Here is a 57,671-nt window from a genome sequence, read left to right as displayed (position 1 = left end):
CCTCAATCGAATTATACGAATGGAACCAGGGAACGTATTATTTCGACGACGCCTACTTCGCCACATCGGATACCGGCGAGAAGAAAGGAAAGACCTTCGTCTTCAACTACGGCGTCGACACCGACGACCAGTTGACGGACGAATTCGGCCAGGTCTCTCAGAACGTCTTCGATTGGACGACAAGAGAGATCTATAAGATGAGGATCCAGCTTAAATATGCCACGCCGAATGAAGAAGACGGCGATTTCCTGTTAGCCGAAAAGGAGATATGGACGATAGATCCCAACGGGACCGAGAACCTCCAATTCGAGATCCCGGATACGACCATGAGCGGCGACGATAACATCTATTGGACGATCTATACCTATCCGTGGGATTCGGCCGACCCGTGGACGGACCATATGGGCTTCTACACCTCGTTTAACGACCCGGGTTACGAGTCCAGCATCTCCGGCTACGGCCTCTACCACGCCGGCGCGACATTCCTTTCAACCGGCGGCAGGACGTTCGATAACTGGATCGCATACAACACGAGGAATGATACGCTTAAACTCAACTTCGGTTTTAAGGAAGACGGCGATAACGGCGACGGCCTTACAAATGAGGTCTACGGCGGCAGCCCGATGTTCGACGGCAAGGCCGACCCCAACAGCTGGCTTACCGAGACAACCACTACATGGATCAGCAACGCCAACACGAGCGGCACAAGGCCGCAGTTGTCCATGGCATTTAAAGACATCTCCTCAGCGACATCTCCGACGTTGACGATGAACTTTAGTTTCGCGGGCACATGGAGCCAGTTGACCGTCGAGAAGTCCCCGGACAGAAGCTCGTGGACCAATATTTACACCTCGGGCAACTGGGCCGGCGATTACAACCCGACGATAAACTTAGACACCGCCTGTAAATATTACAGGATAACCCTGACCGACGGAGATCTTGCCACCGATATCATCACCTTGCTAAAGAAGATGACATTGGCCGGCTATCCGTCGGCAGCCCAGTTTAGGCTGGAAGACTGGCTGCAGACCAAGTCGGTAAATGGCCTCCTGGATGATTTCAGGAGTCCGTATGTCCCGGAATACGCGCTGGTTCCCGACTACGACCCGGCCGATACGGACTTGGAGGATTCGGCGAGCGGCGGAAAGTATAACTGGATAACCTGGTTTACCGAGACGTCGGATAAATATGAGGTACCGACCTCGTTATACTGGGCGCCGCGATTGAAGGTCGAGGACGAGAACTTCCCGACGGACTTCAATCCGGACACTACGGTTGAAGTACCGGTGGTCTGGGAAGGCCTGGACACGATAGTCACGATAACCGCATGGAAGCCGTATGCGGTGACCTTCCCGTTGACCCTGCGGATATTCCTGCAGGATGTCTATACGGGCGAAACTTACGCTAGCGAGGACTTTATTATCGAGGACGGAAGTGGAGACGAAAGCTTCGAGATAGAGGTTCCCGAAAATACCCCTTACGGCAGCAACTACATGTGGGGCGCTTACTTCTTCGACCATAAGAGGGAAGGCGTTGAGCCGTATGAGGAGAGGATCGGCATGGACGATACCTTCAGGTTTACCGCAACAGGAGAGCCCTACGAACCCGAAACGAAGATCACCGTCGGCACCGCTTACAGCGTCTACTCCGATTCCGGGATACCGCAGGGCAGCAGTATCTATACCTGGGGCTTCGGCAGTTGGAACGGTGATTATACCGGCGAAACCCCGCCTGAAGGGACAAAATGCTTCCAGACGATAAGCACCGCGTGGGCGGGATGGGGTGTTTTCCATACGAGCGGCACAGTAGACCTGTCGACGTATGCCAACGGTTACCTTAAGTTCTGGGTCAAGAGTTCAACGACCTTAAAGGTGGAGATAGAGGCGCCTGCGGGGTATACCTATACGAAGTATATCTCGTCGAGCGGCGGGTCGTGGCAGGAAGTCTCCATACCGATAAGCGACTTCTCGGGAGCTACATTGAGCCAAGTCTACTGCCCGTTCAAGATCACCGCGGAATCCGCCACTACATTCTACATAGACTCCATCCGCTGGTCGTTTTAGAGACTTAAACCACATTGGGGCGGCACTTGATAAAAGTGCCGCCCTACGTAATCATATTAAGGAGTGGCCATTTTAATTAAGAGATAAAATAGATTTCCTTTTTTCTTCCGGCGAAAGCTCTTTTAAGGAGAAATTCCGATGGAGTTTTACCCGCTTAGAGTACCAAATTAATTCCGTAACGGCGATTTTCTAATCGCCGTTTTTTGTTTTAATTTTTCGACACCTTTCGAACCCTAATTAAGATGAAAAAGAACCCTGTAATGTTCGGCACAATGATCTTTTGCTGGCTATGCGCCGCTTTTTATTTTAGCCCCCGCGTGTTAGCCCTTGTTGTTGGTCCAGAAAATATCTTTGCTAAAATTGCCGTAGCATGTTTTAGTATCTTACTTAATATTTTTTGGTTTTATGCATTTTATCACCTTGTAATAATTCTATTCTCATATATCAAATCTACGCCGGGCTATAATATCGTTCGGCAAAATCAGGAAAAGGCTCCCGCGGTCGCATTGCTCTATACCACCTGCAATGACTTTAAAGAAGAGGCGGTCTTAACTTGTCTCGCTCAGGGCTACGACAATTTCCGTACCTTTATTTTGGATGACAGCACCAACAGAGAATACAAAGAGAGAATAGACGAATTTGTAGCCAGATATTCTAAGGCAATAAGTGTAATACGGCGCCCGGAAAGGATCGGGTATAAAGCGGGTAATTTAAACTACGGATTGAGTAAAATAGGGAACTTCGAGTATTTCAGCGTATCTGACGCCGATACGCTATTACCTAGCGACTATATAATTAAACTGTTTCCGTATTTTAGTGATTCGCGTGTTGCTTTCGTTCAATCGCGCCAGGAATTTAATTCGAATCAAAAATCAACTTTCGCGCAAGGCCTCGGTTATCAGATCGAACTCCATTGCGACCATTACCTGAGTACCAAAAATAAATATGGATTTGTTATGTTCTACGGGCACGGGGCGTTAATGCGCCTCGATGTTTTAAGGGCGATCGGCGGTTTCCCCGAGGTGGCGACAGAGGACCTCGCGTATTCTATGAAGATAAAGGAGAAGGGATACTACGGCGTATACGCAAAAGACGTAACCTGTATGGAGGATTTTCCTTCAACCTACCGCCAGTATAGGAAAAGAAATGAAAAGTGGATAAGGGGAACGGCGGAATGTCTTTTTAAATTCTACCCGGATTTCCTCAAAAGCAGGAATATAAGCTGGATTGAAAAATTCGACATCATCGTTTCAGCTCAGAGCCTGTTGTTAGGCCTTCCGTTTTTAGCGCTTCTTTTGTCGGTAGGGATAATCCTGCCGTTCTATTTTTACCATTTCCAATTCCAAGGCCCAATGTTTAAAATGCCGCTTGCCTTCAATGATACTTTCGTTGGGACATTGGTCGGGATCTCGGGCAACCTTTTTTGGAGATGGGATTTCTTTTCCATGCTTATCCTGACCATTGTCGCACCAATACTGCCGGCCATTTTGGAAATGATTCATCATCCCGTAAAGAGATTTCGCTATATTGCCATGTATACGTTCATGTTCTATGCTACGCAGGTGAATTCCTCTATTGCCGCGTTAGCTTATCTTGTCAGCAAAAAAGCCGATTTTCCCGTCACGGCCGATAACTCCGTCAGCCTTGCTAACAGCAAGATAGCCGTGATTATAGAATGTGTTTTCGCGGGACTCTTTTTAACCATCGGCTTAACTTCACGGAATATCTGGTTTTTGTCTTTCGCCGCAGGCACTGCAATAGGGGTAGTGATTCTAAATAGCGGCTTTGAGAATAGATTTGTCAGGTTCTTGGCAATAACTCCTCTGATCATTCTGGCGGTAATATTGTTATTCATTGGCAAGACGCTCCAATAAAAAGAAGGAGAGCGTGATGAAAAGGAAAATAGTTTTAGTGGCCGCGGCGTTGATATTGGGTTCGTTATTTATACTGGGTTTCGAATCTGCCGATGATGTTATCGCCTTCCGGGCTATCGAGCAAGGCGACTATAAAGGAGCGCTGGAAATATATCTAAAAAAGAATAACTATTCCGGCGCGGGGATAGCTTATCTGGGGATGAGGTGTTACGACATTGCGAAGGAAAGTTTTGAAAAAGCAAATGATCTTTCCGGGATGGGGATGGCCTATTGCGGAAAACGCCAATATGATGAAGCAATAAGACACTTTGAGCAGAAGAAGGATTACTCGGGGATAGGCCTCGCTTACTGCGGAAAAAGAGATTTTAGCAAGGCAAGAGAATATTTCAGGCAGGCGAATGATTATTCGGGGATGGGCCTGGCGGCTCTGGGAGAAAATAAGATAGACGAAGCGCGGGGATGGTTTAGCCAGGCAGGGGACAAAGGGGGCCTCGGCCTTGTCCTTTTGGCTGAAAGAAGATACGACGAGGCGCTTACTCAGTTCGCTTCTAACAAGGACAATTCGGGGATAGGCCATGCCTACTGCGGCAAAAGGGATTTTGACAGCGCTTTAAAATATTTTAAGCAGGCAAATGATCTCTCCGGGATAAGCCTTGCTTATTCAGGAAAGAAACAATTCGACGAAGCGATAAAATATGCCTTGGCGGCAAACGATCTATCTGCCTTAGGCCATGCCTACTGCGGCAAGAGGCAATACGACAAAGCTATCAGCTCTTTTAGCCAGGCAAACGACAAATCCGGCTTAAGTGTCGCCTATAACGGTATGAATAGCTATTCCGCCGCTCTATCATACGCGAAACAGGCAAACGACCCGTCCGCCTTAGGCTATGCGTATCTTAAGGGGCATAATTATAAGGGAGCGCTGGATAGTTTTACCAAAGCGAACGACCCTTCGGGCATAGGGTTTACCTATTGCGTGCAGAAAGATTATGCAAGAGCCGCGCAATATGCCAAGAATGCGAATGATCTTTCGTTGTTAGGTCACGTTTATCTGGGAGCGGGTGATTTCAAGGAGGCGGAGAATTGTTTTACAGCCGCCAACGACCTCTCGGGATTAGGTCTCACTCAACTTAAGGACAAGAAATTCGACAAAGCGTTGGAACTATTTCAAAAGGCTAATGATATTTCCGGCCTCGGTTTTCTCTACGGCGAAATTGGCGATTACGTAAAGTCCGAGAAGTATTTTACTGATGCCAACGATATGTCCGGATTGGGAAGGATGGCCCTAAAAAGAAAGCAGTTTAACCAGGCAATCAAATATTTTAACACAGCAAACGACCTGGACGCTTTGGGGGACATATATTGGCAGCTCAGGTCATTCGACAAGGCGATAGAATATTTTAAGTCGCAAGGAGACGATATTAAGATCGTCCAAGCGTTACGCGAGAAGAAGAAAAGAGATCCTATGACGGGTAAGGTCATATATTACGGGGCGGATGAGGCGATAGCTTACGCGCAGAGCAAGATAGATGAGGGTAAATTTGTGGCTCCGCTTCATATAGAGATAGGCCACATATATTTTGAACGCAAAGATTATGAAAAAGCCCTTAAGGAATATGAAACAGCGTTAAACAGCGACACCTACTATGCCGCGGAAGCTCTATTCTGGATAGGAAAGGTCCGGTATTACCAGCGGAATTATCCGCTTGCCAAAGAAACTTTTGAGCGGCTAGTGTCCAATTATCCGTATCATTTCCTGACAGCCGAGGCCAAAGGGGTGCTGAAGCTGATAGAAAGATTGGGCAAACAGTCAGCGGCGACATCGCTAAATAACGCTTGCGGCCCATATGCATTGAATTTATTGCTTAAGACTTACGGTATAAAATCTACGCCGAAAGAGATAGCTAAATCCGCCGGAACGGATAAAGACGGGACCACTTTACTTGGTCTTATAAAGGCGGCCAAAAATAACGGTTTGAAAGTATCAGCATTTAAGATTGATGCAGAAAAACTGAAGGAATACAACGGGGAAGCGATACTGTTTATAGACAGCGGTCATTACGCATTCCTTGAGAGTATAAGATCAGCCGGCATATTGGTTAGAGATAATTTATCAAGCGAATTCATTAGCTATAAAGAGCTTCCGGCCAGATGGAAGGGACAGATACTGGCGGTCAAGGCTCGTCCTGACGTTAAAGAATTAGCTGCCGACGAGCTGTTAGCCATTAAGGGCGGTAATCGCCGGTCATCCGAGGGAGGCATAACTAAGAACGATCCCGGTGTTCTTCCGAATGGCGAATGGGAAGTAGAGTATGGCAAATTGGAGGCAAGCCTTCCTGAGGATTACTTGATGGGTGTTAACCTTTACGATTCGATGACGGGGCATAACCCGCATGCGGACGGCGGGTTAGGAATGACATATATGGGAAGCGGGCAACGCGCGTCGACACAGTGCGACACCCCCGTTGACCCAATAGCCATAACAGGCGGCCAGGTGATCATTCCGAAGACAGATATATTCATACTAGGAAGGGGGAGAAAACACGGCATCAGCCTGAATCTTACAAGGACCTATTCATCGAGCAGTGAGGTTGATTCCAAAATAGGCTTTGGTTGGGCGCTTGCGCACGATGTCAAAATGCAGGTAATCCCGGCTCAAGGGCAGGATCCCGAAAAAGTCATCATAACCGGGCCGGATGGAACGATATTTAGTTACGAGTATAACGGCGCCGGCTCCTACTACGGGCCTGAATGCGACGGCTCGGAGCTAATCAATAATGGTGACGGGACATATGACTGGATGCGCTGGACCATTAAGTACGGGAAACAGAGATATCATTTCGATAACTATCAAGGTACCCGTCGTGTTTTATATATTGAGGACTTAAACGGAAACCGTCTTTCGTATATTTATGGCGGCCCCATTTTGTATATGATATACGAAAATTGGGACAGGCATATTGACTTTACCTATAGTAACGGCCGGATTTCGACGGTGACAGGTGTTGCCGGTTCGCTTTCGGTTACCTATAATTATTATTATGACAATGGAAACCTAATTTCGGTGACAGGCCCCGAAAATTATTCGGAAACATACGAATATAATGACGCAAGCAATATCCATAACGTAACTGCGTATATCGACTCAGAGGGAAACAGGACGGAATATCATTATATCAGGGACCCTTCGAACATAAGCGACGTCTGCGACCGCGTTACTGACGCAAAAGGAAATCAGGCGACTTATGAATATCTCTTTGAAACAGGCATTACCACAATAACCGACATGCGCAACAGAACCAGCATCTTTGAATACGTGAAGGGAAAGATTACTCGCATTACGGATTCAAATAACGGCGTAACAAATTACACTTTCGATGATAGTTATATTCGCGATTCGGTTACGGATGAGAACGGCAAAGGCTGCGGCTGGGTGCAAGACCGTTTTGGCAGCGCCTTGCAGCTCGACAACGACGAAGGTTATACCGCGTATTTTACTTATGACCCCACTTTTCATTATATCACTTCGATAACAGATCCCAAAGAGAGGGCGTGGACATATGACTACGATTCAAATGGCAATCTAAGGCATAGATACACACCTTCTCCCAATAATCAGGGAACGGCGACGATAGAAAAACAGTACGACCAGTACGGATGTCTTACGAAGATAATCGATCCCGAAGGCATAGCCACGGATTATACCTACGACACATACGGAAATACCACCAAGGAAACGGATGGGGAAGGCAATTATATTCAGTACACGTACGATACACTTGGTCGTATGACTTCCTCAAAATACGGCGATAACAGCGGCAGTGATCCGATTGCCACAAGTTACGAATATGACGGTTTAGGCCGGCTCACGAGAAAGACCTATCCCGACTCAAGCTATGAAGAATATACTTACGACAAAAACTCCAATCTCTTGACCTTCAGGGACGCGAATAATCATACAACAACCTATGTTTACAATGAACTCAACCAGTGCGTAAGCATAACCGATCCTGGAACCAAAGTAACGCAATATGAATACGACGCGTTCGGTAATATGACGAAACTCATCCGCTACGTCAACGGTAATCCTGTTGAGACCACCTACGAATACAACGACCACTACAATCGCCTGACTAAAGTAACCGACCCTACCCAAGAGATAACTATCTTCACTTATGAAAGCTCCCCGCCATTACTCAATGACAGCAAAAACTACACTACCATGAAGAAATACCGTCCGGACAGCACGCTTTTAGCCGTCGAAAGCCGCACCTTTGATAGCTATTACCGCATAAAGACAGTCGCAGACGGCTTGGGAAATACTACGACCTACAATTATGATGAGGTAGGTAACCTTACCTCCGTGGTAGACCAGAACGGCCACACCACCACTTACACCTATGACCCCAACGTCAACGTCGTCTTAACCGAGACTGACCCTTTAAACAAAACAACAACCTGCACCTACTACAAGAACGGTAAGCTCAAGACCAAGACAGACGCTAACGGCAACACCATCACCTATACCTATGACTTAGCGGGCAAGCTTTATTCCGTTTCATACCCGGACTCGAACTCTGTGGTATATTTATACAACAGATATGGCAAAACAGCTACCATGACCGATTATTATGGCGCGACAACCTACACCTACAACTCAAGGACATGGCTCTCGTCCGTAGACGGCCCCGAGGCCAACGACACCATAACCTACTTCTATGACTACGCGGGTAACAGGATATCCATGACCACTCCGGCAGGTTACTTCTCTTACGCCTACTACGCCAACAACCTGCCCTATACCCTGACCAACTCCCAGAGCCAGACTACAACCTTTTACTACGACACCGCTAACCGCCTGACAAGAATGAACTATCCCAACTCCACCTACACCGAATGGCTCTACTACGACAACGACAGGGTAAACACCTTAACGGTTAAAGATGGTTCCCAGAACACCCTCTCGAGTTACCACTATGACTACAACAGTCTCGGTAAGATAACAACTATTAGCAACAACTTCGGCAACACCTATAACTTTATCTACAACGACGCTGGGCGCCTCACCCATGAGGACAAAACAGGCTCATACCCATACACCAGAAATTACACCTATGACAATGCCGGAAACCGCACTTCAGAAACAAGAGACGGCCTCCCCATATCCAACTCATATAACGCCGCCAACCAGATTACTTCAAGGATTTTACCGTATGAGTCGATAAGCTACTCCTACGACAACAACGGCAATCTCGTTGTTGAAACCAACAGTAGGACCGGCACCACCTATTACTACTACGACTACGAGAACAGGCCCTGGGGCATAATAACCCCCTATATAAATACCTACTACGCCTATTCAGGCGACGGCAGACGTATCACTACCAACATAGGCGGCAACGTGGTAAAATACCTCTATGACGGCCTTGCCCCGCTCATTGAAAGAGACCCCTCAAATAATATCCTGATAATGTACTCCAAGTTGCCTTCAGCCCCCGGAGGGATAGGAGGGCTTGTAAGCAGTTTCGACTGGACGAATACGCTCTATTATCATGACTCCAACTTAGGCAACGTCAACCAGATAACCAACAGCAGTGGCGTTGTCATCCAGACCTACGATTACGATGCGTTCGGCAACATAATCTATCAGTCCGGCTCTTTGGAATCCAAATACGCCTACAAGACCAAGGAATACACTCCCCAGACAGGGCTTGTCTTCTTCGGCGCCAGGTATTACAACCCCTTAATAGGGCGCTTCATCACCAAAGACCCGTTGGAGATGATAGACGGACCCAACCTTTACGTCTACCTCAATAACGATCCCATTAATAAGTATGATCCGTGGGGATTATATGTAGCAATAGGAGCAAGGCCTGTATTAGGAATGGGGAGCCACACGGTAATTATACTTCATCCCGATAATCCAAGTGATTTTGCCAACTCAGGTTTCTATAAGAATTCAAAGGGCGAATTGGAACTTACCTTAAGTGCCAATCCTAAAGATGGTAAATTAGTAGCTACGCCTTGCAGCTCCGCTGACAGACCTGAAAAATTAAAAAATAGCCAGAGGATATTAGATAAACGTTCAGATACAAATTTGATAAAAGATATCTTGAATTCAGCAGGAAAATATGAAAATGATTTATCATATGATGCTACACCTTGGCCAATTGATCCCTTTTATAATAGTAACTCCTATACTTATGGAATTTTAGAAGATGCCGGTGTTTCCAATATACCAAATTTGCCCGGGTGGCAACCCGGTGCAGATAAACCAATTCCTTTATATTAAGAAAAGGGGGAATAATTATGCAATCATTTATTTTATGCATTATTGGGTATGTAGCTTACCTATTTTTGAGTTCGATAGTTTTCATAGCTGATGTATTAGCGGGTCAAGGAGGTAGTGGTAAGATATTTCAAAAATTTTGGTTACCGGTAATACTTTTGGTAAGTATTCTGATTTTTGTTGGCACGGCAGGTTATTTATTTAAAAATTTTTCAAAGATAAACAAATTAGTCTCGATTATTTTAAGTATGTTAGCAACCTTATTCCAGATAGGCGTTTTAATGCTTGTATTTTTTCACCTTGCATTACGAATTTTAGCGCCGATTTTAATAAAACATGGCTTTTATGTTACAATGCCATGAAAATGAAAAAGAACAGAGAAAAAATAGGGTCCGGAATTAACTTAATTGACAAGTAGTTTTATCCTGCCTCAAGAGCGCACGGTGCAAAAATTATACACAGTATCCCAAAGTCACCTAGAAAATGGCTTTCCAACCAGCGACTTGGCTTTTTAGGGAAGTAAGGGGACGTTTTTGTATTTAATCCCAGAACTGTCCCCAGGGATTTCTGCTAAAATTGTAGCTTATCAAGGATAATATTCTTATTTCCCAGAGTGCGCCACCCGATACTGATAGATAATCAAAAGCCAAACTGATTTACCCTCCACAAATTGATCAAAGACCTTTGCCTAACTCCTTTAAATACTTATAATTATGAGGTATAATAATACAAGCAGCATTCAAAAAATTATAGTTACTAAAATTTTTATTATGAAAAAGAAAGACGAAAATACATGAAATTTAAATTTTTCTTTACAATTTTGATAATATCCATGTCCACCGGATACACATTGGCTGATGCAATCAATGAAGAATATTGGGGCAATATATTTTTTGAAAACAAGAAGACAGGCTATTTTAACTACCGGATTTTGCCCCGCGAGGATAAAGAAGGGCACGAAGTGAGGATACTGAGCTATGACTATCCGACTGCGGATGCGCCCGATTCAAAAAAAACAGGGGAAATTATCGTTTTTGTCAATAAGGATTTAAGCTTAGACCATTTAGAATTAAAGAATCATGAGTATGAAGGCGAACTCTATGCTGAAGCGAGAGCGACAAAAGAGGGTATTGCAATCGATATTACCAGAAATGGTTACGTTACGCATTGCAAGGTGTCAACAAACAGCAAAGTGTATCCCTCGGTCATTTTAATGAAATTAGTGGCTGATAGAAATCTGGGGGTGGGGTCCTATGAATTTGACGTCTTTGAAGAGGATTTTCTTGAGGTCATAAAAGAAAAACTTACGGTTGTCAGAAAGTTCGAGTCACCCATCGGGGGCAAACAGAAGGTTTTTTTTGAAATTGCAGTCAGCAGCAAAACTTTTGATAATTTAAATCAACGATTTATAATCGATGAAGACGGTAAATTAATTAGCGGTCAATATGAAAATATAAATGTGTTATATAAAGTAATCCCTGAATCTGAGGTCGAAAAAGATGCGATATTGCCGGCATCCAAGAGGTCTTCGATACCGGTTGCTACTTATATGGTGGATTTGAACAAACTTTATTATCTGAAAGTAAAGGGCCGTTCTTTTACGCTCATCAGGAACAATTTGATCCTAAGAAGTCCCCGTCAAAAAGTCAGTTTTATAAATAATAATTACGAAGTCATCGTAGAGAATAATATAAAAATTCCCGACAGGATATTTAAGATCGGGAGAGAAAATACAAATAAATATTTAGCGGATTCCGTTTACGCCGAGATTAACGATAACGCAATTCGATCCCTCGCCTTGGAGATAGCAGGCGCCGACGAGAACATAATTACAAAAGTCACCAAGATCTCCAAATGGATCAATGGCGAGATTAAATTTACGGAAAAGAAAGGATTTTATTCCGCTAGAGATGTCTTGAAGATCAAGGAAGGGGATTGTTCGGAATATGCGGTCTTATTTTGCGCTCTTTGCCGTTCATTAGGCATACCCGCAAAGGGCGTTCTCGGGATCTCTTATGGCCACGGCTATTTTGGGTATCATATGTGGAACGAAATTTATGATAATGGTACTTGGCTGCCGGTAGATGTTACAGTGAATCAAATTGGCTTTGTCGATGCCGGACATATAAAGTTTTCCGATACGGATTTAAGTTTTAAGGCGCTCGCCTTGTATAATTACCAGATGCTCGGGAGTTGTTATTTTGACCGCTTTGAGGTACTTGATTATAAAGGAACTGCCGGTATGACTTTCGAAGAATTATCGAAACTGCCGCGGCCGAATTTACGAAAGTATCCTGAGGCTGTCTTACCCGTAATATCTCCGGAAGATATTATTATAAAGGATCCTATGCGAATAGGCATTTCCTATTTTGATGTAGGCAGCTTAGCGGAGGAACATCAGCCGATCAATATCGGTTTACAGCGGGTATTTAGAAGAAATTTAATGTGCATAAGAAAGTTTTCAATATTAGATTATTACAGCGAACCTGGCGAGAAAAATTGTTTTTTAAAAAACGGAAAGGAACTGACCGCAGCATGTGAAAAACGGGGAGTAGAATACCTTTTGATAGGCAGGGTTTCTCAGGAAAGCAGCGATAACAATAGTTTGATCCTGAGCGTTTCAATCTTTGATAAAAAGAGGAATGCAACCATAGTTTTAGATGAGATTAAGTGTAGAAAAGATGTCTTTCTGAAGGCGAGCCAAAAGATGATTTTTCAAATAGTTAAAAATTTGGAAGTATCAATTTCAGATTTAGAGAGAAGGCGAATAGAAGAATTCTATCTTCCTGATTTTAGCTGTTTTTTATTATATTCCAAGGGGGCTTATCAGGGAGAAAATATTTCAAAAAGAAATGTCACATCTTTTTTTGAAGGATTGATCTATCTGAGGTTGGCTCTAAAAAAAGACCCTAATTTTTCTCTTGCGTATAAAGAATTAGCAAATTTTTTCCCTGCGGGCCGGATAGATACAGCCGATTATATGTATGACGCGGCTTTAAAGCTTGACCCTTTTGATGCCGACTGCTATTGGGATAAATATATGGCTCTTATAGGTAGCAATAAAAATGATAGAAAAATTTATGATGAAACGAAGGTCCTGCTCGAGAAGGCCCTTAATATAGCCCCTTATTTTGCATTGGCTCACTTGAGTCTCGGTTCAAGGTATTCCCATAATCATGAATATGATAAGGCGCTTAAGGAAACCCTCAAGGCTCAGACGTTGTCTCCTAAATCCCCAGCAGTTTATTATAATCTGGCAGTAATTTATGGAAATAAAAAAATGTTTAAAGAGGCAGAGCAGTCATATCTTAAATGCCTTGAGTTGGATAATAAATACACAGATGCTTATGTTTGGTTGAACGAATTGTATTTTGATGTAAATGAAGTAGATAAAGCGCTTCAGTTATTGAAAAAGGGCCTGGAAATCATGCCCGATAGCCCAGAGCTTCGCGTGGAAATTTGCCGCGTATTTTATAAAAAAGATAATATTGAACAAGTTATTGATAACGCCAAAAAAGCCTTGGAATTAGACGAGGATATTGGAAGAGCCCATTATTTTTTAGGTTTAGCTTATAAGAAGAAGGATAAAGTCGATGATGCAATAAGAGAATTCAAACTTGAAGAAAGCATAAATCCCGAATATCATTATACTTATGAACGCTTGGGATTTTTATTCGATAAAAAAGATGATTTCAAACAAGCTATTTTCTATTATAAGAAAGCCATTGAATATGGTTCGACCCTTGGGTGCGCTTACAATAACCTCGCATGGGATTCTATAATAGAAAACTCTGAAAGAGACAAGACGATTTATTGGGCAAAGAAGGGTGTGGAATTAGGTCCCGAAGATCATGATCATCTTGGAACCCTTGGATGGGCGTATTACGAGAATGGTAAATATGACGAAGCCATCGAAATCTTCCAGAAGGTTCTCGGGAAAGGCAAGTTTAAGGCAACCGATGCATTGGGATTGAGCGTATCATATTTAAGGAAGAACGACAAAAAGAAAGCGCTCGAAATTTTAAGGAAAGCATTTGATAAGGATAAAGGATTAAATAAAAAAGAGATCTTTAAACAAGAAGAAAGCTTCATAACTTCAAATTTAGATATCGAGATAAAGGATATTATTAAGAGCTCTAAAGAAAATAAAGAATGACAAATGAAAAAACACTCGCTTTTATTTCTTATTATCTTCCTCTTAATTCCTACCGCCGTTTTCGCGGATGTTATTTGCCTCAAATCCGGCGGTTCTGTCGAAGGTGTGATAGAGATAGAAACGGACGATTCGGTGGTCGTTGCCGTAAATATCGGCAGGATGACCTATCCCAAGTCACTCATAGAATCGATCTCAAAAGCGAGCGACGGCGAGAACGCGAAATTAAAGAAAAAATGGGAGGATCAAAAACAGCAGCGCGAATCCGAGCACGAACAGTGGAAAAAAACTGCGGCCGAACAGGAAGCCAAAGGGCTTATCTTATACGACGGCAAATGGGTGACGAAAGATGAACATGAGAAGTTAGCCAAACCGGAACCCGAAGAAAGAAAAGAAGCGGCGGAACAAAAGCCGGTGGAGGAAAAACCCGTTAAGCTTGTCGATACAATAAGTTTCAATGCGGGTTCCGCGTCATATAGGTATACCGTCCGTCTGCCGTCCAATTATGATACGAAAACCAAGAGACCCGTTCTTTTCTGTTTTGACCCCAACGGGAACGGCGAAGATGCCGCTAAACGGTTTGCTTACGCCGCGGATAACCTGGGATGGATCGTTGTCGGTTCGCATGATGCCAAGAACGGGCCGTGGGAGCCCATAGTCAGCGCGCAAGAGGCAATGCTTAAAGATATCCCGAAGCGTTTCAGGGTCGACGAAAAACGGTTTTACGCGGCAGGCCTTTCAGGAGGAGCAAGGATGTCGTTTAAAATGGCATATGGCCATCCGGCCCAATTCAAGGGCGTGATCGCCTGCGCCGCGGGGTTCGCCGATGAAAGGCAGGAGATAGCCAAAAATGTAGCCGTCTATTTGTGTATAGGAAAGAAAGACTCTAATCTGGAGGAGGTAAAGAAGGTTTATACGAAGTTAGATACGAACCACCTGAAGGTCTATAAGCACGAATTCGAAGGCGGACACGAATGGCCTTCCCCGGCGATAATTTCGCAAGCCCTCGACTGGATAGCAAAACAGTGATCCCATCCGGGATTCCTAGAAATCGCTATGCGATTTCTAGGATCTGGGGCCCTAGAGATCGCATGCGATCTCTAGGATTTGTCAAATTTTCGTTGACAATTTTGCCCCTTCCTAATAAAATACCCCTATCCCACCTTTTCGTAATGCTCGGAAAGGCTTGTTAACCTAAAAAATCTAAGGAATATGAAATGAGCTCAAACGGTCTGGACAGGCTTTTCAACCCCCGTTCCATCGCCATAATCGGCGCATCCCCCAAAAAAGGCAAGATCGGCCACGACGTACTATTCAATCTCAAGGAATACGGATATAAAGGAAAAATATATCCGATAAACCCCAAAGATACCGAGGTGATGGGGGATAAAGCCTATCCGTCGGTGCTCGACGTAAAGGAAGATATCGATCTCGCGGTCTTCGCCATCCCGGCGGCCGGGGTCATCGAAGTCATGAAGGAATGCGGCAAGAAAGGCATAAAGGCCGCAATAGTCATAACCGCCGGTTTCAAGGAAACAGGCCCTGAAGGAAAGAAACTCGAGCTGGAATTGGCCGCGGTAGCTAAAGAACACGGGGTAAGGGTGCTCGGCCCCAACTGCCTCGGGTTTATCAGCTCCACCGCCCACCTTAACGCTTCGTTTGCCGCAATCTCGCCGCTTCCCGGAGATATAGCTTTCTTTTCCCAGTCAGGCGCCTTGTGCACTGCCATACTCGACTGGGCGGTCAAGGAGAAGATAGGTTTCTCCAAGTTCGTAAGCATCGGGAATAAAGCCGACATATCGGAGACTGACCTGCTGAAAGCGCTCGGTGAGGATCCGGACACGAAAGTCATCTTAGGCTATATAGAAGATGTAAAGGACGGCAAGGAATTTATGCGAGTCGCCAGGGAGGTCACGGCCAAGAAGCCCGTGATAATCTGCAAGGCCGGCGGGTCCAAGGCAGGGGCAAAGGCCGCTTCAAGCCATACCGGGAGCCTCGCGGGCTCCGATGCCGCGTTCGACGCAGCGTTCGCGCAGACAGGCATAATACGCGCAAGGACGATCGCGGACCTTTTCGATTACGCCGTGGCTTTTTCATACCAGAAGCTCCCGCAGGGCCCGAACCTCGCGATAATAACTAATGCCGGCGGGCCGGGGATAATCGCGGTCGACGCGGTCGAGCGTTCACAGTTCGCGAAAGTCGCGCCCCTGAGCAAAGAGACGGTCGATTACCTGAGGGGGGCGCTTCCCAAGACAGCCGCGCTGAATAATCCCGTGGACGTCATAGGCGATGCCGATGACCAGAGGTATAAGGTCGCGGTAAGCGCCCTTCTAAAAGATCCGAATGTCAACGGGCTTATAGTGATACTGACGCCCCAGAGCAACAGCAAGATAAAGGAGACCGCCGACGTCCTTGTGGCCAGCAAGGACAGCAAGCCCATATTCACGAGTTTCATCGGCGGCAGGCTGGTCGAGAAGGGCACGAATATCCTGCAGGACAATAAAATACCGAATTTCCTCTTCCCTGAACGCGCCATCTCGTCCTTCAATATAATGGTCAAATACAAAAATATGCTCGACCTTCCCAAGGAAGACATAAAGTCTTTTAAGGTCGACAAAGACAGGGTAAAGAAGATACTCGACGCGGCGGCCAGATCCGGGCAGAAAGAGATTCCCGAATATACCGCGCGCGATATCATAGAAAGTTACGGCTTCAGGCTGCCGAAGAGCACCCTAGCCAAGAACGCCGCTGAGGCGGCAGTGGCCGCGGATAAGACAGGTTATCCCGTCGTAATGAAGATAGCCTCGCCTGACATACTGCATAAATCGGACGTGGGCGGGGTCAAGGTCGGGCTCAAGGACGCCAAGGAAGCGGAGGCGGCGTTTGATGAGATAATGAGGAAGTCCAAGGCTGCGGTGCCGAACGCGAATATCCTCGGCGTCCTCGTCCAGGAGATGGTCTCGGGAGGGAAAGAGGTCATACTGGGCATGTCGAAAGACGCGCAATTCGGGCCGATGCTTATGTTCGGGCTCGGCGGCATCTATGTCGAGGTGCTTAAGGACGTCAGTTTCAAGATCGCCCCGATACTCCCGCGCGAGGCTGCTGAAATGGTAGATTCGATAAAATCGGCCGCGCTCCTTAAAGGCGCCCGCGGCGAGAAACCCGCGGATATAGATTCGATAAGAGAAGGGTTGCTCAGGCTTTCGCAGCTGGTCACGGATTTCCCCATGATAAAAGAACTCGATATAAACCCGCTTAAGGTCTTCCCGGCTGAAGGGAAAGGCGGAAGCATGGCGATAGACGCCAGGATAAGCATAGAGCTAGAAAAATAATAGATGACTTCCACTGAAGACAGGAAGACCCCCCTCTACGAGGCGCACAAGGGTCTTAACGCGAAGATCGTTTCATTCCACGGCTGGCTTTTACCTATCCAGTATACGAGCATTATTGAGGAACATAACGCGACCCGCACCAAAGCCGGGCTTTTCGATATCTCCCACCTCGGAAAACTCGAGGTCTCCGGAAAGTCCTCGAAAGAATTCCTGCAGAAGATATTCACCAATAACATAGAAAAGGCCGCCCCGGGAGGCATAGTCTATTCCCCGTTATGCGACGATAACGGCGGGACCCTTGATGACGCCTTCATATATAACGCGGGCGAAGAGAGGTATATCCTTATCGTGAACGCCTCGACCTTCGAAAAAGACCTCGCGTGGATACGGTCTCATAACACGGAAGGCGCCGATATAAAAGATATAAACGATTCGCTCGGCGGGATAGCCATCCAGGGGCCGGCTTCGCAGCAGATATTGTCTCACTTTTGTAAAGCCTACATCGACCAGCTCAAACACCGCCATTTTGTCGAAACCGAAGTCGACGGTTCTTACGCGCTCCTTTCGAGGAGCGGATACACCGGCGAGGACGGGTTCGAGATGTTCATACCGGCAGGCAAGTGCATAAAGGTCTGGAACGATATCCTGGCCTCCGGAAAAGGATATGGCCTTATCCCGGCCGGGCTGGGCGCGAGGGACACCTTAAGGCTTGAGGCGGGATGCCCGCTTTATGGTGTCGATACTGATGAGTCTAAGACACCATTGGAGTCGGGGCTGGAGAGGACGCTTGACCTGAGCAAGGATTTCATCGGCAAAAAAGCTATACTCGAGAGGAAGGCAAAGGGGATCGAGGAGATACTGGTAGGATTTAAGATGTTGGATAGAGCGATCCCCCGCACCGGATATGCCATAGAAAAGGGCGGGAAGAGTGCCGGCATAGTTACGAGCGGGACTTATTCGCCGACTTTGAAAGAAAATATAGGTTTCGCGTATGTCGCGCCGGAAGATTCCAAGACCGGCGGGATTTTCGATGTGATAGTCCACGGCGAAAAGAAGAAGGCCGTTATTGTGGAGACGCCATTTTATCGCCGCGCTAAAAATTAGCGCGGGACAAGCAGGAGGAAGAGATAATGGTCGATCTGGAGAAACTGCGTTTTACGAAGACGCATGAATGGCTTAGGGTCGAGGGCAGCACCGGCTACGTAGGCATAACAGACCACGCCCAGAAAGAGATAACCGACGTCGTCTTCGTCGAACTTCCCAAAACCGGTAAAGAGGTAGCGAAGGCAGGCGAGGCCGCGGTAGTGGAATCGGTAAAGGCCGCCTTCTCGATATATGCCCCGGTATCCGGGAAGATAGTAAAAGCGAACGATGCGGTCGAAAAGGACCCTTCACTGGTCAACAAGTCGCCCTATGAAGAGGGCTGGTTCTTCGCGATCGAGATGAAGGACAAATCAGAGATAGATTCCCTGATGACGCAAAAGGATTACCTGGAATTCATAAAGACCGGAGCGCATTGATTTGAAGTACTCGCCCCATACCGATAAAGACAAGAAAGAGATGCTCGGCGTTATAGGAGCGGCATCCTCAGAAGATCTTTTCAGCGCCATCCCCAAAGAGTTCCGCCTGCAGAAGCTCGACCTGGCCGAAGGCATCTCCGAACTTGAGCTGAAAAAGCTCATGCTTGATAAGGCAGGGAAGAATTATTCTACCCAGAAACTGGTTTCCTTCCTTGGCGGCGGCGCGTACGAGCATTATATCCCGCAGGCCGTCGAATCGCTGATCTCAAGGGGGGAATTTCTTACCGCATATACGCCGTACCAGGCCGAGGCGAGCCAGGGAACACTACAGGCGATATATGAGTACCAAAGCCTTATATGCGAATTGACCGGAATGGACGTCGCCAACGCCTCGATGTACGACGGCGCGTCAGCTTTGGCCGAGGCCGTCATTCTCGCTGTAAAGGAGACCGGCAGGAACCGTGTCATATTCTCAAGCTCCCTGCATCCCGAGTACAGGCAGGTAATAAAGACATACCTTGAAGGGTATAAGATAGAATTTGTAGAGATACCGCATGCAGGCGGCCTCTTCGACGAAACGGCATTAAAAAAAGAAGCGAACGATTCCACTGCCTGCGTGATCGTCCAGAACCCGAATTTCTTCGGCTGCATCGAGAAGGCCGACAAGATCGAATCCATCTGCCATTCCTGCGGAGCGCTCCTGATCGCCTGCGTAAATCCCGTATCGCTCGGAATATTAAAAGCTCCGGGCGGATATAACGCCGATATCGCGGTCGGCGAAGGCCAGCCGCTCGGGATACCGATGAGTTTCGGCGGGCCGTACCTGGGTTTCTTCGCGGTAAAAGAAAAACATATGCGCAAGATGCCGGGCAGGGTCGCCGGCATGACAAAAGATATAGAAGGAAAGCGCGGTTTCGTCCTGACGATGCAGGCGCGCGAACAGCATATCCGCAGGGAGAAGGCGACGTCAAATATCTGCAGCAACGAAGGGCTCATGGCACTGGCCGCGTGCGTCCACCTTTCGCTGTTAGGCAAGGAAGGGATAAAGGAAGTCGCGCGGCAGAACGTCTTGAAGAGCCATTATCTTAAAGATAAGATACTTAAATTGAGCGGGTTCGAGCTGATGTTCGAGGCGCCGTTCTTCAACGAATTCGTGGTCAGGTGCGGGAAAGAGACGGATAAGATAACAGGCGACCTTCTCAAGCACGGCATGATAGGCGGCCTGCCGCTCGGCAGGTTCCGCGCCGATATGAAGAATTGCATGCTGATCTGCGTCACCGAGACGAAGTCGAACGATGACCTTGACAGGTTCGCGGAACTCCTGGGGAAACACTGATGGAAAAACTTATATTCGAAATAAGCAGCCCCGGCAGGAAGGGATATTCTCTCCCGAAACTCGACGTGCCGGACGCCGATATAAAGTCGCTTATCCCGCAGGAATGCCTGCGCAAGGACGGACCTGACCTTCCCGAGGTCAGCGAGCTCGACTGCGTACGGCATTTTACGCGGTTGTCGCAGCTGAATTATTCCATTGATACGAATTTCTATCCGCTCGGCTCATGCACGATGAAATATAACCCGAAGATAAACGAGAAGATGGCCGGCCTTCCGCAATTTACCGGGCTCCATCCTTACCAGCCGGAAACGAGCGTGCAGGGGATGCTGGAGGTGCTTTATGAGACGGAACAGGCTCTCTGCAAGATCTGCGGGATGGACGCTTTCACTCTCCAGCCCGCGGCCGGCGCGCACGGAGAGCTTACCGGCATGCTCATCGTCAGGGCATATCATACTTCAAAAGGCAGCCCCCGCAAGAAAGTCGTGATACCCGATTCGGCGCACGGGACCAATCCGGCGTCCGCGGCGTTATGCGGATATGAGGTGGTCACGGTAAGATCCGATAAGGCGGGCCGCATAGACCTTGACTCGCTGAAGGCCGCGATGGACGATGAGGTCGCGGTCCTGATGCTTACGAACCCGAATACGCTCGGCCTCTTCGAGAAGAATGTCAAAGAGATAGCCGATATAGTCCATAAGGCCGGCGCGCTCCTTTACCTGGACGGCGCGAACTTAAACGCGCTTCTCGGCGTGGCCAGGCCCGGGGATATGGGATTCGATGTATGTCATGTGAACCTTCATAAAACTTTCTCCACGCCGCACGGCGGCGGCGGGCCAGGTTCCGGGCCGGTCGGCGTAAAGGCCCATCTGGCAGATTTCCTCCCTATCCCCAGGATAAAACAGAAGAGGAACAAGCTCTCGCTCGATTACGACCAGAAGAGGTCGATCGGCAAGGTCCGCGCCTTTTATGGGAACACGGGCGTGATAATAAGGGCATATTGCTATATGAAATCGCTCGGCTCCGACGGCCTGAAGGATGCCACGTTCGAGGCGGTCCTCAACGCGAATTACCTGAAAGCGAAGCTCAAGAACGACTACCAGCTCGCCGTCGAGGACGAGCCGTGCATGCACGAATTTGTCCTCACAGGGAAGGATAAGAAGGAGTTCGGCGTAAAGACGCTCGATATCGCGAAACGCCTCCTGGATTACGGGTTCCACGCGCCGACGGTATATTTCCCGCTTATAGTCGAGGAGGCGATAATGATAGAGCCGACCGAGACCGAGTCGAAAGAGACGCTCGATGCCTTCGCCGAAACGATGATAAGGATAGCCGCGGAGGCGAGGTCTAATGCCTCGCTCTTGACCGGGGCGCCGCATATAACCCCTGTCCGCAGGCTCGATGAAGTCCTCGCCGCAAGGGAGCTTAACTTAAGATGGAAAAAACCTGGCGCCTGATAATAGACGGCGCCCGTGAGCCGGGGGCCAACATGGCCCTCGACGAGGCGATCATGCAGTCTATGGCGGAAGAGCCGTCAGCCCCCACCCTGAGAGTATACCGTTGGACATACCCATGCGTCTCTATAGGCAAATTCCAGCGGCTTGACGATAGCCCTTTCCTGAAGAGCAGCGTCCCGATCGTCCGGCGGCCAACCGGCGGCGGTTCGGTATACCATGACGAGCTCGGGATCACGTATTCCCTGGTCTTCGGCGAGCGCTCAGGAGTGATGCCGGAAGGGACCGCCGCGTCATACCGCCATATACACGAAGGCGTTGCCGCCGCGGTGAAGGAATTGGGCCTTGAGGCCGAGCTTTATGCCCCGGTTTCGGTCCCGGCCAAGGCGTTCGGTTCGTGTTTTGCCCTGCCTGTCAGGTCGGATGTAGTCTCTCGCGGCAAGAAGATAGCCGGCGCGGCCCAGAGGCGCAAGTTCGGGGTCGTATTGCAACAGGGCGAGGTCAGTTTGCCACTTGACGTTTGGCGTAAATGGTCGTATAATAATGCCTTAAATATATTCATAAACTGCCTCTCTAAACAATTACAGGCTGAATTCCTCGAAGGCCACATCACCGGCAAAGAAGAGCGTTTAGCCGAAGGGTTGCTTATGGAGCGTATGGAGGAGGTGACTAGATGAAAGCTAAGGTAGACCCGAATCTCTGCACCGGTTGCGAACTCTGCACTAATATATGCCCGGAGGTCTTCGAAATGAAGGGCGATACCGCTTCCGTGAAAGTCAATCCTGTACCAAAAGCAGCCGAGGAAACCTGCAAAGAAGCCAAGGACAGTTGTCCTGTTGAAGCTATCTCGATAGAGTGATAAGGAAGTCCGCCAAATACTTGGCGGACATAATTCGCCCCGATTGTCGGGGCTCATTAAAAGGGGGAAGTAAATGAAGAAGTTGGCATTGTTGGTATTGGCGGTAATGGTCGTAACGTGCATGGTAGCCGGTTCGGCATGCGCGGCAGAGCAGCAGGAGAACGGTTTTGTGAAGTTCTGGCGCGGCGTGTTCCACTGGCCGTTCAATGCCGCTAAGGATTCCGCCCAGGTCGTCGGCGATACAGGCGTAAAGGCCGTCGGGACCGTGGCTGACACAGGGAAAGCTGTCGGCGGGACGCTTACCGGCGAAGAAGGGGCAGCCGAAAAGATAGTGACAACTCCCGTTACCGGGACGGCAGATACGGTAAAGACCGGGGTCGTTGGTACGGCAGAGATGCCCGGAAAATCCGTAGAGGAATCCTGGCCAGCCGAAAAGAAATAAAAGCATTTCCTTGAATCTCAAATAAAGCCCGGGACCCTCGAACCCCGGGCTTTATACCTAATAAGACAAATATGGGAAAAACAATTTCGGAAAAGATATTGTCCGAGCATTCCGGGAAGGACGTAAAGGCGGACGATTTCGTCATCGCCAAGGTGGATCTTTGCCTCCTGCAGGACGGCACCGGGCCGCTCGCGGTAAGGCAGCTCGAGCAGTTGGGGATAAAAAAAGTCGTCAACCCGCAGGGCATTGCCGTATTTCTCGACCACGCGGCGCCGTCGCCCAGGAAAGAACTCTCGAACGACCACATAACGTTGAGGAATTTCGCGAGGAAGACGGGCTGTTACCTGTTCGAGATAGGCGAGGGGGTCTGCCACCAGATAATGAGCGAGCTTTTCACCTCGCCGGGCAACGTCCTTGTCGGCGCCGATTCCCATACCTGCACCGGCGGGGCATTGGGCGCTTTCGCGACAGGGATGGGATCTACAGATGTGGCCGTCGCTATGGGCCTCGGCAAGACGTGGTTCCGCGTCCCTCAGACGATAAAGATAGCGGTCAGCGGTAAATTCAAGCCCGGCGTATATGCAAAAGATTTCATGTTATATCTCATCGGCACGCTCGGCGCCGAGGGGGCCACTTATAAGGCCCTCGAGTTTACCGGCGAGGCGATGGTATCGCTCCCGATGTCGGAGCGGCTGGTAATATCTAATATGGCCGTAGAGGCCGGGGCCAAGGCCGGCATATTCGCCTCCGACAGGGTGACCAAGGCATATCTTAAACAGCACGGCAGGGAAGAGAAATACCGGGAGATAAAATCGGACAAGGACGCGAAATTCGAAAAAGAGATAAATATCGAAGTGGATAAGCTGGCGCCTATGGTCTCCCTTCCGCATACGATCGATAATGCCAAGCCTATAGATAAGATAGGGAAGGTCAAGATACACCAGGTCTTTATCGGCTCGTGCACGAACGGCAGGATAGAGGACCTTAAATTGGTCGCGGCGATATGGAAAGGCCGTAAGCGCGACCCGGATACGCGTGTCATCGTGACGCCGGCGTCGAAGGACGTTTACCTTATGGCGGCCAAGGAAGGGCTGCTCGAGACATTCATAGAGTTCGGGGCGACGGTGACTACCCCGGGCTGCGGCGCGTGCGTCGGGGTACACGGCGGCATACTGGGAGACGGAGAGAATTGCATCTCCACATCCAACAGGAATTTTCTCGGCAGGATGGGCAATCCCAAGAGTTTCATATATCTCGCTTCGCCGGCGACTGCGGCCGCCTCGGCGATCAAGGGCGAGGTAACCGACCCCAGGGAGTACCTATAATGTTATTACGCGGAAAGGCGTGGAAGTTCGGCAACGATATATCTACCGACCTTATCGCCCCGGGAAGATATTTCCACCTCAGGTCTGACCTTAACGAGCTCGCGAAACACGTCCTCGAGGACGCGGATCCGCAGTTCGCCTCGAAGGTCGCGAAGGGTGATCTAGTGGTTGGCGGCAGGAATTTTGGACTAGGCTCATCAAGGGAACACGCCCCTACCATTATAAAATTGGCAGGCGTTTCGTGCGTGCTCGCAAAATCGTTCGCGAGGATATTCTTCAGGAACGCGATAAACATAGGCCTGCCGGCCATAGAGTGCGATACCGATAAAATTTCCGCCGGTGACGAACTCGAGGTGAACCTCGAGAAGGGCGTGATAAGGAACGTGACAAAAAAGATCGACCTGAAATTCGCGCCGCTCCCGAAAGCGATGACGCAGATACTCGGTGACGGCGGGCTCGTAGACCATATAAAGAAACACGGGGATTTCAAGATTGAATAACCTCAAGGTCGCGGTCATAGGCGCCGGCCAGGTAGGCGGGACATGCGCGCAGAGGATAGTGGAGAGGAAACTCGCCGACGTCGTCCTCGTCGATATTGCCGAAGGGCTGGCGAAGGGCAAGGCCCTGGACCTCGGCCAGGCGGCCTCGACGGAAGAGTATAATTTTAATATAGAGGGAGGCTCCGACTATTCCCTTATAAAAGGCTCAGGCGCGGTCATCGTGACCGCAGGCCTGGCCCGCAAACCCGGGATGACGCGCGAGGACCTCCTCGTCAAGAACGCGGCGATCGTCAAGGAGGCGGCGGAGAATATACGTAAATATTGCCCGGGATCGATCATAATAATGGTGACGAACCCGCTGGATATCATGACGTACCTGGCTTACAAGGTCTCCGGTTTTGAGAGCAGGAGGGTATTCGGGATGGCCGGAGTCCTCGATACTGCGAGGTTTAAATATTTCATAGCGGAAAAACTCGGGGTATTGCCGTCGGAAGTGGAGGCCATGGTCCTCGGCGGCCACGGCGATTCGATGGTCCCGCTTGTCGAATATGCCAAGGCGAAAGGGAGGCCGGTCTCGGAGATGATCCCCGACGGCGAGCTTAAGGCCATAATACAAAGGACGCGCGACGGGGGCGCCGAGATCGTCTCGCTCCTTAAGACCGGAAGCGCTTTTTACGCGCCGTCGAGCGCGGTCTGCGAGATGCTCGAGGCGGTGATCAAGGACAAGAACGAGGTGCTTCCTGCGAGCGTATATCTGGACGGGCAATACGGGATAAAGGACCTTTATTGCGGCGTCCCGGCCAGGATAGGGGAGGACGGCGTCGAAGAGACGATAGAATTGAAAATTTCGGACAAAGAACTGGCGGCGCTCCGCTGGTCGGCTGAACAGGTCAGGGAAGGAATAGATTACCTAAAAAAATCCGGGCTGGTTTAACGGGAAGAGGCAAGACGATGAGAAAAGGCGAGATAAAATTCAATAAGAAGACGAACACCCTCGAGGAGGAGTATTACAGGTACGAGCTCCAGGATATCGATGACCCGAACCTTTTCAGGGAGATATTCAATTATACCGATGTCCCGAAGATCGTATTTAACCACCGGATAGTCCCGATGAACCCGCCGGATGATATCTGGATAACGGATACGACTTTCAGGGACGGACAGCAATCACTGCCGCCGTTCACGGTAAAGCAGATAGTCGACCTCTACGATATGCTGCACAGGCTCGGCGGCTCACAGGGCCTCATCAGGCAATGCGAGTTCTTCCTCTATACCGATAAGGACAAGGATGCGGTGAGGAAATGCCTCGAGCTCGGCCATAAATTCCCGCAGGTCACGGGATGGATAAGGCCGGTAAAGGAAGATTTCAAGCTCGTCAAGGAGATGGGCCTTAAAGAGACGGGGATACTCACTTCCGCGTCCGACTATCACATATTCCTCAAGCTCAAGAAGACGAGGAAGCAGGCGATGGATATGTATCTCGGTATCGTCAAATCCGCGCTCGACCTGGGGATAATCCCTAGGTGCCACCTCGAGGATATAACCCGCGCCGATTTCTACGGGTTCGTCGTCCCATTCGTCCAGGAGCTGATGGAGCTTTCCAAGGAGGCGAAGATCCCGATAAAGATAAGGGCCTGCGATACCATGGGCTACGGCGTGACTTATCCAGGCACCGCGCTCCCGAGGAGCGTCAAAGGGATAATCTACGGGCTGGTGAACCTCGCCGAGGTCCCGTCGGAGCAGCTCGAGTGGCACGGCCACAACGATTTCTACCACGGGCTCATCAACGCGACCACATCCTGGCTTTACGGCTGCTGCGCTGCTAACGGCGCTATGCTGGGCATAGGCGAGAGGACCGGCAACACCCCTATCGAGGGCCTCGTGATGGAGTACCTCGCCCTCCGCGGCGTCAAGGACGGCATAGATACGACCGCCATCACCGATATCGCCGAATATTTTACTAAAGAGATAGGCTACGAGATACCGCACAACCAGCCGTTCGTCGGCAGGAATTTCAATATGACGAGCGCGGGTATCCACGCCGACGGCCTGATGAAGGACGAGGAGATTTACAACGTATTTAATACCGAGAAGATCCTCAAGAAGAAGGTCACGGTCGCGATAAACGACAAATCCGGCGTAGCCGGGATAGCCAAGTGGCTTAACCTTTATTTGAACCTGGGCAAGGATGAGCAGGTCACGAAAGACAACCCCGGGGTCATCAAGATAAAGGAGTGGGTCGATTCCGAATACGCCAAAGGCCGGACGACCGTAATCTCGAACCAGGAGATGCTGAGGAAAGTTAAGAAATTCCTTCCCGAGCTTTTTGTCTCCGACGAAGAATAAGCCGGTAAAGGGGTCAATATGGCAAAGGGAGATCTCGTACAATGCGAGTTATGTCCCAACGGATGCGTCCTCGATGAAGGACAGAAGGGTAACTGCAGGGCGAGGTCGAACAAAGGCGGCAAGGTAATAAGCCTCGTCTACGGAAAGCCGTGCGCCGTCCACGTGGACCCCATCGAAAAGAAGCCCCTCTACCATTTCCTTCCCGCCTCATCCGCGTTCTCGATAGGAACGGCCGGATGCAACCTGCACTGCAAATACTGCCAGAACTGGGACATCTCGCAGTCGGATCCGGAAGAGACCGATAATATCGACCTCCCGCCGGGGGAATTGGCGCGAAGGGCGGCCGCGTATAACTGCAGGTCGATCGCGTATACTTATAATGATCCCGTCATATATTTGGAATATGTCCTGGATACCGCGAAGATCGGCCGGGAGGCGGGCATCAAAAGCGTATTTATTACCGCCGGATATATTAACCCTAAGCCGCTTGATGACCTCTGCTCGGCGGTCGACGCGATAAAGGTGGATTTCAAGGGGATAACCGAAGAATTTTACAATAAGGTCTCTTTTGGGAGGCTCCGACCGGTCCTCGATACGATAAAGGCGATCAAGGAGCGCAAAGTCTGGATGGAGCTGGTCAACCTGATAGTCCCGACGCTAAACGACAAAAAAGATGACCTGGCCCGCCTTATCGACTGGACGGTCGAGAACGTGGGCGCCGATGTCCCGCTGCATTTTTCCAAATTCTGGCCGCAGTACCAGCTAAAGAACCTGCCGCCGACCCCGGAAGAGACGCTCGACGCCGCGTGGAAGATGGCAAAAAAGAGGGGCGTCCATTACGCCTATGTCGGGAATATCCCCTCCCACGACGGGAATAATACCTATTGTCCCAAGTGCGGGAAGCTTTTAATAAAGCGCGTCGGCTACGATGTGCTGGAAAATAATGTCGCAAACGGAAGATGCGCCTCTTGTAATGAGGCGATCCCGGGAGTCTGGCAGTGATAAAGGAGGAAAGATGGATACGCGCAAAGAAGGGATGACCAGGAGGGAATTCCTGAAAAGGAACATATTGATCATTGCCGCGCTGGCCTTGTTCGGCTCGCCGCTAAAAGCGTTTGCCGGTGTTTTTAAGCGCAAGGCGGTCAGCAATGTCTCGGATAAAGAAGGCCGTTATTACAGGAGATTGGCCGGTTGATGAAAGACAGCGCGAAAGAACTCGAGAGGATAATAAGGCCCGTCGCCGCGGAACTGGCCGCGGTGAAGAGCAATTACGCGCACCAGCTCAAATGGCAATCCGAGCCGATACGGGGGATAGGAAGTTACCTGTCGAAGGCGCACGGCAAATTCTTCAGGCCTACGCTCGTGCTGCTTTCGGCCAAATTGGGCGAAGGCGATATGGAGAAGGCCGTATCGCTCGGCGTGGCGATAGAGCTTATACACGCCGCGAGCCTCGTGCACGACGATATAATAGATGAGGCGGTATTAAGGCGCAGCCAGCGGACGATAAACAGCAAGTGGGGCAACGCCGTCTCCGTGATAGCCGGCGATTATCTTTTGGCGCGCGCCTTCGACATAGTCTCGAAGCTCGACGAGCCGGGGATAATGACCGTATTCTCCAAGACGGCCGCCAGGATGTGCGAGGGGGAGCTTGCCCAGCTGGCGAACGCCTATAATTTCGATATCACCGAGGACGATTATCTCGATATAATAAAAAGGAAGAGCGCGTACCTCATCTCGGACTGCTGCGCATCCGGCGGAATGCTCGGGCGCCTCAGCGAGGATAAGATAAACCGGCTCGCGGCTTACGGGCTTTATTTGGGCGTGGCGTTCCAGATAACGGACGACTGCCTCGACCTCGTCGGGGAGGAGAGCCAGCTCGGGAAAACCGTCTGGCAGGACATGGAGAAGGGAAAGCTCACCCTGCCCATAATATTCCTATTAAAGAACGCCGGCAGGAAGAACAGGATGGGTATAGTCGAGCTCATCACTTCCGGCGGAAAATCTTCTCACCGTATACTGAGGGAGAAGGCATTGAGTTCCGGGGCGATATCGCGTTCGAAGGGCATAGCGTCGGATTACGTGAAGCTGGCCAAGAAGAAGCTCGCCGACGGTGACGGCATGCTCCGAAAGACCTTTTGCGAGATCGCCGATTATGTCCTGGAGCGGAAGAGCTGATCCCCGCCCGCGAGTAATACCAATACCGCGAGATTCACGAATCCCGCAGAGATGCACGCGAACTCGATCCCCTTGACAGGTATTATTATCGCGGCGGTTATCAGCGAGCCGGCGCACGCGCCCAGGAGATCGACCGCGTAGATCACCGGCGCCGCATTCCCACTCACACCGCCTGAACATATCCTGTTTGCCATCGTGAACTGCAGCCCGCCCAGGAGCCCCGCAGCCGCCGGCAATAGCAGGAAGAAGCCCTCGGCGACCCAATTCAACCGGAACACTACCGGCAGGAGCAGGCAGTATGCGCATAGGGCGGCCTGGATATTGAAGTACTGCCTCGCGAGCCGCCCGTCATTTTTTATCAAATTCGCGCCTATAAAGCTGCCGCCGGCAAGCCCCAGCATGAACGAGGCGAATATAAACCCTATTTTATAATATACATAGCCGTATGCCGACTGGAAGGCGAGTATTAGGACTACCTGCAGCAGCATCGTCGAGAAACCGGACGTCCCGATAGAGACGAAATACGGCATCCGTTTTAAAGAGCCGTTCCTTCCGCGCAGAAGCGCCAGCCCGATGAAGGCAAAACCCGCGATGCCCAGCATTATCCCCCAATTGAAAGTACTCAACCCCCTGAAGAAGGACTTGAGCCGCGGGTCGACCCGCTCCGACCAGAGGACCATGTCATAATAATATCCGACGGGCCGCAGGTCGAAGTTGATCTTCGCGCCCCTGGCGACTTTTATCGCGCCCTCAAGGTATCCTACGCGCATCGGGTCCAGCTTATCCGGCAGGTAATGTTCATTTACGTATTTCAGGTCGAGACCCCTCTCCTTGGCCCTGGCGATGAGCGTCTTATAGTCATATGTCAGTATCCCCGCGGCCGGAGAGGCGAGAAAATAATCATTCTCCCCGGGAATTATCTTTATATCGGAAAAATGTTTTGAAAGGGTGAGGACGAGGCATTTCAAAAAACGCGCCAGGTCGGCGCTGATATAATCCGCGGAGGAAGAGACCCCGAAGGAAAATATCCCTTTCTCATCGAGGATGCGTTTTGCTTCGCCGTAGAACTCGAAGGAGTAGAACCTGTTTATCTGCGCCGTGTAAGGGTTCGGGAGGGTGAGTATTATCACGTCGTATCGCGAGGAAGGCGCGTCCAGTGCCAGGGCTCTTTCCTTTACAAAGAGCTTGGCATCAAGATAATGCATCTTTACCCTGGGGTCGGATAACCCGGAAAGAGACCCTTGCGGGTACCTTTCTATCGCGATCTCCACCGATTCGGGATCAAGCTCGACGCAATCGACCGACTCGACGGGATGCCTTAATACTTCGTCGAGAGCGCCGTTGAGCGCCCCGCCTATAAGCAGGATTTTCTTGGGCGCGGGATGTTCAAGCATCGCGTAATGGACCGACTCCTCGGCGGTCAGAAGATCGCCGGTCGCCGCGGTAAGGAGGCCGTTCTCAAACAGGTTGAACTGGGGCCCGAGCCTGGTGAGCGCGATATTCCCGTATTTGGAATCTTTTACGGAGATCAACTCGAGGCCCTTCCATTGCATCTCCCTCATGCGGAAATCGGCCAGTCCCGAAGGGAAGAGGATATAGATGGCCACGGAATACATGAAGACGGCTGTCGCGGCCCATCTTACCGGAGCTTTCCTCCTGTCAGCCATGATTAGCGCGGCAATGATGTTTAATAAGCCGCAAAATAAAGCTATCTGTAAAGGGCCGAAGATATAGATCAAAAGCAGGTTGAAGGCGACGCCTCCGGCGACAGCGCCGAGCGATTCGATCATGTATATTTTTCCCGCGGCTGACGGCGCCGAGTCCGGTTCCGGCGAGGCGAGGAGGCAGCTTACGGCAAAAAGGGAACCGAAGACGAGGCACGCCGGCGCGAGCAGGATGAAGACGGAGAAAGCCATCGGCGCAAGCCCGATCAGCTCGCCGGCGGATACGCCGAGAATGTTCCTCATGTCCCTTATAAGGTATATCGTCGCGGGTACGATCACAGCGACGGAGAGGAGGAGTAAGTGGAATATCCCTTCCCGGAATTTTTTAAATCTTGCCGCGAAACTTCCCGCCGCGACCCAGAAGAGCCACGAGGCGAGCATTATTCCCGCGGATAGCTCGTTGCCGTAGAAGACCACCAGGAGTTCCCGCATCAGCAGGATCTGGACTGCCATTGCCGCGAAACCGAAGATAAAGACCGCAAGATATAAGGGTCGTCTCATAGACAGCATTATAACAATAAAATTTCCTACAAAAAAGCAAATAATTTTAATTGCCGTATTTGATTTTTATGGTATAATCTTCGCGGGTTGGAAGCCGGCTATATCGGCAGCCTCCCGCAGTCCCTTCCTTAATATAACCAGGAGATAGTAATGTTGCTAAAAAAATGCCCAGTAAAGATATACCAGAGTATACTATTTTACTTCGCGGTTATAATCAGCCTGATAACGGCTTATTCCTGCCGGGCAGAGATAGACAGCTTTGTCACGAGAAGCGGTAGCCAGTTCTATTCGGGCGGCCAGCCGTTCTATTACACGGGCACGAACAATTTTTACCTGAGCTATTTCGCCGAGGACGAAACTTACCGGCCGATGGTAGACCAGGTCCTGTCGTCGGCCAAGGAGATGGGGCTGAGCGTCATCAGGACATGGGCCTTTAATGACGGCGGCGCGAACAGGGACGGTTATCCGGTTTCGTGGGCTTACCAGACAGCCCCGGGCGTATACAATGAGAGCGCCTTCAAGGGCCTTGATTATGTCCTGTATAAGGCCGAGAGCTACGGCATACGCGTCCTTCCCACCCTCGTCAACAACTGGGACGATTACGGCGGGATGAACTGGTATAACAGCTTCAGTCCGTCCGCCGCAAGCCATGATGATTTTTATACCGATCCTGCTACCAGGCAATGGTATAAGGATTACGTCACTACCGTCATGAACAGGACGAATACTTATAACGGCAGGGTCTATAAAGACGACCCGACCATCATGGCGTGGGAATTGGCTAACGAGGCGAGGGCGGAATCAGACCCTACCGGCGCGAAACTGCGCAACTGGCTCGATGAGATGAGCTCTTATGTAAAGGCCAACGACGCGAACCATCTCGTCACGACCGGCGTGGAAGGGTTCTATAAGGACAGGGGATCGCAGTGGTACCAGAACGGTTCGACAGGAGGGGATTTCGTTGGGGACCATAATCTCGCCAATATAGATTTCGCGACGCTCCATGTATATTCCGATTTCTGGAACTGGGATATGCAGCAGGCCCTTGCCTGGATAGAGCAGCACGTCTCTGACGCCGACATCCTGAATAAGCCGCTCATCTTCGAGGAGTTCGGCAAACAGCTGCCCGCAGACGTAAGGGATACATGGTACCGGGCGTATCTCGCCGCGGTCTATGAGGCCGCCGCCCGGGGGAGTTCTATGGCCGGCTCTAATTTCTGGATGTTGGAAGCCGACGGCTCGGGCCATAACGACGGGTTCGGGGTATTCTATCCGGCCGACGCCTCTACCATAGGCATCATAATGTCTAACGCGGAAGCGATGAACGGCCTCGTCCCGGAACCTCCAACGGTCTTTCTATTCCTTGCCTCGCTTTTGTCCTTGTGTTATAATCTCCGTAGATAACACGGAGGTATAAATGTTCAATATCGGTTTCCCGGAATTGATCATCATCCTTATCATCGTCCTCCTCGTCTTCGGGGCGGCGCGTCTTCCCGAGATCGCCCGCTCATTAGGCAAGGCCATCAATGAGTTTAAGAAGGCGATGAAAGACGACGATTCCCAGTCATCCAAAAAAGAATAACCCTCCTTTAAAATGGCTGACAGCAAGATGACACTCGTGGAGCATCTCGATGAGCTCCGCCGGCGCATATTGGTATCGGCGGCGGCTGTGGTAATTTGCTCGGCACTGGCTTTCTGGAAAGTCCGGCTTATCCTGTCATTGCTCATGTTCCCATCGGTAGACCACTTGAATTTCTTTTCTCCCGCCGAAGCCTTCCTGGAATACTGCAAGCTGGCGTTTTTTGCGGGGCTTTTTTTGGCGTCACCGGTCGTACTTTACCAGCTCTGGGCCTTTGTCTCGGCCGGTCTTAATGAAAAAGAAAAAAAGGTAGTGATGTTCGCGCTCCCGTTTTCCGCCACGCTTTTTTTAGGCGGCGTCGTGTTTGCGTATAGTTTTGTCGTTCCGTGGGCTCTGCGGTTCCTTATCAATTTCCCCGACCATAATGTATTTCCGATACTTTCGATATCGGAATACCTGTCTTTCGTGATAATGATGCTTCTCTCCTTCGGGATAGCATTTGAACTGCCTGTCGTTGTGATGATACTGTCAAAACTCGGGATAGTCACTCCTTCATTCCTGAACAGGAACAGGAAGTTCGCGGTAATCGTAATATTCATAGCCGCCGCGGTAATAACGCCGACGCCGGACGCGTTCACCCAGTGCCTGATGGCGGTGCCGATGCTGTTTTTGTATGAACTTTCCATCTGGATATCGAAACTCGTATATAAAAAGGGGGACAAGAAATGACTCTCGCGGAAAAGATCGACGCGGACATAAAGGAAGCGATGAAGGCCAAGGACGGGATAAGGCTCTCGACCCTGCGTATGCTCAAAGCGGGGATGAAGAACCTCGAGATAGAGAAGAAGGCAGAAAAGCTCGAGGACAAGGACGTGACGGGCATCATATCTAAGCAGATAAAACAGCATAAGGACTCCATCGACGGGTTCACGAAGGGGAACAGGCAGGACCTCGTTGATAAAGAGACGGTAGAGCTTAAGATACTCGAATCGTATATGCCCAAGATGCTGTCTGCCGATGAGTTAAAACCCATCGTCAAGAACGCGATCGCGGCGGTAGAGGCGAAGGGCCGCGCCGACATGGGCAAGGTCATGAAGGCCGCGATGGAGGAAGCAAAGGGCGCCGCTGACGGCAAGATGCTCAGCCAGATGGTCGCCGAAGAGCTCGCGAAATTAGGGTAAGGAGGGACCTATGGAAACGAAGACCGTAAAGATAGAGAAACCCGCGGAATATAACATCATAATCGGCCAGTCGCATTTCATAAAGACGGTCGAGGATATCCACGAGGCGATGGCCGGCGCTGTGCCGGGGATAAAATTCGGCATGGCTTTCTGCGAATCCTCCGGCGCGTGCCTTGTCAGGTCCACAGGCACGGATGAGGAGCTAAAGAGGCTCGCAGAGAAGAACGCGCTCGCGATCGGCGCGGGGCACTGCTTTGTTATAATAATGAAGGATTCCTATCCGATAAACGTGCTCAACGCGATAAAAAATATCCCGGAGGTATGCGGGATCTATTGCGCGACTGCCAATCCGGTCGAGCTTATCATCGCCGAATCGGAGAACGGCAGGGGCATCCTCGGCGTGATAGACGGCGCGAAACCGAAGGGAATAGAGGACGAGGCCGGGGTCAAATGGCGGAAGGACCTCTTAAGAAAAATCGGCTATAAAATCCCTTGACAAAGCTTTTTTGGGTGATATAATTCTAATGGTTCTTTTGAAATGGACGTTTTAGGAGGCGGATGGTGAGCAAATATCTCTCAATAATCGGCGGACTGATCGCCATCGTCCTCGGAGTGGTTGGCCTGATAAATTGGTGGGAAGAATATATAGTCGGCTTCCTCAGATCCGGGCTGGTCATAATACTTTTACTCGGCGGGTTGCTCGCGGTGTTTGCGGGGATCGGCGAGATAAAAGACTCCCTGGAAGAGAAGAAAGAGAAGCAATAATAAGTCTCCCCGGACCTCCTTCATTGCCTTCGACTAGAATGTCGACGGTTGGGCGGTTTCAAGCTGCCCGGTGGTGCTGTATGTCGGCTCACCTCAGAGGTAATGAAGGAGGCCTTTTTTTTGAGCCCCCTATTTGGGAGTAATGGCGAAATGGTTGACCCGATAGGGTCAACCATGGTTCCCCCGGGGATAACCATGAGTAAACCTATAAAGACAAAATTACAATTCTCTGCCGGCGGCGTGGTATACCGCAAGGCAGGCGCCGAAACGGAGGTCATTGTCCTGACCCGCGGCGAAGGAAAGATATTCTGCCTTCCCAAAGGAAAGATAGAGAGACTCGAGACCCCCCAGCAGGCGGCCCTCCGCGAGATCAAGGAAGAGACAGGCCTTACCGGCTCCATCGAGAAGGAACTCGGGAAGATAAATTACTGGTTCTATTCGGATGAGGACAAGGCCCGCGTCCACAAGACCGTATATTTCTACCTCGTAAGGTTCGAATCCGGGAACACCGCGGACCACGACACGGACGCCGAAGACGTCCGCTGGCTGCCGGTAGAAGAGGCCTTAAGGATAATGACTTATCCCTCCGAACGCCAGATGGTCGAAAAAGCCAAGAATGAAGATAGATTATAAAAAAGAATTAAATCCCGCCCAGTTTAAAGCGGTCGAGTCCACTGAAGGGCCGCATCTTGTCATCGCCGGGGCAGGCAGCGGGAAGACGCGCACGCTCGTCTACCGCGTGGCCTACCTCGTTGAAAAAGGAATCAAGCCCGACCGGATATTACTGCTTACCTTTACCCGCAAGGCGTCCGAAGAGATGCTCCGCCGCGCCGCTAAATTGCTCGACGACCGCTGCGAGAGGGTCGCCGGCGGCACCTTCCACTCATTCGCCAATATGGTCCTGCGCAAATACGCGAAGCTGGTCGAATATCCCAATAATTTCACGATAATGGACGAATCCGACGCCGAGGACGCGGTAAATATCGTGCGCGTCAAGTTCGGCTTCGACCATCTCGAGAAGCACTTCCCTCGCAAGGGGGCGCTTCTCGACGTCATCTCGAAATCCGTCAACAAATCGGACGATATCGGCAAAATCCTCGAGCTCGAATACCCGCAGTTCGTCGAATGGGAGAGCGCGATAAAGAAGATAAAAGAGGGATACGCCAAATACAAGCGCGAGAAGTCTCTCATGGACTACGACGACCTGCTCGTATTCTTGAAAAGGCTGCTCCATGAGCACAAGGATGTCCGCTCGAGGCTCTCGGAACAGTATCAGTATATAATGGTCGATGAATACCAGGACACGAACAGGCTGCAGGCGGATATCGTGCGTTTGCTGGCATCGGAGCACGATAATGTCATGGTCGTCGGCGACGATTCCCAGAGTATATATTCGTTCCGCGGCGCGAATTTCAAGAACATCATAGACTTCCCGAAGGTGTTCAGGGGCGCGAAGGTGATAATGCTGGAGGAGAACTACCGCTCGACCCAGCAGATACTCGACCTGACCAACGAGGTCATAAAGAACGCCGAGGAGAAGTTCGAGAAGGTCCTTTTTACCAAGAAGCGCGAAGGGAAATCCCCGGTGTTCGTCGAAGCGCGCGATGAAAACACCCAATCCAGATATATCGTCCAGAAGATAATCGAACTGGTCGATGAGGGCGTCATGCTCAAGGAGATCGCCGTGCTATTCCGCGCCGGTTGGCACTCGAACGACCTTGAGATCGAGCTCGCCAACCACGATATCCCGTTCGTAAAATACGGCGGACAGAGGTTCGTCGAGGCGGCGCATATAAAGGACGTCATCTCATACTTGCGTATCGCTCAAAATCCCGACGACCAAGTGAGCTGGCACAGGGCCTTGTTATTGATGCGCGGCATCGGGCAGAAGACCGCCGCGAAGATAACCGAGCAGATGATAGAAAAAAATAAAGGCCTCGAGGTCGACAAGGACATTTTAAAAAAATCAGAAGACCTGGTAAACCTTATCGATATGCTGAAAGAATTGAAACCCGGGAAATACCCGCCCGTTGAACTCCTGAAAGAATTCCTGAAATATTACGATCCTCTGCTCAAGGCGAAATACGACGATTTCCACAGGCGCGCGCCGGACTTGAATTCGCTGGAGCGCATCGCCTCGAGGTATAAATCGCTCGAGACCTTCCTGACCGACATGGCGCTCGAGCCGCCGGAGAAGAGCGTCCTCGATGCGGGCTTACGGGGCAAACATGACCACGCGATGACGCTTTCGACGATACACTCGGCGAAGGGGCTCGAGTGGCACACGGTCTTCGTCATATACGTGGCCGAGGGACATCTGCCGTCGTACCAGTCCATGGACGATAACGACGCGATAGAAGAGGAACGCCGCCTGTTTTACGTGGCAGCCACGCGGGCAAAAGATAACCTCATACTATTAAAACCTGCCATAGACCGCTCCGCCCGCTGGATGAGGAGTTATGCCGGCGGGAATACCGGCTCTATATTTACCGAAGTCTCCCGCTTCCTTAAAGAGGGAAGTATCCTGGAACGGTTTATGGATGTAGAACGGGTGGGAGAAGGTCTGGATGATATTGAATTTGAAGAGGCTTTTAAGATATAATGGTACCGCTTACAGATGTAATTACCATCCCGCGGATTAGCACTCCGGGTCACCGCGGGATACCGCTTAATAAAGGAGATCAAAATGTATAAAGTTGTATTACTTCGTCACGGCGAGAGTACTTGGAATAAGGAGAACCGGTTCACCGGCTGGACAGATGTCGACCTCTCCGAGAAAGGCCTCGCCGAGGCGAAGAAGGCAGGCGAGGTGTTAAAGAAGGAAGGTTTCGTATTCGACGTCGCGTTCACGTCGGTCCTCAAGAGGGCGATAAGGACGCTCTGGATAACCCTCGACGGGATGGACTTGATGTGGATACCCGTATATAATTCATGGCGCTTAAACGAGAGGCATTACGGCGCGCTACAAGGCCTCAATAAATCCGAGATGGCCGCGAAGTTCGGCGAAGAGCAGGTTTTAGTATGGCGCAGGAGTTACGACACGCCGCCGCCGGCATTAGAAAAAAATGACCCCCGCAGCCCGGCGAAAGACCCGCGCTACAAAGATTTGAAACCGAGCGAGATACCGCTGACCGAGTGCCTCAAGGATACGGTCGCGCGCTTCCTTCCTTATTGGCACGAGACTATGGCGCCGGCAGTAAAGAGCGGCAAACACGTCATTATCGCCGCGCACGGCAACTCTTTAAGGGCGCTCGTAAAATACCTCGATAACGTATCGGACCAGGATATCGTCGGGCTTAATATACCCACAGGCCTGCCTCTTGTCTACGAACTCGACAATAACCTGAAACCGATAAAGCATTATTATCTCGGCGACCCGGAAGAAGTCAAGAAGGCGATGGAAGCCGTCGCCAATCAGGGCAAAGCCAAAAAGTAGAAGCGCCGCTGAAAAGATATTATTGCGGAATTGAAAAAAGATGGTATAATTATAGCCGGACACGTAAGGGCTAAAAATCCCTCGGCAGCGTTCGGGATAGTTCGAGGGATGGTGAGCGAAGCGAACCAGAGGAGAGAATGCAATGTGCGGATCATGCGGTTGCGGAAAAAAGAAACCCAAGAAGTAACCTACCCTAAAAGGGCGAAGTTCTTTTCGCAAAAAGGGCAAGTAGAAGCAAAAGCCCCCTAAATAACGTGGAAAACACAAAATAGGGGGTTTTTGCCGACGGGAAACACAATATGTAGTATTTTTTCCTTGACACGATACTAGCGGTTGACTATACTGGCGGTTGGAAAGGAGGGCGTGGTTATGGGGGATACAGGTATCAAGAATGGTTTATCAGCCAATTCCAAAAAAGTCCTGGAAAAACGTTATCTCAGGAAGGACTCGGAAGGCCGCGTCATAGAGACCCCGGAGGAGCTCTTCAGGCGCGTAGCGCATAACATAGCTTCAGCGGACTCATATTATGATCCAGATTATAATGTGGCAAAGCTTGAGGATGAGTTTTACTCTATAATATACAACCTGGACTTCCTGCCTAATTCACCGACCCTGATGAACGCCGGACGCGAGCTGCAGCAGCTGTCGGCGTGTTTCGTCCTGCCGGTGGAAGATTCCATGGAATCGATATTCGAGGCGATAAAGAACACGGCGCTCATCCATCGTTCCGGCGGCGGCACCGGGTTCTCTTTCTCTAGGCTGCGCCCGGCCAACTCGATGGTAAAGACGACCGGCGGCATCGCGAGCGGCCCGGTATCCTTCATGAAAGTATTCGACGCTGCCACCCACGCCGTAAAACAAGGCGGCACACGCCGCGGCGCGAACATGGGCATACTGCGCATCGACCATCCGGATGTCCTCGATTTCATAAAATGCAAAGAGACGGACAAGGACATAACGAATTTCAACATCTCGGTCGCGATCACCGAAGAGTTCATGAAGAGGGTCGAGCGCGACGAGGAATACGACCTCATCGCCCCGCACAACAAGAAAGTCTTCGGGCACCTGAAGGCCCGCGAAGTATTCGACATGATAGTCAAGAGGGCCTGGAAGAACGGCGAGCCGGGAATAATATTCATCGACAGGATAAACAAGTCGAACCCGACGCCGAAGATCGGCGCGATCGAATCGACGAACCCGTGCGGCGAGCAGCCCTTGCTCCCCTATGAGAGCTGCAACCTCGGCTCGATAAACCTTTCTAAGATGGTGGACATGGATGCCTCCTCTCCCCAGCTCGACTGGGAGAAGCTGCGCCGGACGACGAAACTCGCGATCCATTTCCTCGATAACGTGATCGATATGAACAAGTTCCCGCTCCCGCAGATCGAGACGATGACCAAGGCCAACCGGAAGATCGGCCTCGGCGTCATGGGATTCGCCGAGATGCTCATAAAGCTTGGGGTCCCTTATAATTCCGACGAAGCGATAGAATTGGCCGAGAAGGTGATGTCGTTCATCCAGGAAGAATCGAGGAGGGAAGCGCACGCGCTCGCGTTAAGGCGCGGGCCGTTCCCGAACTTCTCGAGCTCCGTTTATTCCGACGGGCCGAGCCTGAGGAACGCGACGCTGACCACTATCGCCCCGACCGGGACGCTCTCCATACTCGCCGACACCTCGAGCGGCATCGAACCGGTTTTCGCCATATCCTATTACCGCGAGGTGATGGACAAGACGAAACTGGTCGAGGTCAACAGGTTATTCGAGGGCGTCGCGAAGGAACGCGGTTTCTATTCCGAAGAGCTGATGCAGAAGATCGCCGAGAAAGGGACGCTCCATGACGTAGAGGAGGTCCCCGACGACATAAAGAGGGTATTCGTCACGGCGCACGACATAACGCCGATCTGGCATATCAGGATGCAGGCAGCTTTCCAGAAGTATACGGATAACGCCGTTTCGAAGACGGTCAACTTCCCGCATAACGCGACGCCGGACAATGTGCACGAGGTATACCTGTTGGCTTATAAGATGGGATGCAAGGGCGTGACCATATACCGCGACGGCAGCCGCGAAGAGCAGGTCCTTTATATCGCCCGCACTAAAGAGAAACCGGACGCGGAGAACGCCGAAGGGAACGAGGCCCCGGCAGCGAAGGCCGAAGATAAGGCGCGCACATCACCCCGCCCGAGGCCCGAGGTCACAAGGGGCACGACCACGAAGATACTCACGGGCTGCGGCAACCTCTATATCACGATAAATGAGGACGAGAACGGGATGCCGTTCGAGGTATTCACGCAGATGGGCAAGGCCGGCGGATGCGCCTCGAGCCAACTCGAAGCCATCGGCAGGCTCGTATCGCTCGCGCTGCGCTGCGGCCTCGATACCCATTCAATAATAGAGCAGCTCAACGGCATCAGGTGCCCAAACCCGTCGTGGGAGAAGGGCGGCAGGATATTCTCCTGCGCCGATGCCTTGGCAAAGGTCATAGAAAGACGGCTGCTGAACAAGAAAGCGCAGGACGTCGCCGCGGCTCCGCAGTCCGCGCCTGAAGTAAGGGCCGAAGAGTTGCCTTCCGCGAAAGCCGGTGTCCTGAGCGAAGTGAAGGGCGGAGTCCTGAGCGAAGCGAAGGGGAAGAACAAGCTCGGCAACGTCGTAGGTGTCTGCCCGGATTGCGGCGGCGCGCTCCAGCACGTCGAAGGCTGCATGGTCTGCAAGGCGTGCGGCTATTCCAAGTGCGGCTAAATGATAAAACCTGATCGCTGGATCAAAAAGATGGTCCTCGAGGCCGGGATGATCGAACCTTTTATCGACCACCAGGTCTCAGAGGGCCATATCAGTTACGGCCTCTCGAGCTTCGGTTACGACATAAGGGTCCATGACGAATTCAAGGTATTCGTCGGCACGGGAAATCCCGTAATAGACCCCAAGCATATCGACCCGCACTCTTTCGTCGACTTTAAGGGAAAAGAGTGCATTATCCCGCCGAACTCGTTCGTCCTCGCGCGTTCGCTGGAATACTTCAAGATGCCGGAGAGGGTGATCGCCATCTGCTTCGGCAAGTCCACATACTGCCGCTGCGGGGTGATCGTGAATATCAGCCCGCTCGAACCGACCTGGGAGGGTTACCTCACCATGGCGGTAAGCAATACGACGCCGCATCCCGCAAAGATCTATTCCGAAGAAGGCATCGCGCAGCTCCTCTTTTACGAATGCGACGAAGCGCCGGAAGTCACATACAGGGACAGAAAAGGAAAATACCAGGCGCAACAGGGGATAGTCCTTCCTAAAGTAAAATGAGATTAAGCTTACCCGTCTCTGATTTTAACCTCGAACATACGTTGGAATGCGGCCAGGCGTTCCGGTGGGAGAGGTCCGGTGATTTTTACGCCGGCGTGATAGGCAAAGCGCTTGTCAAGGTCGCGTTTGACGGCCGCGCTCTCGCCATAGAGGCCGGTTCCCCCGTAGACAGGGATAAGATAGCCGATTATTTCGGGCTCAATGAGGACCTGCCGCGCATATATAAGGAAATAGGCGCAGACCCGCACATCAAAAAGGCCATAAAGAAATACCGCGGCCTCAGGATATTGAACCAGGACCGGTGGGAGTGCCTCGCCTCGTTCATCCTTTCATCGTATACCAATATCCCGCGCATAAAAAAGATGATAGCAGGCCTTTCGAAAAGGTTCGGCAAGAGGCTCGCCTTTGGCGGGACGGAAGCTTATTCCTTTCCTCCGGCCGCGCGTATCGCCGGGGCCGATATAAAAGCCCTCAAGGGATTGGGGCTCGGTTTCAGGGCCGCGTATATAAAGGATACCGCGCAGAAGGTCGCCTCGAAAAAGTTTGACTTGGATGCGCTCGAGGATTTAAACTATACGGAAGCGAAGGAAAGGCTGATGTCGCTTAAGGGCGTGGGCGGGAAGGTCGCGGATTGTGTCTTGCTCTTTTCGTTCAAGAAATACGAGGCCTTTCCGGTAGATGTGTGGATAAAGAGGGGCATCGAGGAGTTATATTTTGACGGGAAGACCGTGGCGCCTAAGAAAGCCGCGGAGTTCGCGCGGGAACGTTTCGGCGCCTACGCCGGATACGCGCAGGAATACTTATATCATTATTTAAGGCACGGGAGGGGGAAAGCATGATAGGGGAGTACAGGACAAAGACGAATATCGGAGTTGGGTTCGGGATACTGGCGCAGATAATCGGGTTTTTGGCAAGTTATTATGTCCATATCGGGATAGTCCTCTGGTGCGCGGCTATCCTTATCTACGGCGGATTCCTGCTGCTGATATGGGGCCTGTGGAATTACGCGAAAGGCAAAGGCTACAAAGGCGCCTGGGGATTACTCGGGCTTTTAAGCATCTTCGGGTTTGTTATACTGGTGTTATTCCCCAACAGGAAAAAGACCTAAAAGTAAAAAAGACGGGCTTGGATCCCGCCCGCCGCTATCGGTTCCTTCCCGAAACTTCCTTCAGCTTCTTGATGAAGCTCTTGTATAGTATGTCCTCGGATACGCCGAGGGATTCCGCCTTATGCACGTCGTCCCACGCCTTGTCGTATTCGTCTATCTCATAATAGACCCTCGCGCGGTTTATATACGCGTCGGTATAACGGGGATCTATGGCGATCGCCGCGTCAAGGTCCGCCAGCGCGTTACCGTAATCCCCCGTATATGCGTATGAGAGCGCGCGGCCGTAATAGGCGGCCGCATATTTAGGGTTGAGCTGCACCGCGCGCGTGAAATCCACGATAGCGATCACGTATTCCTTCTTGTAACGGTTGGCGAATCCGCGGAGATAATAGGCGGCCGGGCAATTCCGGTCCACTCCGAGGATGTCATCGCATGTTTTTATCGCCTTATCGTAGTCGCCGGCGCTTAAAAACTGTGTCGCCTGCCCCAAAAGCTGCGCAACCTTCTTGTTACCGGCCGCAAAAGCCGCGATATTGCAGAAAATCAGGATAATAGAAACTAAAATCCACGCTTTGAGATCAAAAAGTCTTTTCATCTTCATCTCCGTTTAATTTTTATGATTATATCATAATGCCGCGGCCGCGGAATAGAAATTTATTGCTAAACCTGGAAAAAGTGCTTGACAATTATTTTCTTTATGTTAATATTAAATCAAACAGGGAATCATTTTAGGGAATTAAAACCTGAAAGGAGGGGTAAGATGGGTCAAGGGCAGACGACATTGAATTTGATCGTCACCACCTGGAGCCAGGTATGGTCGAATTTGGCGAATTACCTGATACTTCTCGTAGGCGGATTGATACTTCTCGTTATCTTCCTGATCATCACGAAGATCGTCGAGAAGGCTGTTGTTCAGGTACTTAAGGTCGCCCGCTTTGATGTCTTATCTGAAAAGGCAGGTATCGCGAGCATACTCGCCAAAGGCGAGATCAAACATACCCTGTCAGAGTTGATCGGTATGGTGATCTATTGGCTGCTGGTTCTGGTGTTTGTGATCATAACACTGAACGTAGTGGGCCTCAAGACGTCCGGTTTCCTCGATCAGGCGGTTGAATACGCCGGTAGGGTAGTACTTTCGATCTTCGTTCTGGTACTGGGTCTTTTCTTTGCCGCTTTGATAGGTTCGATTGTAAGGACAACGGCATCGAACGCCGGGATAGCGACTTCGAAGAACCTCGGATCGATAGCGCAGATAATAATCATAGTAATAACGGTACTTACGGTCCTCCCGATGCTCGGTGTCAGGACATTCATATTGGACACCGTGGTAGTGGTGGCATTGGCGGCGACCGGATTAGCTTTGGGCCTGGCGTTCGGCCTCGGCTCGAAGGATATTGCCGGCAAGATAACGTCGGAAATTGTCGACAAATGGAAGAAAAGATAATTCCGGAGGAACGAGCAGTAAAAGTTGGATAATTTCAACTAGGTTTTTAAAAGAAGGGACTTCTAAACGGGGAAGTCCCTTCTTTTTTTGTACCCCGGGAAGATAAATTATGGCAAATGTTGCGGTGAAACGCGGAATGGGGCACAAGCCCCGCACCTCAAAGGCGCGGGGTAAAATAGTGGGGCTGACCTACGACGTCAAGCCCGACTATGTATTGAAGAAAGGCGATCCGGAAGACGCCAATGCCGAGTTTGACCATCCCGATACCATCGAAGTCATAAAGGACGCAATAGAATCCGGCGGCCATAAGGTCGTGAAGATCGGTAACGTCCGCAACCTCCTTCTCCGGTTGAAAAAGCTCGATGTCGACATCGTCTTTAATATAGCCGAGGGCATAACCGGGCGGAACAGAGAATCCGAGGTGCCCGTGATATTGGAGATGGCCGGAATCCCGTTCGTCGGGGGCGACGGGCTTACGCTGGGCCTGACGCTCGACAAGATAATGGCAAAGAAGATCCTCATCTCCGAAGGTGTGCCTACGCCCGCGTTCTTTGAGGTCTCCGATATAAGGAATATAGACGGCGTTGGGATCGGTTATCCCCTGATAGTCAAGCCGAAGCAGGAAGGCTCGAGCAAGGGGATAAGCGATAAGTCTATCGTAAAGAACGTCCGCGAGCTCAAAAGGCGCGCGGGTTGGGTAATACGGACTTATAAACAGCCGGCACTCGTCGAAAAATTTATTACCGGCTCGGAATTCACCGTACCTATCATAGGGACCGAAAACCCCGAGGTGCTGCCGACGGTCCAGATCAGCATAGACGGCAAGACAAACCTAGGCGACCTCTGCTACACCTTCTCGAGGATAAAGTCGGACACGTTAAGCTATGTATGCCCGGCAAAGATCACCCGGGACCTCGACAAGAAGCTTAAGGCCGTGGCTTTAAAGGCCTATAAGGCGGTAGAATGCCGCGATTTCGGCAGGGTAGATATAAGGGTGGACAAGAACGGCAACCCGTTCGTGCTCGAGATCAACCCGCTGCCGTCGCTCTCTACCGAGGATGTCTTCATGACAGTGGCGAGGAACATGAAGATATCATACAACAACATAATAAACAGGATACTCGATCACGCGCTGGAAAGGTACGGGATGAGATAAGATGGGACTTAAGGTAGCCCTTACATATAACCTGAAGAGGAAGACCGGCAATACCGGCCTTCCCGATGATTATTATTCTGAATTTGACAGCAAGGAGACGATCGAGGCGATAGCAAGCGGACTTCGTTCCGGCGGCAATGAAGTATTCCTGGTCGAGGCGGACAAGGGGCTGCTGAACTGGTTCCAGAACAATAAAGTAGACATGGTATTCAATATAGCCGAAGGGCTTAACGGCGAATCGAGGGAATCGCAGGTGCCGGCGATACTCGATTTTCTCGGGATCCCGTATACGGGTTCGGGAGTCATGGCTTTAAGCGTCTCGCTGAACAAGACGCTTACGAAAAAACTTTTCGAGCAGGCGGGGATACCGACGCCGAAATACAGGCTTGTGACGGATCCGGCGTCCGCCTCCGATGAAGGGCTTAAGTATCCGCTTATAGCGAAACCTAACAGCGAGGGCTCGGGCAAGGGAATAACTATGGCCAGCGTCGTCCGGAATAAGACAGAGCTCATCCGCGAGGTCGAGAGGACCGCGCGCGTCTACCAACAGGAGACGCTCGTCGAGGAATTCATCGACGGTAAAGAGCTGACCGTCGGTATACTCGGCAATTATCCGGCCGCCGCGATGCCGATACTCGAGATAGATTTCTCGAACTGCAAGGCCTCGGGCGAATTTTTTTATACATGGAAGGTCAAGGAGTTCGAGAAGGAAGTGGAGGAGAGTAAGGGATTGACCCCGAACTGGCATTGCCCGGCGCGTTTGAGCGCGGCCGAGGCTAAGACGGTAAAAGAGACCGCCCTCAAGGCGTTCCGCGCCATAGGCTGTGTCGACCTTTCCCGCGTCGATATAATGCTCGGGAAAGAAGGCGTCCCGTATGTCCTGGAAGTGAACCCGCTGCCGGGGCTGGACCCGGTAGATTCTAATTTCCCTTATATAGCGAAATGCGCCGGACTCAATTATCCGGACCTGATGAACAGGATACTTGAAGTCGCCCTCGAAAGACACAACAAAAACAAGAAGCTGGCCCTACAAGAAAGGAGTTCACGTTGATAAACGCCTCTAATTCCTTGGCAGAACACTGGAAGGACGTGCCTGAAAGCGACTGGGAGGATTGGCATTGGCAGATAAAGAACAGGATAATGACCTATGACGGCCTGAAAGAGGTCATCAAGCTCACCCCGTCCGAAGAGATCGGGGTCAAAAGGTCGAAGGGCCGTCTCCTGATGGCGATAACGCCGTATTGGCTTTCGCTTATAGACGAGATGAGGCCGACCTGCCCCATCAGGAAGCAGGCGATACCGACGGCCGAGGAGTTCGATGTCTCGGCTTTTGATATGGAAGACCCGTGCGGGGAGGACAAGGACTCGCCTGTCCCCGGGCTCGTCCACAGGTATCCGGACAGGGTGCTCCTGTTGGCGACGGAGAAATGCGCGATGTATTGCCGCCATTGCACGAGGAGGAGGATCGTCGGGTCGGAGGCGCACCTGACAAGCCCGCAGAATTTCGAGAAGGCGTATGAATATATAAGGTCCAACCGCAGGATACGCGACGTCCTGATCTCCGGCGGAGACCCGCTCATGCTGCCGGACGAGACGCTGGATGATATCATTAAGAATTTGAAGGATATCCCGAGCGTCGAATTCGTCCGCATCGGGACGAGGATGCCGGTCACGGTCCCGATGAGGGTGACCGAGAGCCTGGTATCGATGCTTAAGAAATATTCCCCGGTATGGATATCGCTCCATTTCAACCATCCGAAGGAACTGACAAAACGCTGCAGGAAGGCGTGCGATATGCTGGCGGACGCGGGCGTGCCGCTCGGGAGCCAGACGGTGCTGTTAAAAGGCGTAAACGACAGGCCGTCTACGATGCGCAGGCTCATGCACGAGCTCCTTAAAGCCAGGGTGCGGCCTTATTATATTTACCAGTGCGATCCGGCGAAAGGCATTAGCCACTTCAGGACGCCGATAGCGACCGGGATAAATATAATGGAGAAGATGCGCGGCCATACATCGGGCTACGCGGTCCCGACGTATGTCGTCGACGCGCCCGGCGGGGGCGGAAAGATACCCGTGGCGCCGAACTACGTCATATCGCAGGCAAAGGGCTCCTTTACCTTAAGGAATTTCGCCGGACAGATATTCACCTATCATGAGCCTGTCGAGGAAGGCGAAGTGGTAAGGGTCAACCATCAGGGAAAACCCGCGAAGACCTACGCCTCGGCTCAGGGCAAGAAGGACGTAAAGACGGCCGAGACGAAACCAGCCGCCGCATGATGATAAGCATGGGCGCGAAAAGACTCTTCATATCGATCGCCGCGGCGGCCACCTTGCCGTTATTATTCCTGGGCTGCGGGCCCCAGCAGAAACCCGAAGAGATAAAGGCCGCGCTGCTCGAGTTCGACCCCTCTTTCAAGGCTGTCCTCGATAAAAAGGCCCAGATAGATTCCCGGATAGAGACAATGAACGGCGAATTCCGCGCGAAACAGGGCGAGATAAACTCGAAGATAATGGAACTTGAAGAGGAACTCAAGGCCGCGAGGAAGGACCTTTACGCGAAGACCCACGACCTTAACGCCAACCTTGACCCCGAGAGGCAGAAGATAAACAGCAAGGCCGAAGAGCTGAAGGTGAAACTGGCCGGCAAGGAAGCGCGGGCATCGTCCATCAGGAGTTCTATAAAGAACCAGAAGGGCCTCCTCGATAATAAGAAATTAAGCCTCTCGACGCAGGAACAAGCCGAATTGCAGAACAATGTAGAGAAGGCGAAGCAGGAACTGGCGCCTCTCGAAGAAGAGATAACCTCCCTCCGCCGCGAAATCCAGCTTTACAGGCAGGAACTAAACCTGCTAAAATATTAGCCTACCTAGAAGTATCCCAAAACAGGAGCGATAAATGACTAGGATAAAGAGGGCGCTTATCAGCGTTTCCGACAAGAAGGGCATTGTCGATTTCGCCAGGGGACTCGAGAAGCTAGGCGTGGAGATCATCTCGACAGGCGGGACCGCGAAGGTCCTGAAAGAGAACAGGATAAAGATCCGCGCCATCTCGGACGTGACGGGTTCTCCCGAGATGCTGAGCGGGCGCGTGAAGACCCTCCACCCCAAGATCCACGGCGGGATACTCGCGCGACGCGGCGACAAAGAACACATGTCCCAGGCCAGGAAGCACAAAATAGGCCTGATCGACATGGTCGTCGTGAACCTCTACCCGTTCGAGGACACGGTCAGGAATCCCAGGGTCAAGCTCGATGCGGCCGTAGAGATGATAGATATAGGCGGGCCGGCGATGATACGCTCGGCCGCCAAGAACTTCGATGATGTCGCCGTCTTATGCAATCCCGGCAGGTACCTCTGCGTGCTGATGGAATTGCAGAAGAACGATTGTTCCCTTTCGGATGACACGCGCGAGGCGCTCGCGTTAGAGGCATTCGGCCATACGGCGAAGTATGACGCGGCGATATACGCTTTTTTAAGCGGACGTTTGGGCCGGACAAAGGACAAATTCCCCGACCTGCTCCATCTCGTCTTCGAGAGGGCGCAGGGCCTGCGTTACGGCGAGAATCCGCACCAGAAGGCCGCCTTCTACGCAGACGCGGTAAAACCGGCTTACGGTTTCGGGAATATGAAACAGCTTCATGGCAAGGAACTCTCGTTCAATAACTTCCTGGACCTGCACTCCGCGGTCCAGATAGTAAAGGATTTTGAGGCTCCCACCGCGTGCGTCGTCAAGCATAATTCTCCCTGCGGGGTCGCTTCATCCCTGCGGCTCGACCAGGCATATAAAGATGCCTTTGCCTGCGATACCCTTTCGGCGTTCGGCGGCATAGTGGGCCTCAACAGGAAGGTCGACGTAAAGACCGCGAAGGCGATATCGGATTCGGGGTTCCTGGAATGCGTGATCGCCCCCTCTTATGAGGCCGCCGCCCTTAAGATACTGACCGAGAAGAAGAACGTGCGGATAATCGAATATAAAGATATTGGAAAAGGGCCTGAACGCGGCGTCTATTCATGCGACGTAAAGAAGATCGAGGGCGGGATGTTGCTGCAGGAGCAGGATGAGCTCGGGATCGGGAAGTCAGACCTGAAGACTGTGACAAAGAAAAGCCCTTCGGAAAGCCAGATAAAATCACTCCTTTTCGCATGGAAAGTAGCTAAGCACGTCAGGTCTAATGCTATAGTCATCGTTAAGGGGGAGAAGACGGTGGGCATAGGCGGCGGGCAGCCGAGCAGGGTCGATTCGGCGAAAATAGCCATCAGGAAAGCGGGGAAGAGCGCCAAGGATTCCTGCCTCGCGACCGACGGGTTCTTCCCGAAGCCGGATTCGGTGCAATTGGCTGGAAAAGCGGGCATATCCGCTATAATACAGCCGGGCGGCTCGATAAAAGACGAGGATTCCGTCAAGGCCGCGGATAAGGCCAGGATCGCGATGGTGACGACCGGCGTAAGGCATTTCAGGCATTAACCTCATATGACCTATCAGGAAGCGCTAAAATACCTCGATTCATTCGTAGATTACGAGAAGCGTCCCGTATACGATTACCGCTCCGTGATGAAATTGGACAGGATGCGGGCACTGCTCGACGGGCTGGGGAACCCCCAGCGTAATTTCAGGTCGATACACATAGCCGGGACCAAGGGCAAGGGCTCGACCTGCGCTTTCGTATATTCGATATTGAAAGAGGGCGGGATAAAAGCCGGCCTGTACACATCCCCGCATCTGCTGGATTTTAAGGAACGCATAAGGATATCCTTCCCGAAGGAGAGGGATATCGAAGAGGCCGAGGTCGCGGCCCTCGTGGCGAGGATAAAGAAGTTCCTCGACAATTTTTCAAAATCATCCAGGTTCGGTCCGCCTTCCTTCTTCGAGGTCTATACGGCGCTGGCCTTCCTCTTCTTCAGCATAAAGAAAACGGATATCGCCGTGATAGAGGTCGGGATGGGAGGCAGGCTCGACGCCACGAATACGCTCGATCCCCTGGCTGTAGGGATATCCCCGGTAAGCCTCGACCATACGGACAGGCTCGGAAAGACCGTTGAGGCGATCGCTAAGGAGAAGTGCGGCATAATAAAAGAGAATTCCATCGTCGTCTCCGCCGAACAGGAACCGGCGGTATTGAATTGCATACGCAAGGCGGCCGCTGACAGGAAAGCGAAACTTTACCTCGTGGGCAAGGATATATCTTACGAGCCGCTTACGGCGAGCCCGGAGGAGCAAACTTTCAATGTCCGCGGCCTATACGGCGAATACGCTTTACTGACAACTCCTCTCCTGGGGAGGCATCAGGCCGCGAACGCCGCAGCCGCCATCGGGCTGATAGAATCCCTGAGGGCGCGCGGCATAACGATATGTTCGCATAATATAACCGGCGGAATAAGGAACGTCAATTGGCCGGGGAGGCTCCAGGTCGTCTCAAAATCGCCGTGGATAATACTCGACGGCGCGCAGAACGAGGCGTCGGCGCAGGCGCTCAAAGAGACGGTAAAAAGCATCTTCTCCTATAAAAAACTTTATCTTGTATTCGGCGTCTCCTCCGGGAAAGACATAAAAGGCCTGGCTCGCAACCTTTTTCCGCTTGCCGACGAGATCTTCTTTACCAGGGCAGATTCGCCGCGAGCCGTATCGCCGGAAAAGATACGGAAGGATTTTCCGGATTACGAGAAGAGGTCGGTCGCGACATTCAACGCGGGGGAAGCCGTGGAACTGGCGCGGCGCCACGCGGGGCAGGAAGACCTTATACTAGTTACCGGTTCGTTATTCGTGGTCGGCGAGGCCTTAAAATATCTGGGAAAGAAGAGCTTAATAAATGAAAAAGCAGTCTAAAATAGGCGCGGAAGATACCATAGCGGCGATATCGACCTCTTTGGGCGAATGCGCTATCGGCATAGTGCGCCTGAGCGGGAAGGACGCCGCCGAGATAGCCGACAGGATATTCCGCTCTAAAAAAGGGAAACTCCCGTCGAGCTTCCGTTCATTCACTTCGCATTTCGGCCATGTCCATGATAAGGGCGTGGTTGTAGATGAGGCCCTGTTGACCGTAATGAGGGCCCCGAAAAGCTACACAAAGGAAGAGGTCGTAGAGATAAGCTGCCACGGCGGCGTAATACCGTTAAAAAAGGCGCTGGGGCTTGTATTGGAGAACGGGGCGCGGCTCGCCGAACCCGGCGAGTTCACAAAGCGCGCTTTTATCAACGGCAGGCTTGACCTTACGCAGGCCGAGGCTGTCCTCGATATAATAAGGGCAAAGACCGACGCCTCGCTAAGGGCGGCGCTGGGCCAGCTCGACGGCAGGCTCTCATCCAGCCTTAACAAGATAAGGGATGAACTTATTTCAATATCTGCGGAGGTCGAGGCTTCAATAGATTTTCCAGATGAAGATATGGAGATATTATCCGGGGCGAAGACCTCGGAACGCCTGGGATCCGTGAAACTGGAGATCTCGCGGCTGCTGGAGACGGCGGACAGGGGCATTATCCTGAGGGAAGGTATTTCTTGCGTAATATGCGGCAAGCCGAATGTCGGGAAATCAAGCCTGCTTAACGCGCTCATCGGAAGAGAGCGGGCCATAGTCACCCATATACCGGGCACGACAAGGGATACCATCGAGGAATTCGTCAATATCCTGGGGATCCCTTTCAAACTGACAGATACGGCCGGCATCACTCCTACCGAGGACATAGTCGAAAGGGAGGGCGTGCTGAGGAGCCGCGAGCATATCGAGGCCGCCGACCTGGTACTGCTCCTCCTCGACGCGAGTTCCCGCCTTACAGATGAGGACAGGGTATTGCTCGAGGATACGAAAGGCCGGCAGAGGATAGTAGTCCTGAATAAGATCGACCTTGCGAGGAAATTAACGTTCGCCGTCGCTAAAGGCGAGACGGTCGCGGAAGTATCCGCGAAGTCAGGCGAAGGCATCGGCGGGCTTAAAGAGAAGATGGCTGAAAAAGTCTTCGGAGGCGGTGTGCGCGCGGCCGAGGGCGCGGTGATAACGAACGCCAGGCAGAAGGACGCGCTGAGGCGCTCGTACGAATCGCTGACGGAGGCGATCAAGGCGGTAGATGGAAAACTCTCGCCCGAATTGATAGCGATAGAGCTCAGGGAATCGCTAGATTGCATAGGCGAGATGGTCGGAGAGACCGTGACCGACGATATACTCGATAAGGTATTCTCGCAATTTTGTATCGGGAAATAGGATAGAAAGGAAAAATCAAGTGAGAGAGATCGACAAGAAGAAGATAATCAAGGCCGTGACTATGATACTCGAGGCGGTCGGAGAGAACCCTAAACGCAAAGACCTGCAGGAGACCCCGCGCAGGGTAGCGGAGATGTACGGGGAGATATTCGCCGGGATAAGCCAGGACCCGGCCAAGGAACTCGAGGTCGTCCTCGACCAGAAACACGAGGAGATAATCCTCCTTAAGAATATTCCTCTTTATTCCGTGTGCGAACACCACCTGTTGCCGTTCCTCGGGAGGGCCCATATCGCCTATATCCCAAAAGAGGGCAGGGTGACTGGCTTAAGCAAGCTGGGCAGGGCGGTAGATATACTCGCCAAGAGGCCGCAGGTCCAGGAAAGGCTTACGACCCAGATCGCCGAGGTCATAATGCGCGAGCTCAAGCCCCGCGGATGCATGGTCGTGATAGAGGCCGAGCATCTCTGCATGTCGATGAGGGGTTTGAAGAAGCCCGGGATATCGACGGTCACGAGCGCGGTGAGGGGCGTATTCCGTTCGAACGAGAAGACGCGGTCCGAGACGCTCTCGCTCATAAAGTCGTGATTTTTTATTATCAAGCCCGGCAAAAATATAGTATAATAGACACCAGATATGAATAACTCAGTCTTCCTGGTCTTCCAGAACAAGGTCTTTTGGGCCACGCTCCTTGGCTGGGTGACCGCCCAAACCATCAAGATAGTCATAAACAGCATCAGGGAGAGGAAATTTAACTTCCGCTGGGTGGTGAGCACCGGCGGCATGCCCAGCGCCCACTCTTCAGGCGTGATGGCCCTGGCTACCGCCGTCGGCATCCAGCAGGGATTCGATTCGGCGCTTTTTGTCGCCGCTCTGGTCTTTGCTGTTGTCATCGCCTTCGATGCGCAGGGTGTCAGGCGCGCCACAGGCCAGCAGGCCGAGATCCTGAACAAGATAATGGATGACATCTACTGGCGCCGGAAGATACAGGAAAGCAGGCTCAAGGAACTCATCGGGCACACGCCTTTTGAAGTATTTGTAGGTTCGTTGATAGGGATAGTGATCGCCGCAATCATAATGCTTTAGAAAGGGAGACGCAGTAACATGAAGATAAAAGCTTTTTTGCCCGCGGTAGTGATCGCGGTAGTAGTGATAGGATTACTAGTAATATTCCTGCCCAAGATCCAGTTCGCACCTAAAGAGGGCGAGGCGTTGCTATCGCAGGCCGCGCTCTATGAGAAGGATAATAAGATCCCGGAGGCGAGGGATGCCTACAAAAAAGCATATGAGGAGTATCCGGACCCGGCGATAGTAAAAGTTGCGAAACCGAAAGCGGAAGAGCTCAGCATGAAGATACTCTTCTCGCCGATCGTGGACAGCGACAGCAGGGAATACACGGTCCAGGCCGGAGATACGCTGGGCAAGATAGCGAAGGTCTTCGGTACGACCGTCGACCTCATCAAGAAATCCAATAACCTTACCGGCGATAACATAAGGCTGGGGCAGAAATTAAAAGTAGTGACCTCGAAATTCAGCGTCGTCGTCGATAAATCGCAGAATATACTCATGCTCAAGCAGAACGATAACGTAATGAAGACTTACAAGGTTGCCACCGGCCTGAACAACTGCACGCCCGTAGGCACTTTCAAGATAACGACGAAACTGGTCGACCCGGTCTGGTATAAGACGGGCGCGGCCGTCCCTCCGGGAAGCCCGGAGAATATACTGGGGACGCGCTGGATGGGCATTTCCAAGGAAGGATACGGTATCCACGGCACGACCGACCCGTCCTCCCTCGGAAAACAGGCGACGGCCGGCTGCGTAAGGATGCTTAACAGCGAAGTCGAGGAACTTTACGGTATATTGCCGGAAGGCACAGAAGTCACGATAGTCGACTAAAGAGCCCATATGAACGGAATCGGCCTGGATTTCGAAAAACCCATACTTGAGCTTGAGCGCAAGATCGAAGAGCTCAAGAAATTCACCTCCTCGGAGAACATAGACCTCTCCACGGAGATAAAGAAACTCGAGGACAAGCTCGACAAGGTAAAAAAAGAGGTCTTCGAAGGGCTCACTCCCTGGCAGAGGGTCCAGATCGCCCGCCATCCCAAAAGGCCTTATACTTTAGATTACGTAGGGCTTATCATGACCGATTTTTCCGAGATACACGGGGACAGGGTCTTCGGCGATGACAAGGCCCTGATATGCGGCTTTGCGAAGATAGACGGGCAGAAGGTCATCGTCATGGGCCACCAGAAGGGCCGTGACACCAAAGAGAACCTGATGAGGAACTTCGGCTCCGCGCATCCGGAAGGGTACAGGAAGGCGATGAGGGTGATGAAGCTGGGCGAGAAGTTCAAGCTGCCCGTGATAGTCTTCATAGACACGCCCGGCGCTTATCCCGGCATCGGCGCGGAAGAGAGGGGACAAGCCGAGGCGATAGCTTTGAACCTCATGGAGATGGCGCGCATAAAGGTGCCGATCATATGTTTCATCATCGGCGAGGGCGGTTCAGGCGGCGCGTTGGGAATAGGCGTGGGTGACAGGATATGCGTCCTCGAGAACGCGTATTATTCCGTGATCTCGCCCGAAGGCTGCGCCGCAATACTCTGGAAGGACAGGGCAAGGGCCCCGGACGCGGCGAAGGCCTTAAAATTGACCGCGCAGGACCTTTTGGGGCTCGGGCTTATCGATGAAATAGTGCACGAACCTCTGGGCGGCGCCCACCGCGACCCGGCCATGACAGCGGCCGCGATAAAAGAAGCCGTAAAAAGATACCTTAAAGACCTTTCGGCACTGGCGCCGGCTGCTCTCATAGAAGCCAGATACGAAAAATACAGGAAGATAGGAGCGTTCTCAACGGAATGAAAGATCTCGTCTTCGAGATACCGAGCGATCCTAAATATATAAAACTCGCCTCAGCCAAACTGATCCGCGCGCTCAGGGAACTCAAGCTGGACAAGGAGACGCTCTTCGACATAAGGCTTTGCCTGGAAGAGGCGGTCATAAACGCCATAAAATACGGCAACAAGCTTGACGACAGGCTGCCGGTCGTTATCAGCTACGCGTTTTCCGGGGGGAAGCTCGAGATAACCGTCCGCGACCAGGGCGCAGGTTTCGATTACAAGGCCACGCCTGACCCGCGCTCCGACGCGAATATACTCAAGCACGGCGGCCGCGGCATCTTTTTGATAAATAACCTCATGGATGAGGTCATATATAATGATAGCGGAAACGAGATAAAGATGATAAAATTTATAAGCGGAGGTAAAGCCCATGGTAGTAAAAGATAGGAAGGTCGGAGACGCGGTCGTGCTGGAAGTGGAGGGCGAGATAAATTTCACCTCATCCCCGGATTTCAGGAAGGCCTTTATTAAGGTCCTGGATTCGAAGGCGCAGAAAGCCGTCATAAACCTAGCCGGAGTGGCTTATGTCGACTCGTCCGGACTGGCAACGCTCGTCGAGGCGCACCAGAAGATAAAGAGCATAGGCGGCAAGCTTAAGCTCGCCAGCCTCACCCCTAAGGTGAAGAGCCTGTTTGAAATAACAAAATTAGAGAAACTTTTCGAGATATACGCCACAGAAGAGGATGCCTTAAAGTCCGCTTAAAGAGGATGAAGGCTCTATGAACATTTTGCAAGCTATAGGCAGGGCTACCCTGAGCGCGGGCACGGCGATATGGGACGTGTTCGCGTTGTTTTTTAATACCCTATACTGGCTGTTATTCGCGCCTTTTATAGGCAAATTTATCGGAAGGCGGTACATCTTCCAACAGATGGTCTTCGCAGGCGTACAGTCCATCCTGATAGTATTTTTTGTCACGTTGTTCATAGGAATAGTCCTCGCGATGCAGGGCGCGTACCAGCTGGATAAGCTCGGCGCGGTGAGGTTCGTGGCGGCCCTTATCAGCGTCTCGATGTGCCGTGAGATGGGGCCGGTGCTGATAGCGCTCGTGGTCGCAGGGAGAGTCGGTTCCGCGATAGCGGCGGAACTAGGCACCATGAAAGTAACCGAGCAGATAGAGGCGCTCGAGACGATGGCCCTCAACCCGGTAAGGTTTTTGGTCGTGCCGAGATTTTTAGCCCTCCTCATCATGCTTCCCGCCCTTACGATAATGGGAGACCTGGTAGGGATGTTCGGAGGGTATCTGGTCGGCGTCTATAACCTCAAGATAAGCCCGGGCCTTTATATAAAGACAAATTTTGAATTCCTCGTGGCGAAGGATGTGATGACCGGCCTTTTAAAGAGCGTCGTCTTCGCCGTAATCATATCGATGATCGGATGCTATCAGGGCCTTAATACGAAAGGCGGCGCCGAGGGCGTCGGGCGCTCTACCACCCTTAGCGTCGTTATAAGTTTTATACTCATAATACTGGCTGACGCAATATTGACCGGTATATTCTATTTCGCGAACGTGTAAAACGGCGGATAATATGGAAACTGTCATAAAGATAGAGAACCTCGTGAAAGCGTTCGACGGGCGCCGCGTCCTGGAGAACATAAATCTCGAGGTTTATAAGGGCGAAACGATCGTCATCGTAGGCGGGTCCGGCTGCGGGAAATCAACCCTCTTGCGCCATATAATAGGGCAGTTAAGACCCGATGCCGGGAAGATCCATCTCTTCGGG

The 57,671-nt window shown here is 51.3% G+C and carries 52 protein-coding genes (2 of these 52 cut by a window edge); 50 read left to right on the top strand and 2 right to left on the bottom strand.

The window, feature by feature from the left end; all coding sequences use genetic code 11:
• The 21 genes from WC317_00570 to WC317_00470 form a co-directional block, all read left to right on the top strand.
• Window positions 1–2,063 carry the final stretch of a beta-galactosidase gene (locus WC317_00570; GenBank protein MFA5338626.1) on the top strand. It extends 5,158 nt beyond the left edge of the window, so only the last 2,063 of its 7,221 coding nucleotides appear in the window; its start codon lies beyond the left edge, outside the window; its stop codon occupies window positions 2,061–2,063.
• A 242-nt stretch (window positions 2,064–2,305) separates the two neighbouring features.
• Window positions 2,306–3,937: a glycosyltransferase gene (locus tag WC317_00565; protein MFA5338625.1), complete on the top strand. Its 1,632-nt coding sequence runs from the start codon at window positions 2,306–2,308 to the stop codon at window positions 3,935–3,937.
• 16 nt (window positions 3,938–3,953) lie between these two features.
• Window positions 3,954–10,229, top strand: a complete 6,276-nt coding sequence (locus WC317_00560) for a cysteine peptidase family C39 domain-containing protein (GenBank protein ID MFA5338624.1) — start codon at window positions 3,954–3,956, stop codon at window positions 10,227–10,229.
• A 17-nt stretch (window positions 10,230–10,246) separates the two neighbouring features.
• Window positions 10,247–10,588 carry a hypothetical protein gene (locus tag WC317_00555; protein MFA5338623.1) on the top strand — a complete coding sequence of 114 codons (342 nt, stop codon included), beginning with the start codon at window positions 10,247–10,249 and terminating at the stop codon, window positions 10,586–10,588.
• Window positions 10,589–11,058: 470 nt separating this feature from the next.
• Window positions 11,059–14,382 (top strand): transglutaminase domain-containing protein, encoded by a 3,324-nt coding sequence (locus WC317_00550; protein MFA5338622.1) that lies wholly within the window; start codon window positions 11,059–11,061, stop codon window positions 14,380–14,382.
• A 105-nt stretch (window positions 14,383–14,487) separates the two neighbouring features.
• Window positions 14,488–15,408 (top strand): hypothetical protein, encoded by a 921-nt coding sequence (locus tag WC317_00545; protein MFA5338621.1) that lies wholly within the window; start codon window positions 14,488–14,490, stop codon window positions 15,406–15,408.
• Window positions 15,409–15,596: 188 nt separating this feature from the next.
• A complete protein-coding gene (locus tag WC317_00540; GenBank protein ID MFA5338620.1) occupies window positions 15,597–17,711 on the top strand; it encodes an acetate--CoA ligase family protein in 2,115 nt (704 codons plus the stop codon).
• Between the two features lie 3 nt (window positions 17,712–17,714).
• Window positions 17,715–18,815, top strand: coding sequence for a glycine cleavage system aminomethyltransferase GcvT (gcvT, locus tag WC317_00535; protein MFA5338619.1), 1,101 nt, complete (start codon window positions 17,715–17,717; stop codon window positions 18,813–18,815).
• A 26-nt stretch (window positions 18,816–18,841) separates the two neighbouring features.
• Complete coding sequence (gene gcvH, locus WC317_00530) at window positions 18,842–19,231, top strand: glycine cleavage system protein GcvH (GenBank protein ID MFA5338618.1); 390 nt, start codon at window positions 18,842–18,844, stop codon at window positions 19,229–19,231.
• A 1-nt stretch (window position 19,232) separates the two neighbouring features.
• The gene (gene gcvPA / locus WC317_00525) at window positions 19,233–20,567 is read left to right on the top strand and encodes an aminomethyl-transferring glycine dehydrogenase subunit GcvPA (protein ID MFA5338617.1); all 1,335 of its coding nucleotides are present in this window, start codon (window positions 19,233–19,235) and stop codon (window positions 20,565–20,567) included.
• Complete coding sequence (gcvPB, locus tag WC317_00520) at window positions 20,567–22,021, top strand: aminomethyl-transferring glycine dehydrogenase subunit GcvPB (GenBank protein MFA5338616.1); 1,455 nt, start codon at window positions 20,567–20,569, stop codon at window positions 22,019–22,021. Before gcvPA ends, gcvPB begins: the two co-directional genes overlap by 1 nt.
• Complete coding sequence (locus tag WC317_00515) at window positions 22,000–22,695, top strand: lipoate--protein ligase family protein (protein MFA5338615.1); 696 nt, start codon at window positions 22,000–22,002, stop codon at window positions 22,693–22,695. Before gcvPB ends, WC317_00515 begins: the two co-directional genes overlap by 22 nt.
• On the top strand, window positions 22,692–22,877 hold the full coding sequence (locus WC317_00510) for a ferredoxin (GenBank protein MFA5338614.1): 186 nt from the start codon (window positions 22,692–22,694) through the stop codon (window positions 22,875–22,877). Before WC317_00515 ends, WC317_00510 begins: the two co-directional genes overlap by 4 nt.
• Window positions 22,878–22,950: 73 nt before the next feature.
• Window positions 22,951–23,319 carry a hypothetical protein gene (locus WC317_00505; protein MFA5338613.1) on the top strand — a complete coding sequence of 123 codons (369 nt, stop codon included), beginning with the start codon at window positions 22,951–22,953 and terminating at the stop codon, window positions 23,317–23,319.
• A 71-nt stretch (window positions 23,320–23,390) separates the two neighbouring features.
• Window positions 23,391–24,644: a 3-isopropylmalate dehydratase large subunit gene (locus WC317_00500; protein ID MFA5338612.1), complete on the top strand. Its 1,254-nt coding sequence runs from the start codon at window positions 23,391–23,393 to the stop codon at window positions 24,642–24,644.
• On the top strand, window positions 24,644–25,144 hold the full coding sequence (locus WC317_00495; GenBank protein ID MFA5338611.1) for a 3-isopropylmalate dehydratase small subunit: 501 nt from the start codon (window positions 24,644–24,646) through the stop codon (window positions 25,142–25,144). The genes WC317_00500 and WC317_00495 overlap by 1 nt, the downstream gene beginning before the upstream one ends.
• Entirely contained in the window at window positions 25,137–26,078 is a 942-nt protein-coding gene (mdh, locus tag WC317_00490; protein ID MFA5338610.1) for a malate dehydrogenase, read from the top strand. The genes WC317_00495 and mdh overlap by 8 nt, the downstream gene beginning before the upstream one ends.
• A gap of 17 nt (window positions 26,079–26,095) precedes the next feature.
• Window positions 26,096–27,490, top strand: coding sequence for a 2-isopropylmalate synthase (locus tag WC317_00485; GenBank protein ID MFA5338609.1), 1,395 nt, complete (start codon window positions 26,096–26,098; stop codon window positions 27,488–27,490).
• 18 nt (window positions 27,491–27,508) lie between these two features.
• Window positions 27,509–28,492 (top strand): AmmeMemoRadiSam system radical SAM enzyme, encoded by a 984-nt coding sequence (gene amrS / locus WC317_00480; protein ID MFA5338608.1) that lies wholly within the window; start codon window positions 27,509–27,511, stop codon window positions 28,490–28,492.
• Between the two features lie 13 nt (window positions 28,493–28,505).
• On the top strand, window positions 28,506–28,685 hold the full coding sequence (locus WC317_00475) for a hypothetical protein (GenBank protein ID MFA5338607.1): 180 nt from the start codon (window positions 28,506–28,508) through the stop codon (window positions 28,683–28,685).
• The gene (locus WC317_00470; GenBank protein MFA5338606.1) at window positions 28,685–29,665 is read left to right on the top strand and encodes a polyprenyl synthetase family protein; all 981 of its coding nucleotides are present in this window, start codon (window positions 28,685–28,687) and stop codon (window positions 29,663–29,665) included. The genes WC317_00475 and WC317_00470 overlap by 1 nt, the downstream gene beginning before the upstream one ends.
• Here WC317_00470 and WC317_00465 read toward each other — a convergent pair.
• The gene (locus tag WC317_00465; GenBank protein MFA5338605.1) at window positions 29,641–31,890 is read right to left on the bottom strand and encodes a hypothetical protein; all 2,250 of its coding nucleotides are present in this window, start codon (window positions 31,888–31,890) and stop codon (window positions 29,641–29,643) included. The genes WC317_00470 and WC317_00465 overlap by 25 nt on opposite strands.
• 150 nt (window positions 31,891–32,040) lie before the next feature.
• Between WC317_00465 and WC317_00460 the strand changes: the two genes are divergently transcribed.
• The 13 genes from WC317_00460 to WC317_00400 all read left to right on the top strand — a co-directional run bounded on the left by WC317_00460 (window position 32,041) and on the right by WC317_00400 (window position 43,253).
• On the top strand, window positions 32,041–33,294 hold the full coding sequence (locus tag WC317_00460; GenBank protein MFA5338604.1) for a PEP-CTERM sorting domain-containing protein: 1,254 nt from the start codon (window positions 32,041–32,043) through the stop codon (window positions 33,292–33,294).
• 13 nt (window positions 33,295–33,307) lie between these two features.
• On the top strand, window positions 33,308–33,472 hold the full coding sequence (gene tatA / locus WC317_00455; GenBank protein MFA5338603.1) for a twin-arginine translocase TatA/TatE family subunit: 165 nt from the start codon (window positions 33,308–33,310) through the stop codon (window positions 33,470–33,472).
• Window positions 33,473–33,484: 12 nt separating this feature from the next.
• Complete coding sequence (tatC, locus tag WC317_00450; protein MFA5338602.1) at window positions 33,485–34,198, top strand: twin-arginine translocase subunit TatC; 714 nt, start codon at window positions 33,485–33,487, stop codon at window positions 34,196–34,198.
• Window positions 34,195–34,650: a GatB/YqeY domain-containing protein gene (locus WC317_00445; GenBank protein ID MFA5338601.1), complete on the top strand. Its 456-nt coding sequence runs from the start codon at window positions 34,195–34,197 to the stop codon at window positions 34,648–34,650. The genes tatC and WC317_00445 overlap by 4 nt, the downstream gene beginning before the upstream one ends.
• A gap of 10 nt (window positions 34,651–34,660) precedes the next feature.
• The gene (locus WC317_00440; protein MFA5338600.1) at window positions 34,661–35,146 is read left to right on the top strand and encodes an adenosine-specific kinase; all 486 of its coding nucleotides are present in this window, start codon (window positions 34,661–34,663) and stop codon (window positions 35,144–35,146) included.
• A gap of 62 nt (window positions 35,147–35,208) precedes the next feature.
• Window positions 35,209–35,415 (top strand): hypothetical protein, encoded by a 207-nt coding sequence (locus WC317_00435; GenBank protein ID MFA5338599.1) that lies wholly within the window; start codon window positions 35,209–35,211, stop codon window positions 35,413–35,415.
• 195 nt (window positions 35,416–35,610) lie between these two features.
• Window positions 35,611–36,048 (top strand): NUDIX hydrolase, encoded by a 438-nt coding sequence (locus tag WC317_00430; GenBank protein ID MFA5338598.1) that lies wholly within the window; start codon window positions 35,611–35,613, stop codon window positions 36,046–36,048.
• Window positions 36,032–38,017 (top strand): ATP-dependent helicase, encoded by a 1,986-nt coding sequence (locus WC317_00425; protein MFA5338597.1) that lies wholly within the window; start codon window positions 36,032–36,034, stop codon window positions 38,015–38,017. Before WC317_00430 ends, WC317_00425 begins: the two co-directional genes overlap by 17 nt.
• Before the next feature lie 84 nt (window positions 38,018–38,101).
• Window positions 38,102–38,851 carry a 2,3-diphosphoglycerate-dependent phosphoglycerate mutase gene (gene gpmA / locus WC317_00420; GenBank protein MFA5338596.1) on the top strand — a complete coding sequence of 250 codons (750 nt, stop codon included), beginning with the start codon at window positions 38,102–38,104 and terminating at the stop codon, window positions 38,849–38,851.
• A gap of 369 nt (window positions 38,852–39,220) precedes the next feature.
• Complete coding sequence (locus WC317_00415; GenBank protein MFA5338595.1) at window positions 39,221–41,590, top strand: vitamin B12-dependent ribonucleotide reductase; 2,370 nt, start codon at window positions 39,221–39,223, stop codon at window positions 41,588–41,590.
• Window positions 41,591–42,145 (top strand): dCTP deaminase, encoded by a 555-nt coding sequence (dcd, locus tag WC317_00410; GenBank protein ID MFA5338594.1) that lies wholly within the window; start codon window positions 41,591–41,593, stop codon window positions 42,143–42,145.
• Window positions 42,142–42,984 (top strand): DNA glycosylase, encoded by an 843-nt coding sequence (locus WC317_00405; protein MFA5338593.1) that lies wholly within the window; start codon window positions 42,142–42,144, stop codon window positions 42,982–42,984. Before dcd ends, WC317_00405 begins: the two co-directional genes overlap by 4 nt.
• Window positions 42,981–43,253, top strand: coding sequence for a hypothetical protein (locus tag WC317_00400; GenBank protein MFA5338592.1), 273 nt, complete (start codon window positions 42,981–42,983; stop codon window positions 43,251–43,253). Before WC317_00405 ends, WC317_00400 begins: the two co-directional genes overlap by 4 nt.
• A gap of 34 nt (window positions 43,254–43,287) precedes the next feature.
• On the opposite strand, the gene WC317_00395 is transcribed toward WC317_00400, so the two are convergent.
• The gene (locus tag WC317_00395; GenBank protein ID MFA5338591.1) at window positions 43,288–43,848 is read right to left on the bottom strand and encodes a tetratricopeptide repeat protein; all 561 of its coding nucleotides are present in this window, start codon (window positions 43,846–43,848) and stop codon (window positions 43,288–43,290) included.
• Window positions 43,849–44,013: 165 nt separating this feature from the next.
• Between WC317_00395 and WC317_00390 the strand changes: the two genes are divergently transcribed.
• From WC317_00390 to WC317_00315, 16 genes are all read left to right on the top strand, one after another.
• Complete coding sequence (locus WC317_00390) at window positions 44,014–44,697, top strand: hypothetical protein (protein ID MFA5338590.1); 684 nt, start codon at window positions 44,014–44,016, stop codon at window positions 44,695–44,697.
• Window positions 44,698–44,806: 109 nt separating this feature from the next.
• Window positions 44,807–45,853 (top strand): ATP-grasp domain-containing protein, encoded by a 1,047-nt coding sequence (locus tag WC317_00385; protein ID MFA5338589.1) that lies wholly within the window; start codon window positions 44,807–44,809, stop codon window positions 45,851–45,853.
• A 1-nt stretch (window position 45,854) separates the two neighbouring features.
• Window positions 45,855–46,904, top strand: coding sequence for an ATP-grasp domain-containing protein (locus tag WC317_00380; GenBank protein MFA5338588.1), 1,050 nt, complete (start codon window positions 45,855–45,857; stop codon window positions 46,902–46,904).
• Window positions 46,901–48,130: a lysine 2,3-aminomutase gene (ablA, locus tag WC317_00375; GenBank protein ID MFA5338587.1), complete on the top strand. Its 1,230-nt coding sequence runs from the start codon at window positions 46,901–46,903 to the stop codon at window positions 48,128–48,130. The genes WC317_00380 and ablA overlap by 4 nt, the downstream gene beginning before the upstream one ends.
• The gene (locus WC317_00370; GenBank protein ID MFA5338586.1) at window positions 48,127–48,714 is read left to right on the top strand and encodes a hypothetical protein; all 588 of its coding nucleotides are present in this window, start codon (window positions 48,127–48,129) and stop codon (window positions 48,712–48,714) included. The genes ablA and WC317_00370 overlap by 4 nt, the downstream gene beginning before the upstream one ends.
• Before the next feature lie 34 nt (window positions 48,715–48,748).
• Window positions 48,749–50,317, top strand: a complete 1,569-nt coding sequence (gene purH / locus WC317_00365; protein ID MFA5338585.1) for a bifunctional phosphoribosylaminoimidazolecarboxamide formyltransferase/IMP cyclohydrolase — start codon at window positions 48,749–48,751, stop codon at window positions 50,315–50,317.
• Between the two features lie 6 nt (window positions 50,318–50,323).
• Entirely contained in the window at window positions 50,324–51,676 is a 1,353-nt protein-coding gene (locus tag WC317_00360) for a folylpolyglutamate synthase/dihydrofolate synthase family protein (GenBank protein ID MFA5338584.1), read from the top strand.
• On the top strand, window positions 51,660–53,045 hold the full coding sequence (mnmE, locus tag WC317_00355) for a tRNA uridine-5-carboxymethylaminomethyl(34) synthesis GTPase MnmE (protein ID MFA5338583.1): 1,386 nt from the start codon (window positions 51,660–51,662) through the stop codon (window positions 53,043–53,045). The genes WC317_00360 and mnmE overlap by 17 nt, the downstream gene beginning before the upstream one ends.
• Before the next feature lie 19 nt (window positions 53,046–53,064).
• Window positions 53,065–53,631, top strand: a complete 567-nt coding sequence (folE, locus tag WC317_00350; protein ID MFA5338582.1) for a GTP cyclohydrolase I FolE — start codon at window positions 53,065–53,067, stop codon at window positions 53,629–53,631.
• Between the two features lie 48 nt (window positions 53,632–53,679).
• Window positions 53,680–54,129 (top strand): divergent PAP2 family protein, encoded by a 450-nt coding sequence (locus WC317_00345; GenBank protein ID MFA5338581.1) that lies wholly within the window; start codon window positions 53,680–53,682, stop codon window positions 54,127–54,129.
• A gap of 18 nt (window positions 54,130–54,147) precedes the next feature.
• Window positions 54,148–54,942 carry a L,D-transpeptidase family protein gene (locus tag WC317_00340; protein MFA5338580.1) on the top strand — a complete coding sequence of 265 codons (795 nt, stop codon included), beginning with the start codon at window positions 54,148–54,150 and terminating at the stop codon, window positions 54,940–54,942.
• A 9-nt stretch (window positions 54,943–54,951) separates the two neighbouring features.
• Window positions 54,952–55,911, top strand: coding sequence for an acetyl-CoA carboxylase carboxyltransferase subunit alpha (locus WC317_00335; protein ID MFA5338579.1), 960 nt, complete (start codon window positions 54,952–54,954; stop codon window positions 55,909–55,911).
• Window positions 55,908–56,336 (top strand): ATP-binding protein, encoded by a 429-nt coding sequence (locus WC317_00330; protein MFA5338578.1) that lies wholly within the window; start codon window positions 55,908–55,910, stop codon window positions 56,334–56,336. Before WC317_00335 ends, WC317_00330 begins: the two co-directional genes overlap by 4 nt.
• Window positions 56,320–56,652: an STAS domain-containing protein gene (locus WC317_00325; protein ID MFA5338577.1), complete on the top strand. Its 333-nt coding sequence runs from the start codon at window positions 56,320–56,322 to the stop codon at window positions 56,650–56,652. Before WC317_00330 ends, WC317_00325 begins: the two co-directional genes overlap by 17 nt.
• 16 nt (window positions 56,653–56,668) lie before the next feature.
• Window positions 56,669–57,463 carry an ABC transporter permease gene (locus WC317_00320; GenBank protein ID MFA5338576.1) on the top strand — a complete coding sequence of 265 codons (795 nt, stop codon included), beginning with the start codon at window positions 56,669–56,671 and terminating at the stop codon, window positions 57,461–57,463.
• A 13-nt stretch (window positions 57,464–57,476) separates the two neighbouring features.
• Window positions 57,477–57,671, top strand: the 5' portion of a protein-coding gene (locus WC317_00315; protein ID MFA5338575.1) for an ABC transporter ATP-binding protein. The gene runs 597 nt beyond the window's last position; the window shows 195 of its 792 coding nt (coding positions 1–195); its start codon is at window positions 57,477–57,479; the stop codon falls past the right edge of the window.

Source organism: Candidatus Omnitrophota bacterium, from assembly GCA_041653595.1.
Classification (GTDB): Bacteria; Omnitrophota; Gorgyraeia; order Pluralincolimonadales; family Pluralincolimonadaceae; genus Pluralincolimonas.
The sequence above is the reverse complement of the archived record's forward strand: the minus strand, read 5'-3'. Positions and strand labels throughout refer to the sequence as shown.

What these genes read in the sequence shown, in the direction of transcription:
- WC317_00380 (MFA5338588.1), top strand. Translation starts at nt 45,855, where the DNA reads ATGGGACTTAAGGTAGCCCTTACATATAACCTGAAGAGGAAGACCGGC.
- WC317_00445 (MFA5338601.1), top strand. Translation starts at nt 34,195, where the DNA reads ATGACTCTCGCGGAAAAGATCGACGCGGACATAAAGGAAGCGATGAAG.
- WC317_00425 (MFA5338597.1), top strand. Translation starts at nt 36,032, where the DNA reads ATGAAGATAGATTATAAAAAAGAATTAAATCCCGCCCAGTTTAAAGCG.
- WC317_00555 (MFA5338623.1), top strand. Translation starts at nt 10,247, where the DNA reads ATGCAATCATTTATTTTATGCATTATTGGGTATGTAGCTTACCTATTT.
- dcd (MFA5338594.1), top strand. Translation starts at nt 41,591, where the DNA reads ATGATAAAACCTGATCGCTGGATCAAAAAGATGGTCCTCGAGGCCGGG.
- gcvPB (MFA5338616.1), top strand. Translation starts at nt 20,567, where the DNA reads ATGGAAAAACTTATATTCGAAATAAGCAGCCCCGGCAGGAAGGGATAT.
- WC317_00565 (MFA5338625.1), top strand. Translation starts at nt 2,306, where the DNA reads ATGAAAAAGAACCCTGTAATGTTCGGCACAATGATCTTTTGCTGGCTA.
- WC317_00470 (MFA5338606.1), top strand. Translation starts at nt 28,685, where the DNA reads ATGAAAGACAGCGCGAAAGAACTCGAGAGGATAATAAGGCCCGTCGCC.
- WC317_00325 (MFA5338577.1), top strand. Translation starts at nt 56,320, where the DNA reads ATGGTAGTAAAAGATAGGAAGGTCGGAGACGCGGTCGTGCTGGAAGTG.
- WC317_00400 (MFA5338592.1), top strand. Translation starts at nt 42,981, where the DNA reads ATGATAGGGGAGTACAGGACAAAGACGAATATCGGAGTTGGGTTCGGG.
- WC317_00395 (MFA5338591.1), bottom strand. Translation starts at nt 43,848, where the DNA reads ATGAAAAGACTTTTTGATCTCAAAGCGTGGATTTTAGTTTCTATTATC.
- WC317_00460 (MFA5338604.1), top strand. Translation starts at nt 32,041, where the DNA reads ATGTTGCTAAAAAAATGCCCAGTAAAGATATACCAGAGTATACTATTT.
- WC317_00390 (MFA5338590.1), top strand. Translation starts at nt 44,014, where the DNA reads ATGGGTCAAGGGCAGACGACATTGAATTTGATCGTCACCACCTGGAGC.
- WC317_00510 (MFA5338614.1), top strand. Translation starts at nt 22,692, where the DNA reads ATGAAAGCTAAGGTAGACCCGAATCTCTGCACCGGTTGCGAACTCTGC.
- WC317_00335 (MFA5338579.1), top strand. Translation starts at nt 54,952, where the DNA reads ATGAACGGAATCGGCCTGGATTTCGAAAAACCCATACTTGAGCTTGAG.
- WC317_00435 (MFA5338599.1), top strand. Translation starts at nt 35,209, where the DNA reads ATGGTGAGCAAATATCTCTCAATAATCGGCGGACTGATCGCCATCGTC.
- WC317_00540 (MFA5338620.1), top strand. Translation starts at nt 15,597, where the DNA reads ATGAGCTCAAACGGTCTGGACAGGCTTTTCAACCCCCGTTCCATCGCC.
- WC317_00345 (MFA5338581.1), top strand. Translation starts at nt 53,680, where the DNA reads ATGAATAACTCAGTCTTCCTGGTCTTCCAGAACAAGGTCTTTTGGGCC.
- WC317_00500 (MFA5338612.1), top strand. Translation starts at nt 23,391, where the DNA reads ATGGGAAAAACAATTTCGGAAAAGATATTGTCCGAGCATTCCGGGAAG.
- tatC (MFA5338602.1), top strand. Translation starts at nt 33,485, where the DNA reads ATGGCTGACAGCAAGATGACACTCGTGGAGCATCTCGATGAGCTCCGC.
- WC317_00505 (MFA5338613.1), top strand. Translation starts at nt 22,951, where the DNA reads ATGAAGAAGTTGGCATTGTTGGTATTGGCGGTAATGGTCGTAACGTGC.
- WC317_00330 (MFA5338578.1), top strand. Translation starts at nt 55,908, where the DNA reads ATGAAAGATCTCGTCTTCGAGATACCGAGCGATCCTAAATATATAAAA.
- WC317_00465 (MFA5338605.1), bottom strand. Translation starts at nt 31,890, where the DNA reads ATGAGACGACCCTTATATCTTGCGGTCTTTATCTTCGGTTTCGCGGCA.
- tatA (MFA5338603.1), top strand. Translation starts at nt 33,308, where the DNA reads ATGTTCAATATCGGTTTCCCGGAATTGATCATCATCCTTATCATCGTC.
- amrS (MFA5338608.1), top strand. Translation starts at nt 27,509, where the DNA reads ATGGCAAAGGGAGATCTCGTACAATGCGAGTTATGTCCCAACGGATGC.
- gcvH (MFA5338618.1), top strand. Translation starts at nt 18,842, where the DNA reads ATGGTCGATCTGGAGAAACTGCGTTTTACGAAGACGCATGAATGGCTT.
- WC317_00440 (MFA5338600.1), top strand. Translation starts at nt 34,661, where the DNA reads ATGGAAACGAAGACCGTAAAGATAGAGAAACCCGCGGAATATAACATC.
- gcvT (MFA5338619.1), top strand. Translation starts at nt 17,715, where the DNA reads ATGACTTCCACTGAAGACAGGAAGACCCCCCTCTACGAGGCGCACAAG.
- WC317_00515 (MFA5338615.1), top strand. Translation starts at nt 22,000, where the DNA reads ATGGAAAAAACCTGGCGCCTGATAATAGACGGCGCCCGTGAGCCGGGG.
- WC317_00405 (MFA5338593.1), top strand. Translation starts at nt 42,142, where the DNA reads ATGAGATTAAGCTTACCCGTCTCTGATTTTAACCTCGAACATACGTTG.
- mnmE (MFA5338583.1), top strand. Translation starts at nt 51,660, where the DNA reads ATGAAAAAGCAGTCTAAAATAGGCGCGGAAGATACCATAGCGGCGATA.
- WC317_00485 (MFA5338609.1), top strand. Translation starts at nt 26,096, where the DNA reads ATGAGAAAAGGCGAGATAAAATTCAATAAGAAGACGAACACCCTCGAG.
- purH (MFA5338585.1), top strand. Translation starts at nt 48,749, where the DNA reads ATGACTAGGATAAAGAGGGCGCTTATCAGCGTTTCCGACAAGAAGGGC.
- WC317_00340 (MFA5338580.1), top strand. Translation starts at nt 54,148, where the DNA reads ATGAAGATAAAAGCTTTTTTGCCCGCGGTAGTGATCGCGGTAGTAGTG.
- WC317_00430 (MFA5338598.1), top strand. Translation starts at nt 35,611, where the DNA reads ATGAGTAAACCTATAAAGACAAAATTACAATTCTCTGCCGGCGGCGTG.
- WC317_00360 (MFA5338584.1), top strand. Translation starts at nt 50,324, where the DNA reads ATGACCTATCAGGAAGCGCTAAAATACCTCGATTCATTCGTAGATTAC.
- WC317_00415 (MFA5338595.1), top strand. Translation starts at nt 39,221, where the DNA reads ATGGGGGATACAGGTATCAAGAATGGTTTATCAGCCAATTCCAAAAAA.
- WC317_00560 (MFA5338624.1), top strand. Translation starts at nt 3,954, where the DNA reads ATGAAAAGGAAAATAGTTTTAGTGGCCGCGGCGTTGATATTGGGTTCG.
- WC317_00370 (MFA5338586.1), top strand. Translation starts at nt 48,127, where the DNA reads ATGATGATAAGCATGGGCGCGAAAAGACTCTTCATATCGATCGCCGCG.
- WC317_00385 (MFA5338589.1), top strand. Translation starts at nt 44,807, where the DNA reads ATGGCAAATGTTGCGGTGAAACGCGGAATGGGGCACAAGCCCCGCACC.
- WC317_00550 (MFA5338622.1), top strand. Translation starts at nt 11,059, where the DNA reads ATGTCCACCGGATACACATTGGCTGATGCAATCAATGAAGAATATTGG.
- WC317_00320 (MFA5338576.1), top strand. Translation starts at nt 56,669, where the DNA reads ATGAACATTTTGCAAGCTATAGGCAGGGCTACCCTGAGCGCGGGCACG.
- WC317_00475 (MFA5338607.1), top strand. Translation starts at nt 28,506, where the DNA reads ATGGATACGCGCAAAGAAGGGATGACCAGGAGGGAATTCCTGAAAAGG.
- WC317_00495 (MFA5338611.1), top strand. Translation starts at nt 24,644, where the DNA reads ATGTTATTACGCGGAAAGGCGTGGAAGTTCGGCAACGATATATCTACC.
- gpmA (MFA5338596.1), top strand. Translation starts at nt 38,102, where the DNA reads ATGTATAAAGTTGTATTACTTCGTCACGGCGAGAGTACTTGGAATAAG.